Origin of the sequence: Arthrobacter sp. NPDC056886 (genome assembly GCF_042788715.1) — a bacterium.
Classification (GTDB): domain Bacteria; phylum Actinomycetota; class Actinomycetes; order Actinomycetales; family Micrococcaceae; genus Arthrobacter.
On sequence record NZ_JBHUBT010000014.1, the window covers coordinates 1 to 56,433 of the forward strand.

Consider the following 56,433-nt stretch of genomic DNA (forward strand, 5'->3'; position numbering starts at 1 on the left):
CCAGCTGCAGATACTCCACGGTGCGCGAGAATTCCTCCATCCGTCCGGCGAAGTCCGACGCGGCCTGGAGTCCCCACGATCCCGCGTCCTCCACCACCGCCGCGCTCACCGCCTGCAGCGCAGCCAGCGCAGCGTCCACGCCGGCAACGCCGTCAACCCCGTCCACGCCGGGTTGCTGGACCGGGGCTGGGCCCCGGTCCGTGACCTCGCAAGCAATGAAATCCCTGACGGCTTCCATAGCTACACTCTGCTCCGGGGGGCTGACTTTCTAAGGACGAGCCAAGCGCGTCCAAAGGACACCGCACTGGCGGCGTCGGACCGGTTCCGGTCCAGCGCGGTCACACTCACGGGCTGGAACAGGTCTAAGCCGGCGTCCACACCGGACGGCCGGGCCGGGTCCGTGCCCCGCCCCTCGGTCTCGCAAGCAATGAAACACCTGGCGGCTTCCATGACTTGAGCCTACTGAAGGGCTGCGACAATTTTGCGAGCACCGGCCGTGCCCACTCGCTGACGCCGCGGCGCCAGTTGCCGGGTCGGCGAGCGATCAGGCGGCTTTCACGTCGTGTGGTTGAGGACCCGTGGCCGGCCAAACTGCGTGCGGACACCGGGAGAGAAGAGAACAGATTCGGGTGGCCCCGTGATCTCGATTCCCGCAGCAGGCATCAGTCGGTCCTCAAAGCGGGTCAGTCGCGCCGGGTACAGAGGCCACGCGGAATGCGTGTTGGGAATGTAAAGCGTCCTGCCCCTGTACCGGGAATGCAGACCGAACCGGGCCGTCAGGTGAACCGACAGCGGGTCGGTCGCTTCGACGTCGAACTCGGGGACGACGGCGAAATCACTCCGGGCGCCGCCCCGGAACCGCCGCACCGAATATCCGGTGCTCGGACCCTCCGCGCCGACGGCGGCAGCATCAGCCTTGCCGGCGCTCGCACCTGCCCCGGCTGCCGTGCCGACCCGGAAGCGGCGCCCCGAGCAGGCGGTCGAACGTAAGGGGTGTGAGGCATCCGTGCCCGTGAAGCTCGCCCGCGACCACACATAGGGAATCCCGGCCGCCCGCGCGGCCAGCACCACCGCCAAGCGTGACGCATCCAGGCTGCGGAAAACTACGCCACGGGTACCGTCCGGCTCACGGGAGTAGAGGCGCACATTGATCTCGTTGAAGCTTCCAAAATAGGGGACGCCAGGACCGCGGCCAAGCCCGGCACGCTGCATGCGGAAGCCGATTAGCCCTACCCAGGCGGATCCGTCGAAGACGTCCGGCGCGACGCCCGGCGGCATGAACGACGCCGATGCTGCCTCGGGGATGCGCCAGTGCAGGAAGACCGCGTCCAGCCAGTGCTGCTCCATGACGATCGGCGCCGGAAGCCTGGGTGCCTCCGGCCAAGGATCTACGCCCAATCGCATCAGCTCTCTTCGGTCGACATAAATGGGCATAGGTCGACATAAGCAGGCAAAGCTCGGCATGGCAGGAATGCTCGGGACACGGACGAAGGTCAGTTCAGTGCCCGGGTGTCTTCCGGCAGCGCCCCGCCGGCCAGGAGTGCCGCCGTCGCGTCGGCCAACGCCGTCAGCGCCACGCGCTGGGTCCACGGGCCGTAGGAAATGCGCGCAACGCCAAGTTCCTGCAATTTGGCCGGGGCCAAGGATCCGGGCACATTGATGACCGACACCTTATTCCAGCCAATTCCTTCTACCAACGCGGTGACAGTAGCCTCGTCCAGGAGGCCCGGCACGAACACCGTGGCTGCCCCGACATCAAGGAAGGCGCGGCCGCGCTCAATGGCATCGGCCAATACCGCGGCCGGGTCGCGGTCCTTGCCCTTCAAGAAGGCGTCGGTGCGGGCGTTCAGGACGAAGTCAATGCCCTCGGCCTTGGCTGCGCGCATTGCAGCGCTCATCTGTTCAACGGCATCGGCCAGCGGGCGCATCTGGTCCTCGATGTTGGCGCCGACGGCGCCGGCGCCAATCGCCTTGCGCACCGTCTCCCCGGGGTTCCCGTAGCCTGCCTCGAGATCGGCGCTGACGGGCAGCGACGTAGCCGCCGCAATCACCCCGACGGCGGCGATCATCTCGTCCACGGGGATTTTCTCACCGTCTTCATAGCCGCGGGACGCCGCAATGGAGTGGCTGGCGGTGGCCAACGCCTTGGTGCCAGGAATATCGCCGACCACTTTCGCGGTGACCGCATCCCAGACGTTGATGACCTGGAGGATCTCCGGGGCCTGGTGGAGACGGAGCAGTTCGGTGGCTTTGGACGCAAGAGAACGCGCGTAGTCTGTCATGCCCCGAGCCTAACCGGACGCCTCAACACCAGGAAGGGTTCAGCCGGCCGCCGACTGTGCCGAGGCGCCTCCGCGCTGCGTCTGCCAGGGCCAGCGTCCGGTGATTTCCAGCTCGAGGGAGAAGCTCAGGAAGGTCCGGATCAGGACAATAATGGCCAGCACGCCGACGCCCTCGAAAGTCGGTGTGACGGCGACCGAACGGATGATGTCGGCCGCGACCAGCAGTTCCAGGCCGAGGAGGATGGAGCGACCCAGCAGTTGCCGGTAGGAGCGGTAGACGGAGAGCGGTTCGGATTCCGAGGGCAGGCGCCTGGGCTGGAATCCCCGCAGCGCCATGGGAATGGACACGAGGGCGCCGATCACCATGACGGCCACGCCGGCGAAGTCCATGACGCGGCCCGCCGCCTCGATAATGTGCTGAAGATCCATGGTTCCCCTCGGAGAAGGTGGGCAGTGAGATTCAAACCTTACGGGTGCCGGACGCCGACGCCGGCGAGCACGGCCCGGTAGCCTTCCCGGAAACTTGGGTACTGAAACTCGAATCCGGTGCTGCGGAGCAACCCGTTGCTAGCTCGCTTATTTCCGCCTCGAGACGGCTCGCCGCCCGCTGTACGCGCCGACGCCGAAGCGCCGCCGCCCGCCGACGCCGAACCGCCGCCCGCCGCACCCCCGGACTCCGACGCCGGCCGGGGGAGTCCCAGTTCAGCGGCCAGGAAGCCCAGCACGTCGCCCAGCTCGGCCGGTTCGTTGTCCACGCCCAGATAGACAGGCGCAGGAACCGCGTCCATGGTGCACAGATGGACGATTGCGCCGGCCGCGTCGTCGCGGTGGATACGGTTGGTGAAGCGCGACGCTGCCGGAATGACCGCGGTTCCGCTGCGCACCTGGTCGATCAGTCGCGTCCGGCCTGGGCCGTAGATCCCGCCCAGCCGCAGCACAACCGGGGTGATGCCGGTGCCGCGCAGGCGGCTGTGGAGAAGTTCCTCTGCTTCGCGGATGATGCGGCCCGAGAACCCGCCGGGTTCCGGCGTCGTGCGTTCATCAATCCAGCCGCCGCCGGCGTCGCCGTAGACGGCGGTCGAGGACACAAACAGGATCCGGCGGACGCCTGCGCCGGACGCCAGGACTGCGTCCAGCACGTTCGAGAGCCCGTCCACGTAGGCGGTCCGGTAGGCACCTTCCGTCGGGGAATCCGCGGCAATCGCAACAACGACGGCGGTGGTTTCCGCCGGGATGGGCGGCAGCTCGTGGGAGCTCAGGTCAGCGACGACCCCATCGATGGCAGCCGGAAGCTTCTCAGGCGACCGGCGCCATCCCACTACGCGGTGGCCTGCTGCCGCGAAACGCAGCCCGGCCTCGGTGCCCAGGTCGCCGCAACCGGCCAGCAGAACAGTCATGAGGCCAGTCTGCCAGCCTTCGGGAAGCCCCGCGGACAGGCTTGAGAAAATCTTGAACTGATCTTGTCGACCGCTGAAGCCTTGCCTTGAAGGAGACCGGGCATCGTTGTAACAGTCAGCCAGGGGGCTGGCGGACACAACATACGTCGCCCGGCCAGTTACGGCCGGCTCCACGAAACGGAGAATCCAATGCGGCTCGTGGACCGGAGCGCCGCTGGAGCGCACTGTCACCTGCTAGCCGGCCGGACCACTGCCGCTCGGCTGGGGAGAGTCCGACGTCGAACCCGTGTCCGACGCCGGACCCGCCCAGGCGGGACGCCCGACGCCGGACCCGCGCAGGCGGGGTGCCCGACGTCGGACGTGCCGGCGTTGTCCGGCTACCGCGCCGGAATCGGGAAGAAGGCCCGGGGGTCCTGCATCAATGCGGGGTAATCGAAGACGGAGCGGTCCACGATCTCGTCCACCTCGAAGTTGCGGGCGAAGTGGCCCTCAACGGTGATCGGACGGCCCACCACCTTGCCGACGGCGAAGGAGCTGCCGCCGTTGACCGGGATGGCAACCACGGAGTTGCCGGGAAGAGTGGTGAACGCCTCTTCCTGCTGCTGGCGCTTGCGGGTGGGCTTCTTGACGAGCTGCTTCGGCGGCAGCTTGCGCACCTTGCCCGGACGGCGGGAGCCTGATTCGGCGTAGACGAACTGGTAGTCATCTTCCGCGGGGGCCTTGCCGCGGCCGACCGGCGGCAGGCTGACAGTCTTCAGCTGCTCGGGATCGGTGTCGCCGAGCGGCAGGCGCAGTACCCACATGCGTTCCCCGGCAGGATCCTCGGGCACAAGCTCGTGCTTCGGTTCGGGCCAGACGTACTCCAGGTCCGGGTCCGTGCCGGGGAAGACCTTCGTGTAGAACCGCGGGTCCTTGGCGATCAGCCGGGACCGGTGGCTGAGGTGGAAATCCGCGTTGCCCAGCCACGGCGGCATCGGGATCTTGGCAGCGTAGTCGGGGTGGGCCGCCTGCGGGGCGAACTCCATGATCTTCTCGCGCGTGGTGTCTTCGCCGCCGCGGGCCGTCCACTCATCCACCATGGCCAGGCCGTACATGGTCAGCGCGGGAACGTACCCCATCCACATCCGGACAGCCGGGTGCGATTGCCAGCCGTACTCCGGGATCACCAGCGCACGCAGGATTTGCAGCGACTCAACGCGCTGCTTGCCGAGCCGCACGCGGTCTAAAGCCGCGGCGCTCTGCTGGAAATCGGGGAAGGGGAGGAAAGTCTGCATCTCTCCAGTTTGAGGCCACATGATCAAACCACCAATTGCACAGGACCACGCGTGCGCATGTTCACATTTTGGAATGAAGCAGACAGCTCATTACGAAGGAGCGTAATATAGCAGGACCCCATCAATGCCGCCCGGAGGACACGCCATGAATCCAGCCCCTGTTGCGCCGTTTGTACCGAAATACGGTCAACTGCTCGGCCCGGAAGCGAACGGCATTTTGGTGCTCGAGGAAGTCATTCTCGACCCGGTGGCAGCCCGTAAGGAACAGCACGGGTTCCGTGCCGCAATGGCATCCTTCGCGCTGACCATGCGGCGGATAGTGGCGCTGCGCCTCTGCATCGCCGTTGTGGCGATCGCCAACCTGCCCCTCTTTCTGCTCAACACGGGCTGGTGGATCTACGCGGTCTCACTGACCCTAGTAGTTGCAGTCCACGCCGCAGTGTCCTGGCTGAACCGTCACGAGCCGCGGATCCGGCAGCGCCGCATGCTCGAACTGCATCTGCACCGTGAGCGGAGCGACAATTACCGCAAGGTCCGCGACGCCGTGAAGTACGTCATTGACGCCCCTGCCCGGGTAAATGAAAACCTCTACCTTGAGCTTCTCGCCGCGAAGCGGGTGGCGCTGCACTTGGCCATGGGCACCGTTGCCCTGTTGGACACCAGCGACGACTCCGCGTGGAAACTGCAGATAGTCCGCGAGATCCCGCAGGCCGCCTGAGCCCGCACAGGTCACCTGAGCTGCACAGCTCACCTGAGCTGCACGGCTCACTCAAGCACGACGACGCCGGAGCGTCCCCTTGCGGGATCGCTCCGGCGTCGTGCTGTCAACGGGCCCGTGCCCTAGCCAGCAGGGCCCGTAACAAGCGGTGCCTTGCCAAGTGGCCCTAACGGGGAAGCTGCAGCACCTGGCCCGGGAACACTAGGTGGGGGTTGCTGATGGTTGCCGTGTTCGCGTCGGCCAGCGAGCGCCAGCCCCCGGCGATGTTGAGTTTCTCGGCGATTGTGCTCAGGGTTTCGCCGCTCCGGATGGTGTGGGTCTGGCCACTCACTTGCACCGGTGCAACATGGCGGGGTGCGGGGACGGCTGCCTTGGGGGCCGCGTGCCGAACCGGCACCTTGGCCGGGACGGCAACCGCGGCGGTCCGGTGTGATGTGGGAGCGCTCTGCGGAGCCACGGCCCCGCCGCTCAGGCCCAGTTTCGCGGCGCAGGCCGGCCAGGCGCCCCAACCCTGGCTGGCCTGCACTTTCTGTGCGACGGCGATCTGCTGCTCACGGCTCGCGTTCGCCGCGGACCCCGAGCCGCCGTGGGCCGCCCACGTCGACTGGCTGAATTGCAGGCCACCCGCGTAGCCGTTTCCTGTGTTGGTGGACCAGTTGCCGCTGCTTTCGCACTGGGCAAGGGAATCCCAGACGGAGGCGGTGGTGTGCGCCGGAACCGCAGCGTTTGCGGACGTTGCGGAGAGTGCAACGGCTGCGATCGAAACAGCAGCCAGAGTGATGCCGCGGCGCGCGGCAGTGCCGTAGGTGGATTTCTTCATGGTTGAGATGCTCCTGAGGGCCACCAGCGCTCGGTCCGTCCCCGGACGTTCTCGCGCCACTGCCCGCCCCTGACAATAGAGGTCATATACGGTGTCTACCGGTCGGGCAGTATCTGGTGGTGGTAGCACCGGGCATGCGCTGCCCGGTTGCCGGGCATTGAACACTAGGCTAAGTCAGTCCCGGCCCGTTATCAAGACGTTATTTTTGCCGTTTCTGCCGTTATCATCTGGTCATCCCATCTCGTCGCGGCCTAATGTCGCCGCGGCGCGCCTTGTCGTGCCCGCGTCGCGCTGCCCGCCTCGCGCGGATGCTCGCGAATATGTCAGTGGGAATCAGCCCCCGAGCGTCGCGGCCAGGTACGGAGCTGTCCGGCTGTTCTTGGACGTCGCGACGGCGGCGGGCGTCCCGATCGCCACGATTTGGCCACCCGCGTCGCCACCTGCCGGGCCGAGGTCGATCACCCAGTCCGCTGCGGCCACCACGTCCATGTCGTGTTCCACCACAATGACGGTGTTGCCTGCATCCACCAGCCGGTGCAGCTGGGCCATGAGGAGCTGAACATCTGCCGGGTGCAGCCCGGTGGTGGGCTCGTCCAGCAGATAGAGGGAGTGGCCACGCTGGGCGCGCTGCAGTTCGGTGGCGAGCTTGATGCGCTGGGCCTCGCCGCCGGAGAGTTCGGTGGCCGGCTGGCCGAGCCGGAGATAGCCCAGGCCTACCTCTCGCAGCGTTTGCAGGCTGCGCGCCGCGGCCGGCACCCCTTCGAGGAACTCAGCTGCGGCGTTGACCGTCAGGCCCAGCACTTCCGCCACGTTTTTCCCGAGGTAGGTCACCTCCAGGGTTTCCGGGTTGTAGCGGGAGCCATGGCATTCGGGGCAGGGGCCGTAGCTGCCGGGCAGGAAGAGCAGTTCGACGGCGACGAAGCCCTCACCCTGGCAGGTCTCGCAGCGGCCGCCGGCAACGTTGAAGGAAAAGCGCCCGGCGCCGAAGCCCCGCGCCTTGGCCTCGTCCGTGGCTGCGAATTCCTTGCGGACCGCGTCGAAGAGGCCGGTGTAGGTGGCGAGGTTGGACCGCGGTGTGCGGCCGATCGGCTTTTGGTCCACTTTGACCAGCCGGTCCAGCTGGCCCAGGCCCGACACCGGTCCAACGCTGAGCGGGCCGGTGGACTCGCCGGCCTGGGACTCCAGGTCCTCACCAGCGGAGTTCGCCTCGGCGCCGGATTCCGGGTGCAGCCGGGCGCCGACCACTTCGGCCAGGACCTGGCTGACCAGCGTCGACTTGCCGGATCCGGAGACGCCGGTGACGGCGGTCAGGACGCCGAGGGGGAAGTCGGCGTCGAGTTCGCGCAGGTTGTGGCGGCTGATGTCCCGCAGCTCCAGCCAGCCGGCAGCTTCCCGGTGAGTGCCGCTGGCGGCGGGACCACCGCCGTAGTCCGTCATGGCGGGACGGCCGTCATCCGCGCCGTGGCGAGGGCTGGCCGCTGGGCGACCGCCGCCGTCGTCGGCCTTTCCGGCAGACTGTCCGGCAGGGCCGGCTGAGCCATTCGGAAACAGGAACGGCCGGGTGACGGACGCATCCACCCCGGCGAGGCCGGCGACGGGTCCGCTGTAGAGCACTTCGCCGCCGCCTTCACCGGCGCGGGGACCCACATCCACCAGCCAGTCCGCGTGCCGGACGATGTCCATGTTGTGCTCCACCACGAACACCGAGTTGCCGGAGGACTTGAGCTGGTCCAGGACCGCGAGGAGGGGCTCGGCGTCGGCGGGGTGCAGGCCGGCGGAGGGCTCGTCCAGCACGTAGATCACGCCGAACAGGCCGGAGCGGAGCTGGGTGGCGATCCGGAGCCGCTGCATTTCGCCGGGGGAGAGCGTGGGGGTGGACCGGCCCAGCGCGAGGTAGCCCAGGCCGAGGTCCAGCAGCACTGTGACGCGCTGCAGGAGGTCGCGGGTGATGGCGACGGCCACCTCGTTGCCCTCGCCGGAGGACTGCTTGCGGGAGGCGGTCCCGGCCTCGGTGAGCTCAGTGGTGGGCCGGATGATGCCCGCCAGTTCCGTCATGGGGACGGCGTTGAGTTCGGCGATGGTGCGTCCGGCGAAGGTGACGGCGAGTGCGGCCGGGGTCAGGCCGGCGCCGCCGCAGACCGGGCACGGGCCGGTTTCCATGAAGCGCAGCACGCGGTCGCGCATCGTGGTGCTCTTGGAATCGGCGAGTGTGTGCAGCACGTAGCTCTTGGCGCTCCAGAACCGGCCCTTGTACGGCTTGGCGACGCGGTCGCGTTGGGGCGTCACTTCCACCACGGGCTGTTCGTCGGTGAACAGGATCCAGTCTCGGTCTTGTCTGGGTAGCTTCCGCCAGGGGGTGTCGACGTCGTGGCCAAGGTGGGTCAGGATGTCGCGCAGGTTCTTGCCCTGCCACGCCCCGGGCCAGGCGGCGATGGCGCCGTCGCGGATGCTGAGCGAGGTGTCCGGGACCAGGGAGGACTCGGTGACGGTGTGCGCGATCCCCAGGCCGTGGCACTCGGGGCAGGCGCCGGCGGCCGTGTTCGGGGAAAATGCGTCCGAGTCCAACTGCCCGGCGCCGTCGGGATAGCTGCCGGCGCGGGAGAAGAGCATGCGCAGCGAGTTGGACAGCGTGGTGAGCGTGCCCACCGTGGAGCGCGAACTCGGCGTCCCGCGACGCTGCTGGAGCGCGACGGCGGGCGGAAGTCCGGTGATCATTTCCACCTTGGGGTTGTGCCCCTGCTGGATGAGCCGGCGGGCGTACGGGGCTACGGATTCGAAGTAGCGGCGCTGCGCCTCGGCATAGATGGTGCCGAAGGCGAGGGAAGACTTGCCCGAGCCTGAGACGCCGGTGAAGGCGACGATCGCGTCGCGGGGCACGTCCACATCCACGTTGCGCAGGTTGTTCTCCCGGGCACCGCGCACCTGGACAAAACCGTCCGTCGGATTGCCGGGAACCAGATCCGGGATGAGATCACGGTCGGCCGGGCGCGGCAAATGGGAAGCATGCTGTGTATTTTGCATTGGTTCGACTCTATCCGCTCAGGGCAGCGCCGGGCATATCCTTACCGGATGGATACGTACGACGACGAGACTCGGTTGACGGAAAAAGAGCCCGAAGAACCCGAAGAACCGGAAGCCGGCGAACCCCTCGCGCTCCCGGTCGCGGAACTGCACCTGCATATTGAGGGCACGCTGGAACCGGTGTTGATCTTCGCGCTGGCGGAACGCAACGGGATCGAACTGCCGTACGCGGACCTGGAGGAACTGCGCTCGCGCTACGAGTTCACGGACCTGCAGTCCTTTTTGGACCTGTACTACGCCAACATGGCCGTGCTGCAGACGGAGCAGGACTTCGCCGACATGACCCGGGCCTACCTGGCCCGGGCGGCGCTCGCCGGGGTCAGGCATGCCGAGATCATGCTGGACCCGCAGGCCCACCTGTCCCGCGGAATATCGCTGGAGACATGCGTCAACGGAGTGGCCTCGGTGCTGGCCGGATCCCAGGAGGAGTTCGGCATCTCCACCCTCCTGATCGCAGCCTTCCTGCGCGACCTCAGCGAGGAGTCCGCCCTCGAAGTACTCGAGAAGCTGCTGGCCATGGACGCCCCCATCGCCGGAATCGGGCTCGATTCCGCCGAGGTAGGCAACCCGCCGGCCAAGTTTGAGCGGCTCTTCGCCCGGGCCAAGGACGCCGGGTTGCGCCGGATCGCGCACGCCGGCGAGGAGGGCCCGCCGTCGTACATCACCGACGCGCTGGACATCCTCGAAGTGGAGCGGATCGATCACGGCATCCGGTGCATGGAAGATCCGGAACTCGTAGAGCGGCTGGTGGACGAGCTCATGCCGCTGACCGTGTGCCCGCTGTCCAACGTCCGGCTCCGGGCGGTGGACACCCTGGCTGAGCACCCGCTGCCGGCCATGCTCGCGGCGGGGCTGAACGTCTGCGTGAACTCGGACGATCCCGCGTATTTCGGTGGGTACGTGGACGACAACTTCGCGCAGCTGAAATCGGTGATCGGCCTGTCCGAGTTCGACTGCGTCCGGATGGCGGCGAACTCGATCCGTTCGTCCTTCGCCAGCGAGGAACGCAAGGCCGAGCTGCTGGCGGAACTGGCCGCGTCGGGGCACTAGGCTTCAAGGCAAGGCCGCCTCGCCAAGGGGTGCGTGGTGGGTGGAGCCGCCGCGAGCCTAGACGTCGATCGTGCCCATGTTCGGATATCGCGATCCGGCGGCCGCACCGGCTGGAGCGAGTTCGTCCAGGCGGTTAAGGTCGGCGGGGGAGAGCTCGACGTCGGCAGCGCCCAGGTTCTCCCGCAGACGGTCGCGCTTCTTGGTGCCCGGGATGGGAACTATGTGCTCGCCTTGGGCCAGCAGCCAGGCCAGTGCCAGTTGCCCGGGGGTGCAGCCCTTGGCGTCCGCCAACTCTTTGACCCGATCCACGAGCTGCAAATTTCGAGCAAAGTTCTCGCCCTGGAAACGCGGGGAGTGCCGGCGGAAATCGTCCGTCGCAAAGTCATCGGGGCTGCGGAATTGGCCGGTCAGGAAGCCCCGGCCCAGCGGGCTGTAGGGGACAAAGCCGATGCCCAGTTCGGCCAGGACCGGAAGAACCTTGGTCTCCGGCTCGCGTTCCCACAGCGAGTATTCAGTCTGCAAGGCGGTGATGGGGTGGACCGCGTGGGCCCGGCGTATGGTGTCTTCGCTGGCCTCCGAGAGGCCAAGGTGCCGGACCTTGCCTGCCTGCACCAGCTCGGCCATGGCTCCGACGGTTTCCTCGATGGGGACGGTCTTGTCCACGCGGTGTTGGTAGTACAGATCGATGTGGTCTACGCCCAGCCGCTGCAGGCTCGCGTCGCACGCGGCGCGCACATAGTCCGGGGAGCCATTGATGCCCACCCAGGATCCGTCGGCCCGGCGTTCGTTGCCGAATTTGGTGGCCAGGACCACGTCGTCCCGCCGCCCGGCAATGGCCCGGCCGACGAGGACTTCGTTCGTGAACGGGCCGTAGATGTCCGCGGTGTCGAGCAGGCTTCCGCCGGCGTCGAGGAAGGCCTGGATGGTGGCGATGGACTCGTTTTCCTCGCCGTGGCCGTAAAACTCGCTCATGCCCATGCAGCCCAATCCCAGGGCCGAAACGGTGAGCGAACCGAGCGTACGGGATTCCATGGATATCTCCTGAATCAGAACAGTGGGGGCGGCCTCCGGCACCTGATCGGGTAGCGGGACGGCACGCAGTTGGCAGACCGCCACTCTAGGCCCATCGGACCGGGGGCACAACGGTTGGTCGGGCGGGAGGCTGCCCCGGGTTGCCGGGGGTCACCAGCCGCCCCGCCGGCGGCGGTGGGCCGCCCGGGTCACCCTTGCCGGGATGCCACCCGGCTCACCCTTGCCGGGGGATGTGCCGTGCCGTGCCGAGCGGCAGAGTGCAGATATGACGAACACCACCGGACAGCGGCGAAAGGGCTCGCTGCGTCAAGTGATGCCTGGGCTGGACGTCGTCGCGGTCTATCAAAAGGACTGGCTGGGCAAGGACATCATCTCCGGAATCGTCCTGGCAACGTTGCTAGTGCCCCAAGGCATGGCCTACGCGGAACTGGCAGGACTTCCGGCGATCACCGGGCTGTACACCACCGTCCTGTGCCTGGTGGCCTACGCCATCTTCGGCCCGTCCCGCATCCTTGTCCTGGGGCCGGATTCATCACTGGGCCCGATGATCGCGGCCACGGTCCTGCCGCTGGTGGCATCCGGCGGGGACCCACAGAAGGCCGTGGCGCTCGCATCGATGCTCGGGCTCATGGTCGGTGTCATCATGATCCTGGCCTCGGTCGCCAAGCTCGGCTTCATCGCAGACCTCATCTCCAAACCGACGATGATCGGTTACATGAACGGCCTCGCGATCACCATCCTGGTGGGCCAGCTCCCCAAGCTCTTCGGGTTCAAGGTGGACAGCGAAAACTTCATCGGTGACCTGGTCGGCTTCGCCCAGGGCGTGGCCAACGGCGAAACAGTGATCGCCGCCGCAGCCGTCGGCATCGCCGGAATCGTGCTGATACTGGTGCTGCAACGGTGGCTGCCCAAGGTTCCGGCCGTGCTCGTCATGGTGGTGCTCGCCATCGCAGCGACCTCCGTGTTTGGCCTCGCCGACAAGGGCGTTTCCTTGGTCGGGGAACTCCCGCAGGGCTTCCCGCCGTTCACGATCCCGCACGTTTCTTTGCAAGACGTCGGGCTAATGTTTGCCGGGGCCCTGGGAATTGCGCTGGTCTCGTTGACGGACACGATTTCGACGGCGACGGCATTCGCCGCGCGCTCCGGCCAGGAGATCCGCGGCAACCAGGAGATGATCGGAATCGGTGCCGCGAACCTGGCCGCGGGCTTCTTCCAAGGCTTCCCCGTGAGTACCAGCGGTTCCCGGACGGCCGTGGCAGAACGCTCCGGCTCGAAGACCCAGCTCACCGGCCTGACGGGCGCACTGCTGATCGTCCTCATGCTCGTGCTGCTGCCCGGGATGTTCAAGAACCTGCCTCAGCCGGCCCTCGCGGCCGTGGTGATCACCGCGTCTGTGTCCCTCGCAGACATTCCGGGCACCGTGCGCCTGTGGCGCCAGAGCCGGACCGAGTTCGGCCTGTCGATGGCGGCCTTCCTCGGCGTGGTGCTCCTGGGAGTGCTGCCCGGCATCGGCATCGCGGTGGGCCTGTCCATCCTCAATGTCTTCCGCCGGGCCTGGTGGCCCTACCAGACCGTGATCGGGCGGGTTCCGGGCCTCGAGGGGTTTCACGACATCAACGTCCACCCGGATGCCAAGCACCTGCCCGGCCTGGTGATCTACCGGTTCGACGCGCCATTGTTCTTCGCCAACGCCACGACCTTCCGGGACAACATCCGGCGGCTGGCGCGGGCCGAACCCAGTCCGCGGTGGATCCTCATCGCGGCCGAACCGATCACTGACGTGGACACCACCGCGGCGGACATGTTGCTCGAATTGGACCAAGAGTTGAACGCGCAGGGAACCTCGCTGGTGTTCGCGGAGCTCAAGCACCGGGTCCGGGCCAAGGTGGAGCGATTCGAGCTGACACGCGAAATCGAACCGCAGCACTTCTACCGCACCATCGACGCTGCTGTCGCCGCCTACTCCGCCCAGACCGGCGCGGAATGGAGTGCCGGGGACTGACCAGCTGGGGCACAAAGGTCCTGGACGTGGGGGCGGTGGCCCTGAAGCGGTGCCTACAGGCGGTGGCCCCTGAACTGGTGCGTCGAAGCGGTGACTTGGAAAGGGTGCCTACGATCGAGCTTCCTGACGCTGCTCGGCCGGCACGCGCGCGCTGCGGATGATCCACCAGCCCAGGGCGGCCATCGCCAGGCCGATAGGAATCCCGTATGGCGGCAGGCCCACGTTGAACCCCAGGGCCCCGGCGACGACGAACGCCGCACCGGCCCACGCCGGGAACATGTGCGTCCGCCAGCCCACAATGCCGAAGATGATCCAGCCGAGCGCAAACAGCACGTAGCTGGAGAGTGCGCCGACCACCAGCATCCCGGACCCGCCAGCGAGGATGGCGTCGGGCGCGGTTTCGGCAATCCACGGACCGGCAAACCCGTCGAACCACATGTTCCCCGCCATGTCCATGGTGCCGATGAGGGCGGCGCAGAAGCCGACGACGCCGAAGCCACCGGCGCTGTCCGCGTACCTCATGTAGACGGCCACCAAGGCGAGCATCAGTCCGATGAAGACCACAAAGTAGAACGCGTTGGCCAGCTGGAACGGAGTCTGCCGCATCATTTCTATTCGCTCGAGGCTGTGGTCGGCCGCGAGCATACGCCAGACGTCCTCGGCGGCGAAGGCCAGGCCGGCGGCCAGGGCAATGGCCCCGGCATGGGACGGCAGGGGTGAGGACATGATCCCTCCTTAGCGGGGGACTGGATCTGATCCGGAGCGGAGCAGCACTGAGTCGATGGCGGAGGCAGGCGCCGCACGCCACGCGCCCCGGTCCAGGAGAACGGTGGTGAGGACTGCGAGGACCACGACGGCGAAGTAGATGAGTTCCGCCCGCTCAGCGGCCACGCCGGAGAAACCGAAGGAACCAACCGTGAACGTGCCCTGGCTGTTGTGGAAGAGGTACGTGAGCAACACGCTTCCGCCGGTGCGGTTGAACAGCCACACGTAGAGGAAGGTGATGGCGAAGGTGGTGGGCAGCCCGATCAAGCTGAGCTGGCCGAAGAGGACCATCGGAAGGTGCCAGAGGGACACCACGACGCCGAGGAGTGCCGCGGACCGCAGCGGATTCCACCGGGCCTGGAGCAGTGGCACGGCATAACCGCGGAAACCGGGCTCCTCGCCCAGGGGTCCGTCCATTGGATTGACCAGCCGCACGGCAAAGACAGCCAAGAGCGCGGACCAGCTCACCTCTGCCAGCCCCGGTGCAGGGGCGCCGAAGGCCATGGTGGCGAATCCGGTAATCAGCGCCATCACCGCCGGGAGGAGGAGGGCCACGGCGTACCAGATCCAGCCCACACGCCATCGGATCAGCCGCCGGCCCCACGCCCGGTAACCGGCTTTTCCCTCGGCGAGGCCAATGATGATCAGCGCCGAGGCGAGCGGACCGATCGGCAGGAATTCGAACTGCGGCATCAGCCCGGCCGCATAGAGCGGCCAGGAGCACCAGGAAATCGCGAACGCCAGGACAAAGAACGCCGGGAGGCGGTGACGCTGCAGCCAGACCTTGAATCTCGGCATGACGGCTCCTGTGGAACGGCTCCTGAGGAACGGCTCCTGAGGAACGGCTCCTGAGGAACAGGGACGAATACGGCTCATTGTCCGTCCGCAGGGGCCCGCGGGTCCAGCACTGCCGAATCCAGCACTGCCGAATCCAGCTCTGCCGGTCCGGCGCCCCGGGCTCCGGACGCTACCGAATTCAGCGCCGCCGGATAGCGACCCGGTCCACCGCGGTCGAATCCAGCACTAGCGAATCCAGCACCGCCGGATAGCGCCCCGGGCCCAGTAGTGCCGAATCCAGCACCGCCGAATCCACCGCTGCCGGATCCAGCGCCCGGGGTCCGATCCTGCCGAATTCAGCGCTGCCCGAGGGGGAATCTCAGCTCCAGAACTGCCGGCGGGGCATGGCGGCCAAGAGTACTCCGACGCCGGGCTACTCGCGGGTAGCGGCGAGTTTGACCCTCGCGTACCCCGCTCAGCCCTGTCATAGTGGGTCACGACACATAGAGTTAACGGAATCCGCTCGCAAAAACTAGCCTTTCCTTGGCAAAATGCAGGTGGATCAATTGCTTCTAAAGGAGACCCATGGGCGCGAACACCGCGGAAAACACCAACCTTCGGCTCAAGGCCGTGCTTGATGTCTTGGCAGAGGAGGTATGGACTGGCGAGAAGCTGAACGCCGGAGCCGTTCTGGGCGAGGCAATCGCACGGGTGCCCCTCAACGATCGCGAAAGCGAACTCCTCAGCGGCGGCATTCCCCGCGGGCACAAGACGCTGACCACCGCCACCTCCAAGCTGGTCAAGGCCGGCTGGCTGGTCAAGGGCCGCTCCGGCTGGTCCATCACCGATGAAGGTCAGCGCGCCACGGTTGCTTTCGCCGAGCCTGCCGCCTTCGCTGCGGCGCTCGACGCCGGCACTGCGGTTCCGGCCGGCACCCCGCTGCCTTCTGCTCCCGCGGTAAAGCCGGTGAGGGCCGCAAAGCCGGTCGCCGTCGCCGACGAAGCCCCGTCGAAAACTTCCAAGGTTGCCGGCAAGGCCGCCAAGCTCATCGAGGAGGCCGTGGCCCCTGTGGCCAAGGCTGTGCGGAAGCGCAAGCCTGCTGCCGAGGCCCCTGCGGCGAAGGCTGCGTCAGCCGAAGCTCCCGCCACGGCCCCGGCCGTCAGCGTCGAAACCATCGAGCAGCCGGATGCCGTCGCGGTTGCCGGTGACTTCAACGTCCTGATCGGCGCGCCCGCCAACTGGGCGCCGCAGTATGACGAAGCCCAGATGGAACTGGACCAGGTGGACCAGCTCTGGAAGATCGCCGCGGACATCCCGGCCGGCTACTACACCTTCAAGATCGCCCTGAACCGCTCCTGGGACGAGAACTACGGCGCGTTCGGCGTCTTCGACGGACCCAACCACGAGGTCCACCACGGCGGCGGCCTCCTGGTCATCCAGTACGATCACCGCACCCGGGACATCGTCCTGCCGTAGGCACCGACACCCAATATTCCTGACGACGCGCAAATGACCCTGGGACACCCGAATTCGGGTGTCGCAGGGTCATTTGCGTGTCGCGGGTCGGTTTGGGCCTCGCGGGCGGGTTAGGCGTCCGGGTGGGTTTGCGTGGCGCAGGGTCATTTGCGCGTCGGGGGTGGGTTTGCGCGTCCTCGGTGGGTTGAGCGTCCGGGTGGGTTTGCGTGGCGCAGGGTCATTTGCGCGTCGGGGAGTGGGTTTGCGCGTCCTGAGCCCGCCCGGGGGACCGCGGTCCGACCTAGCATTGCCTCATGGATACCGTCGAGGTTGAGGGCCTGCGCATCCGGTACCAGCGCACGGGTCAGGGTCCGCCGCTGGTCCTGTTGCATGGCGCCTACGAAGACAGCCGGATCTGGCGGCGGCAGCTCGACGGGCTGTCGGATGAATTCACGGTCTTCGCCTGGGATGCGCCCGGGTGCGGCGGCTCGGACGATCCCCCGCAGGACTTCACCGGAAAGGATCTGGCCGACGCACTGGCCGGATTTCTGCGGGAAGCGGTGCCGGTAAGGCCGCACATCCTCGGCTTATCCATGGGCTCCGGGATTGCGCTGGAGTTCTACCGGGCATACCCGTCGGTCCCGGCGTCGCTGCTGCTGGCCTCGGCATATGCCGGCTGGGCGGGATCCCTGCCGCCCGAGGAAGTGGAGCGCCGCTACGCGCAGGTGCTCGCCGAACTCGAGCAGCCGCCGGAGCAGTTCATCCCCGCGTGGCTGCCAACCTTGTTCACCGACCGTGCTGATCCGGCGGCGGTGCAAGAAACCAGCGCGATCATGGCCGACTTCCATCCAAGCGGCATGCGGGCACTGTTGAACGCGAACGCACATGCCGACTATCGCGATGTCCTGCCCACCATCGCGGTGCCCACACTGCTGCTCTACGGCACAGAAGACGTTCGCTCGCCGCTGAGCGTGGCCCGCGAAATGAACCGGCGGATCCCGGGTTCGACGCTCGTGATGATTCCCGACGTCGGGCACATGGGCGCCGTCGAAGCACCGGATGCCTTCAACGCCGAGGTACGCCGGTTCCTGCGCGGGGTTAGCGCTGGTTGACGCCTGCTAGAACCGGGTGGGGTCCGGCCGCGGCGGCACCGGGCCGGGATCCGGAATCGGGAGGGGACTGGGCGGCGTCGGAAACGGCCCCGGTTCCGGTGACGGTGTGGGTGCGGGTCCTGGTACCGGCTCGGGCCCCGGAACCGGCGGCGGCGTGACCGGGCCAGGTTCAGGCGGGAACGGGTCCCGGGGCTCCGGCTGCGGCGTCGTGGGGCCCGGCTCCGGCGGAAACGGATCGGGTTCGGGGGGCGGCGGAATGGTCATATCGGGCTTCCTTCCTCAGCTGGTGTTTCGGATACGGCAATCACGCGCGGCCGCGCCGGCGCAAGACCCGTAGTTCCCAGGGCCGCAGGCGCATCGTGCCCGTGCCAGCGCCGCCGGCTGCGCCGCGTCGAACGGCGCTTGCTGCCGAACCGCCGTCGGCAGCTCCGTCCCGCACGGCACTTGCGGCTGCGCCGCCGTCGGCTCCGTCCCGCACGGCGCTTGCGGCCGAACCGCCGTCGGACGGGTAATTGCCCAAGACCAGTTCGGCGTCATGCCAGGTCTCGTCCCCAAGTTCCGCGGCCCGCTCCTCGCCGGAGAAGTTGCCCAGAACCAGAAGCTCCGTGCTGTCTGAAGGACTGCCGGAGGGAGCGCCGGGGGAACCGTCAGAACCGGCCAGCGCCCGGGTGAACGCGTATATGTGCGGGTGGTCGGGCAGGAGCATGGTGAAGTTCCCGTGGGAGACCACCGGCTCGGTGTGGCGCAGCGCAATGAGTTTGCGGTAGAAGCTGTAGACCGAGTCGGGGTCGTCCACCTGGGCGGCGGCGTTGATGTGGTTGGCATTCGGGTTCACCGCGATCCAGGGGGCGCCGGTGGTGAATCCGGCGTGCCGGGAGGCGTCCCACTGGACCGGGGTGCGGGCGTTGTCCCGGTTCAGCGGCGCGAGGGCGGCGAGGACTTCGGCGTCGGTGTGGCCGAGGTGGGTGGTGGCTTCGCGGTGGTGGTTGAGGACCTCGATGTCGCGGTAGTCGCTGATCGCGCCGAAGCTCATGTTGGTCATGCCCAGTTCCTCGCCCTGGTAGACGTAGGGCGTGCCGCGGTGCAGGTGCAGGATGCCGGCGAGCATCTTGGCGGAGAGTTCACGGTAGCGGGGGCTGTCGTCGCCGAAGCGAGACACGGCGCGGGCCTGGTCGTGGTTGCCCCAGTACAGGCTGTTCCAGCCGGTCTGGGCCAGGCCGTCCTGCCAGCGCCCCAGGGTCTGCTTCAGCTCGGTGAGCAGGAGCTTCTTGGGCCGCCATTTGTCGCCGCCCTCCTGGTCCAGGGCCACGTGCTCGAACTGGAAGACCATGTCCACCTCGGCTCGGGCGGGGTCAGTGTACAGGACGGCGTCTGCCACGCTCACGCCGGGCATTTCGGCGACGGTGAGCAGCTCGCCGGTGCGGCCGGCGAAGACTTCCCGGTGCATCTCCTGCAGGAACTCGTGCATGCGCGGGCCGTCGATGTAGAACGGGCTGCCGTCGCCAAAGAGCTTGCCGTCCGCCACCGGCCCGTCCGGGAGGGCGGTGTCCTTGGAGATGAAGTTGATGACGTCCATCCGGAAGCCGTCCACGCCCCGGTCCAGCCACCAGTTCATCATCTCGTAGACCGCGGCGCGGACCTCGGGATTCTCCCAGTTCAGGTCCGGCTGCTTCTTGGAGAAGATGTGCAGGTAGTACTCCCCGGAGGCCTGGTCGAACTCCCACGCGGGCCCGGAGAACGCCGAGCCCCAGTTGTTCGGCTCCGCGGCGGTGCGCCCTGGGGAGGCCCCGGCGTCGGGTTCCCGCGGCGGCCGCCACCAGTACCAGTCGCGCTTCGGGTTCTGTTTCGAGGACCGGGATTCGACGAACCAGGGGTGCTCGTCCGAGGTGTGGTTGACCACCAGGTCCATCACCAGCTTCATGCCGCGCGTGTGTAGGCCGTCGGTCAGTTCCCGGAGCTCGTCCAGGGTGCCGAAGAGCGGGTCGACGTTGCGGTAGTCGCTGATGTCATAGCCGTTGTCGTCCTGCGGGGAGGTGTAGATCGGGGAGAGCCAGACGACGTCGACCCCCAGCCGCTGCAGGTAGTCCAGCTTGCTGATGATGCCGCGGAGGTCCCCGATGCCGTCGCCGTTCGAGTCGGCAAAGCTGCGCGGATAGATCTGATAGACGACGGCGCTCTGGAACCAATCGCTGGCAGTCGCCTTAGGTGTTTCCGCGGGGGCTTGTTCGACCGTCATGGGACTCCTCAGCTGGTCCATCAGACAATGGGGCAGCGCGTTGCTGACCCGCCAACGTCTGATTATCGACCAGTTGGCGGGGGCTGGGAAGACCCTGCCCGGTCCGCGGTCCGGTAGAAGCGGTCCGGCGTTGGCTAGTTCTGGGAGGCGATGGCGTTGTCGCGGTCCTCGAAGACGTCCTCGCCCGGGCCGGAGAAGGCCTTGGAGCGCTGGATCGCCTCGATGGATCCGGTGAACAGCTGTGAGTCGTGCGGGTCCGGGTGCCGGGGGTGCTCGGCCGTGGCGGCAGTCTTGCCCGGACGTTTGGTGCCCGTCCCGGCGTCGGCCGTGTTGAAGGAATCGTTGGCGGAAGCCGCGGACGGCAGCGATTCGAGGCGCACGTGGGGGAGCGCCGTCGGGTGGTCCTGCTGCAGGAACAGCACCAGCTCCTCGCGGATCAGGCAGCGGAGATCGAACAGCGAGGCGCTGTCGGCTGCGCTGACCAGGATGCGCACGCGGACAAAGCCGGCGGTGGCATCCGTGATCTGCAGGATCCCCACGCGCTGGTCCCACAGCGGGGTCTCGGCCAGGACCTTCTTCAGCTCGCCGCGCATTGCCTCGACGGGTGCGCGCCAGTCGAGGTCGAACTCCACGGTGCCCATGACCTCGGACTGCCGCCGCGTCCAGTTCTCGAACGGGGTGGTGGTGAAGTACGTCGAGGGCAGGATCAGCCGGCGGTCGTCCCAGATGTGGACCACCACGTAGGTCAGGGTGATCTCCTCGATCCGGCCCCATTCCTTCTGGACCACCACCACGTCATCCACCCGGATCGCGTCCGTGAAGGCGAGTTGGATGCCGGCGAAGACGTTGACCAGCGAAGTCTGTGCCGCGAGGCCGGCAACAATCGAGATCACGCCCGCGGAGGCCAGGAGCCCGGCGCCGAGTGCCTGGATCGCGGGGAACGTCAGCATCATGCTGCCCAGGGCCACCACCACGATCAGCGCGACGCCGATCCGCCGGGCCAGGATCACCTGGGTGCGCAGCCGCCTGGCGCGGCGGTTGTCCGCGACATCCACCCGGTACCGGGTCAGGACCATCGTCTCGATGATGAGCAGCATGGCGACGGCCAGCCAGGCCAGGGACGCGATCAGCGCAATAAGCAGCAGATGGTCCAGGCCGTGACGCCATTCGAGGTCCCCGGCGCTGGTGGCCAGCGCGATCCGGACGGCCACCAGACACAGCGACAAACGCAACGGCAGCCGGGCCACGCGGGACGTCTCGCGCAGTTCGGGCTTGCTGCGGTTGAGCCGGAGCACAAGCTTGCGCACCAGCCAGGACAGGACGAGTCCGGCAACCACGGCGAGGGCCATGGCCAGGAACGGCATTGCTGGTGTCAGGAACTCTTGCATTAGTTAAGCTCTAGCAAGCTTCCGCGGGCAATTGAAATCGTCCGGATGTCAACGTGGGCCCGGTCACGCCGCGGCAGAAGCCGCGGCAGCAGCTGGCAGGCGCGGCACGCTGCAGCGCGTTACGACGGGTTCTGGCGCTCAACCCGGGACTTTTGGCCTCTTGCTTTTGCGCCCGGACGTTCCAGAATGGTCGAACCACTTGAATCCCAGGGGGAGGGTGACATGCGTCGACTGGCGGCGTTCGGCTCGGCAGCATCGGCCGGTTTCTTGGTTGCGGCACTGCTCGGCGCCTGCGGCGGCCCCGCGGGTCCGGGCCCGACGTCGCCGTCCATGCCTTCCGTGCCGCCGCTGACGTCCGCGCCCGGCGCAACAGATGTTGCGCCGACCGAGCCGCCCTCCGCGCCCTCGACGCCCGCGCCGACGGCGGCGGACTGGAAAACCTACAAGACCTCCGACGGGAAGCTGGAGTTCGACCACCCAGCCGAGTGGACCGTGAAGGACCGCGGTGCCGAGGCCTCGCCCGGCGCGGTGTTCCTGGAGGTCCTCACCGCGGGCGGCAAGTCGCTGGCCACGTTGCGGACCAACGTGGCCACGGGCGCGGAATGCACGCAGCGGATTCCCTACTCGCTGCTCGATCTGGTGCCCGTCCCGGCCCTGGTCCAGCAGGGCGTCACGCCGAACTTCATCTTTGAGTTGCGGCTGTATCCGGCAGAGAAGGACCCCATGAAGGCCAACGTCATGGCCTACGGCATCAGCTCGGCGCCCAAACCGTCCGGGCCGGATGCCTGTCCGATCTTCCATTTCTTCACGTGGCCGCCCAGCGGAGCGTCGTTCGGGGGCGTCTACAACCCCTTCGACACCAGCCCGGGCAACGAGCCGCATGTCGACACCCCGGAGGCCTACATGGAGACCTCTGAATTCAAGGACATCAGGAAGATGATCACCTCGCTGCGCCCGGCGGGGCAGTAGGGCCGGCCAGGGTTCATGGTGAGGCGGCAGCGAGGCGCAGTCTTTCAGGCTCCGTTTGTCTCGGGGCTGGTCCTCGCAGGCTTGCTGCTGGGAGGTTGCGGCTCGCCGGCGGGGCCGCCCGCAACCTCCGGCGCAGCGCCGGCGCCGAATGCCACGTCCGGTCCCACGTCCCCGGGAAATACAGAGTCGGGAAACACTGGGTCGGGAACCGCTGAGGGAACGCAGGGAACCCCGCCGTCGGACACGACACCGGGAACGGGTCCGGGGACCACGACGCCGGTCACCTCACCTGCGGAGGGGGGCCCGCCGTCGTCGTCCGGGTGGAAGACGTTCACGACGTCGGACGGGACGCTGAGTTTCGACTACCCGGCCACATGGGTGATCCGGGACCCGGCGGGCGAGGCGCCGCTGGGCGGTGAGTTCGTGGACGTTGTGAACGCCGCGGGGAAGCAGATGGCCGCGCTGCGCACCAACATAGTCACGGGCGCCGAATGCGGTGATCAGCAGCCGTACGTCCTGATCGATTCGGAGCCGATGCAGGCCCTCGCCGAACCCGGCGCGGCGGACCAGGCTGTGCCGCGCTACGTCTTCGAGGGCCGGGGTGATGCCACGGCCAAGAACGCTTCGCCGCCCACCATCGCGTCGTACGGGATCACCATGATGCCGGAGGAGACCGGGCCCATGTCATGCCCGATGTTCCAGCTGTTCCTCTGGCCACCCAGCGGCGCGCTGTTCGGCCAGGCCTATGACCCGGCGAAGAACGCGACGCCGGGGGACCCCGGGCTGCCGTACCTGGAGAAGGCGAAGCTGTACGCCACCACGGCGGAGTACCAGGACGTTAGGAAGATGATCACGTCCTTGCGTCCTGCCGAGGCTGCGGTCACCGGTACCGTGACGGAACCGGCGAAGTAGCCGTAGCCGGGCAGGAGGCGCCCTTAAGACTGTCTTGCAATCTGCAGCCTGGCCCCGAACTGCCCTCCAAGCATGGCCTGCAAGCCCGCTGCCCTCCGGGCCCGGCCTGCGAGCCCGCGCCGGGCCCGGCTCAGCACCCGGCGGCAGCGCCGGCTGGCAAAGTAGCTGTGGACTAAACGGCGGGAAGGTGCCGGTTGTGATGGCGTACCGGCGAGGCATTCCTGCTGCCACGCTGCCCGGTCCACGGGTTGCTGCGGGCCTCCCGGATCAGCCCGGTGCCGGCGCACTCGCGGACGGCCATGATGCCGTTCGCCGCCTGGCGTTTGTCGTCGAACGCTGTGGAAACGGCCAACACGGTCCCGTCGGCGGCGAGCAGCCGGAACCGTACCTTGGATTCAGCGTCGGTGAAGATTTCGAATTGTCCAGCCATTATCTTGTCCGTTCTGGCAGTTGTGACCGCCGGTGGGGGAAGAGCACTTCGGTGTGCTGTTGCCGGGTCTTCGACAAGCTGTAGCAGTGCTGGAAACCAGCCTTTCGCGGACGTCGGCCCTCCGAAAAGGGGCAAAGGTCCTCTTGTGTCTGGGCGGTGAGACTAGGCCTGCAGGACCAAACCCGGTATGACCAAACCCTGTATGACCAAAAACTGTGACTAAAATCGGCGCCCTTGTGGGCGCTAGATTGGGAGCATGACTGAGAAACACCGTGCGCAGTTTCCGGCCGATTCCGGTGAGCCCGTGCGGCTGAACGCGCGGGTGTCCGGTGTGGTCCAAGCGGTTGGCTTCCGGTACTGGACGGTCCGGAAAGCCGAGGAGCTTGGGCTCAGCGGCACGGTTAGGAACAATATGGACGGCTCCGTGGGCATCGTGGCCGAGGGGCCGCAGTCCGTGGTGCTGGAGCTGCGGCGCTGGCTGCGCTCGCCGGAAGCGCCCGGCCGGGTGGACGACGTCGAAGAGTCCGTCTCGGCTGCGACGGGGGAGTTCGGCGGATTCGACGTGGCTTACTAGAGCTAGTGGCGTACTGGGCTGCAGCTGCACGCCGCCGCTCTGGGCGTCCCGGCGACCCTGGAACGGTGGCCTGAGGGCCATGACCGGAATGGTGCCCGGGCCCGGGCGTCCAGGCGACCCAAGAACGGACTCCCGACGCCCCTGACCGGAATGGTGACCGGGTCGGGGGGTCTGTCCGGACCCGACTCCGGGGCGAAGGACCCTCGGCAGCGCGGCGTGAGGCGAGTACGGTGTGCCCATGCAGAAAATATCGATCGATGCCCTGGCCAGGCAGCAGATCGCGGCTGCCCTCGCGGCAGGGAGCGGACGGGCTGCTGACACGGTGTTCGGCGGGCACGAGAAAGTTCTGCGCCAGACCGTCATGGCGTTCCGGGCCGGGACGCAGCTGAGCGAGCACCAGAACCCGGGCGAGGCGACTGTGTTCGTGCTCCGCGGCTGTGTGCGCTTGCGGGCCGGCAATGAATCCTGGCAGGGCAAGACCGGCGATCTGCTGATCGTGCCGGCTGGGCTGCACAGCCTGGAGGCCGAGGAAGACTCGGCGATCTTGATGACGGTGGCCAAGATCAGAACCTGAACCGCCGGCCCGATTTCTGTGATGGCCGCATTCATTCGAGGCGAAGGAGAGGCCGAAAGTGAATTCCAGGGATGGCAGAGAACTCAGGACCCTGCGCCCTTGGCTCGAAGGGGAGCGCAGGGCAGCGGCCGGGCTGATCGCCGCCGTCGGGGCAACTCAGATCGGAGGCACGACGTGACCGTCATGCCGGCCATCGAACAGGTCCCCGAAACCCGGCGGTGGTGGGCGCGGGGGGCCTACGTCGCGCTCCTCTTAGCCGTGGCTGTCCCCCTGGTGGCTGCGGGTTTGGCAGGCACCATTGCCCTGGTCATCACCGGGTTGGGCGCCGTGCTGGTGGCCGTGGCTGCGATCTACTGGTTCCTCATTAGCCGCGGTTTCTTGCGCTGGTGTGCACTGGCACTGGCGGTGCTCGCCCCGCTGGTGGTCCTGGCCCTATACGTCCAGGCAAGCCTGCTCCGGGAGGTCGTGATCGCGCTTGCGCTGGCGTTCCTGGCGTTGGTTTGTGCCCGCGCTGCCCTTCGGGAAAGGGGTGAGGGCAAGGCGATGGCCGAATACCCCGCTCCCACCTGGCGGCATGCCTTCCTGGTGATGAATCCGCGTTCCGGCGGGGGCAAGGTGGTGAAGTTCGATCTCAAGCGGAAGGCCGAGGAACTCGGCGCCGAGGTGGCCCTTCTGGAAGGTCCGGGACAGGTGGATGTCGACGCGTTGGCCCGGCAAGCGGTGGAGCGCGGCGCCGATCTGCTCGGCGTCGCCGGCGGCGACGGAACCCAGGCGCTCGTGGCCGGCATTGCGGCCGAGCACAACCTTCCGTTCCTGGTGATCAGCGCCGGCACCCGCAACCATTTCGCCCTGGACCTCGGGCTGGACCGGGAGGATCCGACGGGCTGCCTGGACGCCCTCCGGGACGGGGTAGAGCTGCACGTCGATCTCGGCAAGATCAACGGCCGCACGTTCGTCAACAACTCATCGTTCGGCGTGTATGCCGAGGTGGTGCAGAGCCCGGAGTACCGCGAGGACAAGACCGGAACGGTGCTGCAGATGCTTCCGGACCTGATCAAGGGCCACAAGGGGGCGCGGCTCCGAGCCCTGGTGGACGGGGCAACAGTGGACGGCCCGCAGGCGGTGCTGGTGAGCAACGGACCGTACGGCAGCAACGACCTCGCGGGCCTGGGCCGCCGAACCCGGCTGGACCGCGGCGTTCTCGGCGCCGTGGCACTCTCCGCCGCCAGCACGCGCGAAGCGGTCGGGCTGCTGCGCCGTGCCACGAAGCGCGGACTGATCCAACGCCCGGCGGCGGAGGTGGTGGTCGACGCCGACGTGCCTGAGATCCCGGTCGGAGTGGACGGCGAGGCCCTGCTGATGAGCACGCCGGTGCGCTGCAGCATCGAACCGCGCGCACTGCGGGTCCTGGTTCCGCAGAACCGGCCAGGCGTCCCGCCGGCCCAGCCCTCCCTGGACCTGGTCCGGCTCCGTGAGCTGGCCTGGGGGCGGCACCCGACGGCGCCTGCCGCGCCCGCGTCCGCCGCCGGCCGTTGACAGCGCCTCGCCTGGCGGATGCACGCGTGAACTGATCCGGCCGGCGTCACGCACGGCAGTCTTTCCCGTCCGGCCGCGGGGTCTTCCGCGGTTGTCCGCGAGACGCCCGCCGCCGTCGGGCCCAGAGCCTGCTGTGCGTGACGCATTCAACGGACCGTCGGCGCGGCGTGTGTCGTCTGGTTCGATTTCGGCCGGCGACGTAGGACAGACTGTTGCCGTGAGCAACTCTCCCCGGACGGGCCTGGCCGTCGCCGGACTCAGTCTCGGTACGTCGCTGAACCCGTTGAATTCGTCGATGATCGCCGTCGCCCTCGTGGTGCTGCGCGAGGATTTCGGGCTCGACGTCGCTACGGTCACCTGGGTGATCACAGCGTTTTACCTCACCTCCGCGGCTGGCCAGCCGCTCATGGGCCGGCTCGCGGACCGCTTCGGCCCGCGGCGGCTGTTCCTGCTGGGCATGGCCCTGGTGGCCGTGACCTGCGCGCTCGCACCCTTCGCGCCGAACTTCGCGCTGTTGTGTGTGGCGCGGGCGTTCATGGCCCTCGGCACCGCCACCGCGTACCCGAGCGCCGTCGTCATGGTCGCGGCGCTGGCGCGGGAGGCGAACGTGAAATCCACGCGGCCGCTGGGCCGGATCCAGATGGCAAACACGTCGGCGGCTGCTGTCGGGCCCGTGGTGGGCGGCCTGCTGGTGAGCCTTGTGGGGTGGCAGGCGTTGTTCCTGATCAACGTCCCGCTGTCCCTGGTCGCGATCCTCGCGGTCCGGCGCTTTGCCCCGGCGGACGGGGTCCGGGAGCGCGGCCGCGTATCGGAACTGGTCCGGGACTCGGACCTGCCCGGCATCGGGGCCTTCATCGGTGCCCTGGTCCTCGTGATGATGGCGCTGCTGAATGTGCTGCCCGACTACCGGTGGTGGCTGCTTGGCGGAGGGCTGGTCCTCGCGGCGCTATTCGCGTGGCGGGAGCTGCGGTTCAGCCCGCCGTTCCTGGACCTGCGGCTGCTGGGCCGCAACCGGCCTCTGCTGCTGGTTTACCTGGGCTTCGCGCTGTTCAACGGCGTCTACTACTTCGCGTTCTTCGGTCTGCCCCAGCTGCTGCAGACCGCCGGCGGATACAACCCCGGCGTCGTGGGCCTGCTGATGCTGCCGCTCGCCGCGATCTCGGTGGTCGGGACGCCGTTCGCGGTCCGCGCGATCGACAGGTTCGGGGTGCGGCGGGTGCTGATCGCTGGCGTCGTGCTGCTGATGGTGGCGTCGGCGGCGATGTGGCTGCTGACAGTCTCCCTCGCCATACCGGTGGTGCTCGCGCTGACCGCATTCCTGGGTGTGCCCTATTGCGTGGTCGCCATTTCCTCAAGCCAGGGCATGTACGTTTCCACCCGGCCGGAGGAGCGCGGTGTGGCTGCCGGGATCTTCCAGACCTGCCGCTACCTGGGCGCGATCACGGCCACCGTGCTGATCGGCATCTTCTACGGCACCGGGGTAACTCAGGCGAACTGGGGGCTCATGGTATTCGTCATGCTGGCGCTGGGGGCAGTGGTGTTCGTGGTCTCGCTGGCGTGGCGGGAGCGGCGGTAGGGGTTAGGCCGCGGGCCGCAGGCGCGGACTCCGTCGCAGCCTCCGCGCCGGATGGGCCTTCGTAGTCGTACAGATACGCTCGCAGGGCGTTGGACCGGGAAGGCTCAGAGCTTCTCCATCGCCGCGACCTCGATCCGGCGGATGCGTTCGCGGGTCACGCCGTAAGTGTTCGCTACGACGTCCAAGGATTTGGCCTCGCCGCCCGCAATGCCGAAGCGCATCGCAATGACCGCGGCTTCCTGGGCCTCGAGCGTGTCGAGCGCGGTATGTACCTGCGCCTTCATCTGCTGATGGAAGAGCGAATCGGTCGCGTCTACGTCGGAGGAATCCAACAATTGTTCGGCCAGGGCTTCAGTTCCGCCCCGGCCATCGGGCACCTCAGAGTCCAAAGAATAGACTGGCTCGTCCGAGGTCAGCAGGCACTCAACTTTCCCGATCGAATTGTCCGTCAGCTGGCTGAGAACTTCGTGGCTGTAGACGGTCCCTGTCATAGCGGCCGTCCGTTCCGCTGACCGCACCTTTTGTAGCTGATCGATGACGTTCACCGGCAGCCGGATCAGACGGGCCTGATCAGCCAGCGCCCGGAGGATGCCGCTGCGGATGAACAACGTGGCGTGCGTGGAGAATCTGAAGCCCTTAGTGAAGTCGAACTTGCAAATGGCCCTGTGCAGACCCAGGTTTCCCTCTTGGATCAAGTCCGAGAATTCGAGGCCCCGGTGGGTGTAGTGCTTGGCGATTGACACTACTAGCCGGAGGTTGGCGTGGAGCAGCGTGTCGACTGCACGCTTGCCCAGAAGGACGATGGTCCGAAGTTCCGCTACCTCCTGACCGGGCCGCGCTGTGCCGTCCGCCAGGATCTGCTCCGCGAATAGCCCTGCTTCGATTTCTTGCGCCAATTCCACTTCCTGCTCGGCGGTGAGTAAGTCGTATTGGCTTAGCCGGCGGCCGCTCGCTGCCAGCAAGCTCGGCCCTTCAGGGACGGGCGGCTCCAATGATTCCGGAATCGAGGCATCTGTTTCAGGCAAGGAAGGCGTCGTACCCATTGCCTCGCGGATTAGGTCAGCCACGTCATCCCCTGTCAGGTGGATCAAGCTCGTGAACGCAGACTACGTGGCCGGTGTGACAATATCCGGGGGCGTTTTGTTGACGTTGCACCGCTGAACTCGAGGACCGGGCGGGAATCGGCGAGGCGACAGGCCAGTGATCTTGACAGGCCCGAAACACCGGAATACCTTCGGCCTTAAACGGGCTAGGTGGCCCGTTCCATCCTATTTTTCACAGTCTTTCCCGGCGTTCCGCGTGGGCCTGCCCGGAATGGCTGGCGGCGTGGTCTGCCGAACAACGCGTTGGGGGATCCACATCGGTCTCGCGCCTTCTAAGGAGTCGGAAATGGCTGACGGGACTGGATTGATCAAGCGGTTCTACACAGAGGTGATTGGGGACGGAAATCTCGCCCTCATCGATGAACTGGTGAGCGACGACTTTGTCGATCACGATCCCATGCCCGGACAATCGCCCGCCAAGGACGGGGTCGGATTCTTCGTCAACACCATGCGGGCGGCATTCCCGGATCTTAGGGCCAAGACCACCGAACCGGCGTTGGTGGATGGCGATCTGGAGGCACAATACGTGGTCCTGACCGGAACGCATCAGGGAGAACTGATGGGCGTTGCGCCCACCGGTCGGAGCGTCGAATTCAGCGGCGTGGACATCATCCGGGTCGAGGACGGCAAAGTCGTCGAGCACTGGGGAGCCACGGACACCATGACTCTCATGCAGCAGATCGGCGCCGTACCGGAATGACAGCTGGCCCGGTCACCGCGCTGCCTGGCTATCAGCCCGCTCGACTAACGGCCACTACGCCCGCAACGGTTTGAAGCCACCGACGGCGGCGGCTCGACGGCGTCTCGCCGGCGGCTCGACGACGGCGGACCGGCCGCAGTTCGGCTGCAGCCGGCCTGCCTCAAACCGGCGTTGAGGCGGCTCCGCCGTCCGTCAGGCCCATGAACATGGTCTGGTGCAGGATGTCCACATGCTTGCGCGAGACCCCCACCGCTTCTTGGACATCGCCGGCACGCAAGGCTGCTACCAGGGCGATGTGGTCGCAGTTTGACTTGTGCAGCAGCTCGATCGGGTAGGGGATGAAGTAGGCATAGAGCTCCGCCAGCGTCTCGTGGTAGGCCTCGACGGCGGTGCCCAGCCTCGAGGCCGTGCCCACCAGCTGATGGAACTGCTCGTCTGCCTGGTGGTAGTCGGACCAGTCCGTGGATTCCGCCATGTCCTTGGTCAGCCGGTCCAGTTCATCCAACTGTTCTGCCGTGGCGTTGACTGCCGCGTAGTGGGTCACCGCGCATTCGAAGAGCAGCCTCCGGTCCACCAGCCGGTTCACGGCCCGCGACTCGGCCGGGGACGCCGCAAGTTCCGCCAACACACTGCGCGGCGGTTCATCGGCGACGAACGTTCCGCCGCCCCGGCCGCGGCGGCGGACCACCACCCCCTGTTCCGCGAGGCTCGCCAGTGCGCGGCGGGCGGTAATCGGGCTGACTGACAGGCCCAGGGCCACGTCTTCCTGATCGGGCAGGCGCTCGCCGGGTTTGAGGAGCCCAAGCGAAATCGCCATGCCGATCCGCAGCCGAACGGCGTCGATGGCGCTGCGGCGGTCGATTCCGGCCAACCGGCCGGCGCCGATGGGCGAAGGCTCGGCGGTGTCCTCCAACTGACGGGTCATATCCGCTACTTTACGGCCCATTCTCGCCTCTTCCCATAATTAGATCATTCTGATCTAATATAGTGCAGATCACATCCCCAACGTGGAGAACACCATGCAACGCATCCTTCCCCTCATCGCAGCCCAGGCCCGGCCCCGGCTCATCGGCGAACCAGTCTCGGCGTTCGCGGACGAGGTCAAAGCCGCCCTCGCCGCCCAGCCGCACAGCAGGCTGGTGGTCTTCCCGGAGCTCCACCTCTTCGGCGACGAAAGCCCGGACCAGCAACGCACGGAGGTGCTCCAGGACTCCGCCGAGCCGCTGGACGGCCCACGGGTCAAGGAGCTCCGGCAGCTTGCTGCGGACCTCGGGATCTGGCTGGTGCCGGGCAGCGTCTGCGAGCGCGGCCCGGAAGGCCAGTTATTCAACACCCAGCTGGTCCTGTCCCCGGAGGGCGAGCTGGCCGGGTATTACCGGAAGGTCTTCCCATGGCGTCCGTTCGAGCCGTACGACCCCGGCGACCGGTTCACCACCGTGGACCTCGCCGGTATTGGCCGGGTGGGCCTGAACATCTGCTACGACGCGTGGTTCCCGGAGGTCTCACGCCAGCTCGCCTGGATGGGTGCTGAGGTCATCCTCAACGTCGTCAAGACCACCACCCCGGACCGCCGCCAGGAACTGGTGCTGGCCAAGGCCAACGCGATCGTGAACCAGGTCTTCGTGGTCAGCGTCAACTGCGCGGGTCCCACCGGGAAGGGCCTGAGCATCATCGTCGACCCCGAGGGCAACACCCTGGCCGAGGCCGACGGCGACGCCCCGGTGCTGCTCACGGCGGAACTGGACCTTGCCGACGTCGAGCATGTCAGGACCCATGGCACCGAAAATCTCAACCGCCCCTGGTCCCAGTTCCGCGACGGCGAGGACGCCGTCGAACTGCCCGTCTACCAGGGCCGGATCAACCCGGCCACCTGGTCTCCCCAGTCCTTCAACGCCTAAGGAACCACCGTGACAACATCACCCACCCTGACCCGCACCCTGAAACTGCCCTCGCTGGTCCTCTTCGGCCTTGCCTACCTGACTCCGCTGATCGTCCTGGGAATCTTCGGCATCATCGCCGAAACCACGGGCGGGGCAGCGCCGGCGGCCTACCTGATGGCAATGGTCGCGATGCTGTTCACGGCGCACAGCTACGGCCGGATGGCCATCGCCTACCCCGTGGCCGGTTCCGCCTACACCTACGTCCGCCGTTCCATCGATCCCAGGGTGGGGTTCCTCGTGGGCTGGGCCATCCTGCTGGACTACCTCTTCCTCCCCATGGTCATCTGGCTCATCGGCGGCTCGTACCTGAGCGCGCAGTTCCCCGGAATCCCCATCGGAATCTGGATTGTGGGCTTCATCCTTATCACCACGGGGCTGAACATTCTGGGCATCAAGGTGGCGGACAAGGCCAACTACGTGCTGATGGCGTTCCAGCTCCTGGTCATCGCCTTCTTCGTGGCGCTGTCCATCGGTCACGTGGTCTCCACCGCCGGCGTCAGCGGCCTGGCCAGCACCCAGCCGTTCTTCAATGACACCTCCAGCGTTGCCACCATCTCGGCCGGCGCCGCTATCGCCGCGTACTCGTTCCTCGGGTTCGACGCCGTCACCACCCTCACCGAGGAGACCATCAACCCGCGCAAGAACGTGCCGCGTGCCATCATGCTGGTGGCCCTGATCGGCGGCGGCATCTTCGTCGTCGTGTCCTACGTGACGCAGCTGGTGCACCCCGGCGGGGTGTTCGAGGACTCGGCCTCCGCCGCCAGCGCCATCGCCCTGCAGATCGGCGGCCAGCTTTTCGGCGCGGTGTTCCTGGCCGGCCTGGTGGTAGCGCAGTTCGCGTCCGGCCTCGCAGCGCAGGCCAGCGCCTCACGCCTGATGTATGCCATGGGCCGCGACTCCGTTCTCCCCAAGGCGGTCTTCGGCCGGCTCAGCGCGAGGTTCCACACCCCGGTGATCAACATCGTGATCACCGGCATCGTCGGCCTGATCGCGATCTTCCTGGACGTCGCCACGTCCACGTCGTTCATCAACTTCGGGGCCTTCACCGCCTTCACGCTGGTCAACCTCTCCGTCGTTTTCCACTACCTGCGCCAGCGCCGGGCCGGGAACCCGCTCAATCCCGTGTCCTACGTGGTGGTCCCGGTGATTGGAGCCATCGTTTGCGCCTACCTGCTCTCACAGCTGGACAGCAACGCCATTACGCTGGGACTGTCGTGGCTGGCGCTGGGCGTGGTGGTCCTGGCCCTGATCACGCGCGGGTTCAAAGCGGCACCGCCGGAAATGGCGGCCACGGAAAAGGCAACGATCGAAGCAGCCGCCTGAGCTGGGACGGCTGAACTGGGAGGCTGGGCTGGGCCGACTGAACTGGGCCGGCTGACAGAAGGGAAAGACCAACCGTGAAGATAGCGCTCGGGCAGCTGGCGTCGGGCACCGACATCCAGGCCAATCTTGCTGCGATCGACCGGTTCGCCGGCGCCGCCGCCCTCGACGGCGCCGCGCTGGTCGCCTTCCCGGAGTACGCCACTTACGAGAAGAAGATCATCGACGCGACCTTCCCCGAAGTCGCCGAGCCGCTGGACGGTCCCATCTGCCAGGAGCTCGCCCGCACCGCGCGCCGCCACCGCATCACGCTGGTGGCGGGCGTGGTGGAAGCGACCGGGGAGCCCGGTCAGGCCTACAACACCTTGGTGGCTTTCGGGCCCGACGGCGCCCAGCTCGCCTTCTACCGGAAGATCCACCTCTTCGACGCGCAGGGCTTCGGGGAGTCGACGTTCATCAGACCCGGCCCGTCCACCAGCCCGGTGGTGTTTGATGCCGCCGGAGCGCGGTTCGGCCTGATGACCTGCTACGACCTGCGGTTCCCGGAGCTGGCCAGGTCCCTCGCCGACGCCGGCGCGCAGGTCCTGCTGGTCTGCTCGTCATGGGTGCCGGGCACCCACAAAACCGAGCAGTGGCTGGCGCTGAACGCGGCGCGCGCCATCGAGAACAGTGTGTACGTGGCAGGGGTGTGCCAGGCCCCGCCCGTCTCTGTGGGCCGGAGCGTCCTGATCGATCCCATGGGCGTCACGGAAGCCGACCTGGGCCTCGATACGGGTGTCCAGTCGGTGGACGTCTCGCTTGAGACGGTGGCCCGGGTGCGGGAAGCGTTCCCGATGTTCCGGCAGCGCCGGCTGTAGCCCGGCGGCCCGCCGGACGTCGTCGGAAGCGGACGTCGTCGGAAGCTGCCGGACGCCCGCGCGTCGAGCTAGGTGAGCCAGCCTGGTGCCCCTTGCGGCCCCTTAAGCGAGACGTTTTCGTTGCCTGCACGGAGGTTTTCTGAGGGGTAGCGAAGGCATCTTGACACCCTCGAAACCCCGGAATATCTTCTGCCTTAACGGACAGTTTCGCCCGTTCCTCACTCGTTTTTTCACACTATTACTCGGCGCTTTACGCGGACCGCTGATGCCTGCCTGCGGGTTCAAAACCTCCTGCGGGGCAAAGACGGAGAGTCCTTCCGGGGTGGTCTGCGCGTGCCGCCGGGGCATTACGCCGGGGGGATCCAATTTCGGTCTCGTCTACTAGGAGTGGGAAATGTCTGGAGATGTTGGATTGATTGAGCGGTTCTACAAGGACGTCATTGAGAGTGGAAACCTCGACCTCATTGATGAGCTGGCCGCGGACAGCTATGTGGATCACGAAGAAGCCCTCCCCGGGCAACCGCCCGGCAAGGACGGCGTGAAGTACTTCGTGAAGACGATGCGGTCGGCTTTCCCGGACATCAAGGTCAAGGAGATCATGCCCAAGGTCGCCGCCGGAAACCTGGAGGCGTGCCACGTGGTTCTCACGGGTACGCATCGTGGGGAACTGGCCGGCATCCCGCCAACGGGCAAGAACGTCGAGTTCGACTGCACTGACATCATTCGTGTCGAGGGAGGCAAAGTGGCCGAGCATTGGGGCACCACTGACAACCTGAGCCTCATGCGGCAGATTGGCGCCGTGGCTGTTGCCTGAACCAGGTGACGAACAACAGGGCCCGACGCGCGGAACCAAGCCGACGCGCGCAGCAACAATGGCTGTCCACGTTCCCCTCGGGAAACGCGGACAGCCCCTTGTTGACAGCCCCCTTGTTGTTGCCAAATTGACCTCAGAAGATCACAGTGAAGTAGGTCACATCGAGGCCGGGAGTCCGGCCGCGGCTCTCAGGAGCCGTGTACCCGCTGCGGAGGTCAACCATGAGCACCACGTCCGACCAAGTCTTCGATGTAACCCCCGAAGGTGACGAACCCACACTCAAGCGGGTCCTCGGACCCAAGCTCCTGCTCCTGTTCATCGTCGGCGACATCCTCGGCGCCGGTGTCTACGCCGTCACCGGAACCATGGCCGGCACGGTGGGAGGCATCGTCTGGCTGCCGTTCCTGCTCGCTTTCATCGTCGCGACCCTGACCGCATTCTCCTACCTGGAGCTGGTCACCCAATATCCCCAGGCAGCCGGCGCGGCGCTCTACACTCACAAGGCGTTCGGAATCCACTTCGTCACGTTCCTGGTCGCGTTCGCCGTCGTCTGCTCCGGCATCACCAGCGCCTCCACCTCCGCGAACGTCCTGGCCCAGAACTTCTTTGGCGGCCTGGCGATCAACGGCTGGATGGAGATGCCGCCACGGGAGGTGGTCACCGCGGTTGCCTTGGGCTTTATGCTGCTGCTGGCGGCCATCAACCTGCGCGGCGTGGGGGAGAGCGTGAAGTTCAACGTGGTGCTCACCCTGGTAGAGGTGACCGCCCTGTGCATCGTGATCGGCGTCGGCTTCTACGTGATGGCACAGGGGACAGGGAATCCCGGAGAGATCACGGTCTTCACCGACCACCAGGACAAGGGCCTGTTCCTGGCGGTCACGGCGGCCACGTCCATCGCGTTCTTTGCGATGGTCGGCTTTGAGGACTCCGTGAACATGGTCGAGGAAACACAAAACCCCGAGAAGATCTTCCCGCGGACCATGCTGACCGGTCTGGGCGTCGCCGTGATCCTCTACATGCTGGTGGCCGTGTCCGTGGTCAGCGTGCTCACGCCCACCGAGCTCGCGGGGATCAGGGAGGCCGAAGGCGCGGCCCTCCTCGAGGTAGTGCACAAGGGCTCTCCGGACTTCCCGATCGACAAGATCTTTCCGTTCCTCGCAGTCTTCGCCGTCGCCAACACCGCGTTGATCAACATGCTGATGGCCAGCCGGCTGATCTACGGCATGGCCCGCCAGGACGTCCTGCCGCGGCCGCTCGGAAAGATCCTGCCGGGACGCCGCAGCCCGTGGGCCGGCATCGCGTTCTCCACCGTCCTCGCGCTGGGGCTGATCTGGTACGTCACCAGCGACCCGGAGAGCAACGTCGTCCCGAACCTCTCCGGCACCACGGCGTTCCTGCTGCTGTGCGTGTTCACCGTGGTGAATGTGGCCTGCTTGGTGCTCCGTGGTAAGAGGGATCCCAACCGCAAGGTGTTCTTCACCTCGCCCGGGCTGATGCCGGTCGTCGCGGCCGTGCTGTGCGCCTTCCTCGCCGGTCCATGGGTGGGCCGGCCCGTCATCCAGTACCAGATCGCCGGGGGACTGATGGCGATCGGCGTGGTGCTGTGGTTCATCACCTGGTTGGTCAACAAGAGGACCAACACCAGGGAGGGCGAACCGGTCGGCATCCAGAACATCGGCAAAGACGAACAGGTCCCGCCGCCACCGGGCCACTGACCACGTGTCGTTCGCCGACGGCGGCGGCGGCGTCCGACGTCGGCGTCGTTCGCCGTTCGCCGTCGTTGGGTCAGGTGCCGTTAGGTCAGGCGGCCTGCGCCGGCGCCACGTCAACCACCTGGACCGTCACGCCGGATTGCCGGAAGAGCTCAACCTGCTCCGGGTCCGCGCGGTTGTCTGTGACCAGGACCCAAGGGGCGGGCAGCCGCACCCAGGCATGGAACGGGCGTTTGCCGAGCTTGGTGGAATCCGCCAGGACGTAGACAGAGTTGCCGCGGCGTGCCATCAGTTCTTTGAGGCGCGTCTGGGCCTGGTCGGCCTCACACAGGCCGGCGTCCACCGTGACGGCGTCCGCGCCGAGGAACACCCGGTCAAAACTCATCCGCTCCAGGGCCGCCTCGGCGATGGGACCCACGAAGGTCTGGCTGAGTCCGCGGAGCCGTCCGCCCAGGCAGTCCACCTGGATGCCGGGTGAGTCGGCGAGCTCCTGGAGCGTGTTGATGCCCGGGGTGGTGACCGACAGGTTCTCCCTGTCCCGGAGGGCGTGCGCAAGGGCCCCGACGGTGGAGCCGCCGTCGAGCAGGATGTTTTCACCCTCCTTGACTTCGGCGGCCCCCCAGGCGGCGATGGCCTGCTTCTGTTCGAACGCCTCGCCGGTCCGTTGCCGCAGGGACGGCTCGGGGTGCGCGCCGAGTGCCACGGCGCCGCCGTAGGTCCGGGCGAGTTTTCCCTGCTCGTTCAGCTGGGCCAGGTCCCGCCGGATCGTGGAGGCGGTCACGGCAAAATGCCGCGACAAATCCTCCACGGACGCCAGGCCCGTGGTCACGGCGAGGTGGTAGATCTCTTCGCGCCTGGCTTTGGCGGTAGTCATCGTTGGCTCTCCTTCACCGGTTGCTGTCGCATCCGTAGCTGTACCGAGCGGTACATTGCTGTCCTCATGCTATTCGGACCCGGCGCGCTTCCGTTCACCATGCATCCGTTCATAGGGACGCGCCGCCGCAGATCACATAGTTCTGTCCCGTGATGGACTTCCCGCGGCGCCCCAGCAGGAAGCCGGCCAGTGCCGCCACGTCCTCCGGGTCCACGAGCTGGCCGAGGGCCGGCAGCTGCGGCGGCGTGGCGGACCGGCCCGGGTCCGCGAGCATCGGCGTGTCCGTCGGGCCGGGGGACAGCACGTTCACCGTGATGCCGCGGGGTGCCAGTTCCTGCGCCCAGGTCCGGCCCATGCCGAGCAGCGCAGCCTTGGTGGCCGCGTACTGGCTCTTGCCGGGGGAGCCCGTGGAGGTCCGGCTGCCCACCAGGAGCACGCGGCCGCCGTCGGGCATCCGCGGAACCAGCGCGTTGGCCAGGCTGCTCGCGGCCGCCACATGCACGGTAAACATCCCGGCCAGCGCCTCAGGATCCAGCTCGCCCAGGAGGGCGGTCCGCTGGAAGCCGGCGGCGTGGACCAGGGCATTCGCCGGAGCCAGACCCTCGACGCACGCGGCCAGGGACGCCGGGTCCGAGAGGTCCGCCTGCCGCCACTGGAAACCCGGCCCGAGCTCGGATTCGCTCCGACTGAGCCCGGTCACCTGCCAGCCGTCCGCCAGCAGCCGGGCGGCAATGGCCTTGCCGATGCCCGAGCTGCAGCCGGTGACGACGGCGTGCGGCGCCGCCGTTGTTAGCTCAGCGGCCGCTGTTGGTTCGGTCATTACTGCCCTCTATCCATTGCTGCTCACCGTCCATGCTGCGCTCTATCCATTACTGCCCGTCCATTACGGCGCTCCATCCTTTACTGCTCGCCGTCGCCTGCCCGGTCCGCCGTTTCGCCGGGCGTGCCCGTGCCGTCGTAGGCCCACTGCGGATCCACGCGGACGTACTTGATGGCCTGCCGGAAGTAGGTGTAGGCGATGTTGAGGGCGCCGTCCGGGCCCTGGTGGATGGACGGGTACGAGTATTCGCGGTTCAGGCCGTCGCGGGAGTTGTTGGACAGGCAGTAGCCGTCGCCCACGTCGAGGTTTCGACGGATGGGCCAGCTGCGGCCGGAGTCTTCGGAGATCGCGAGCGTCATCGGGGACCTCGGAGTGCCCCAGAAGGCCTTCCGCTCGCCGCCGTCGCCGGCAGCAGACCCGCCAGGAGATTCCGCGGTGACCACCGGCTCGGTGATCTGCCCCTGTTCCTCGGCCAGGCCGTCGTCGTCGATCTCGTCGTACAGCGAGAGCCGCCGCTCGGTGGAGGCCTCGGCCCGGCTGTGGTTGTAGACCAGGGCCAGCCGGCCGTCGGCAAGGGCGACGAACTGGATGGAGGAGTTGTTGTTCGGCAGCTCGGTGGGAACGGGTTCGCTCCAGGTGGTGCCGCCGTCGGTGGAGCGGGATTCGTAAATCGAGTCGGCCCAGCGGCTGCGGAACAGGGCCAGCAGGGACCCGTCGGCCACCGGCTGGATGTTCATGTGCACGCAGCCCAGGCTGCCGGGCAGGACATGCTCACTCCAGGTGGCGCCGGCGTCGTCGGAAATCATGACCGCGCTGTCGTCGCTGTTGCCCACCCACTTCTCGCCCGGGGTGGTGATGCATCGGAAGATCGGGATGATCCAGCGGCCGGACGGCAGCACCACCGGCAGCTGCCGGACGAACACGCCGCCGGTGGCGTTGGCAGGGAACAGAGTCTCCACCGGACCCCAGGTCCGGCCGCTGTCCGAGGAAATGCGACGGCGGACCTCGGCGGTGTCCTGGTTCCCCGCCTTCTGTGCGGTGTACAGCAGCCAGAGCCGGTGGTCCGGGGCGGCGAACAGGATGGGGTTCTGCTCCGAACGGGCGGAGTCGTCCGAGAGCTGTTCGGCGGCCGACCACTGGCGGCTGCCGGGCTCCAGGGCGGAGAACCAGATGGAGATGTCCGGCACGCCTTCCTGGGTGCCGCCGAACCACACGCAGCCGAGCCGGCCGTCCGGAAGTGTCAGGAGGTTCGCGGCGTGGCTCTGCACGGTGGGCGCCGGCAGGTACGCGTACAGGCTGCCGCCGGCTTCCTTCACCGCGCCGTCGGGCGTGATGGTGGTGTAGCCGGCGGCGCCGGGAGCCTGAGTGCCGGGAGCGTCAGTTGCGGGCACGTCTGTTGAAGAAGTCACGGTTCAGTCCTTCGCCGTTGCGGCTGCCAGGTGGGCCTTGGCAATCTGCTCCAGGTGGGTCAGGTCCGAGGCGATGGTGGTGAACGTGTAGCCCTGGCGCAGCCGGAGCGCGGCCACCTCACCGGCCGGGGTGTGGATGCCCGCGGCCACGCCGGCAGAGGCAGCGGCTTCGGCGATGGTCTCCAGGGCGGCGTTGAACTCGGTTTCGACGGCCGGGTCGCCGGGGTACGCTGCGCCCACGGCGATGGCGAGGTCCGAGGGGCCCACGTAGATGCCGTCCAGTCCGGGCGTCGCGCAGATTTCCTTGACGTTGGCCAGTCCTTCCGGGGTCTCAATCATGGCGAAAACCAGGGTTGCGGCGTTGGCGTCGGCGGGAACCGGGCCGATCCGCAGGGCAGACCGCATGGGTCCGTAGGACCGGCCGCCCAACGGAGGGTACTTGGCCGCGGCGACGGCCGCGGCGGCGTCTGCCGCAGAGTTGACCAGCGGGACGATCACGCCGACGGCGCCGGCGTCGAGCGCCTTACCGATCGCGGTGAAGTCGTTGCCCTCCACCCGCACCATGCCGACGGCGGTGTGCCCGGCGTCGATCGCCATGAGCCCGTTCAGGATGCCCGAGTAGCCCAGCAGTCCGTGCTGCGCGTCAAGCGCCACGTAGTCGTAGCCGAGCCGGCCGATGCGCTCGGTGGCGACGGGCGCGTCCAGGACGGCCCAGTAGCCGACGGACTGTTCGCGGGCGCGGATCTTGCGGGCGAATTCGGTGGCGAGTTCGGATGTCATGTTGTCTCTTCTGCCTTCAGTCGGGGGAATGGTTGCGTATGTCAGCGGTTGTAGGCGGGCATGGGACCGCGGAGGCCGGCGCCGACGGCGTCGCACTCGGCGGAGACGTCTTCTGGCAAAGGACCCTTGGCCACGGCGGCGATGTTGGCCTGCAGCTGCTCCACCTTGGATCCGCCCAGCAGCATCGAGCCGACGCCGTTGCGGTAGGCCAGCCAGCGCAGGGACAGTTCGGCCAGGCTGATCCCAACTTCCTGCGCGATGAGGGAGAGTTCGTTGACGGCCTCGAAGAGCTGCTTGTCCCAGTAGCGCTGGGTGTACATGGCGGCGAGTTTGGAGTCGCCGTAGCGTCCCTCGGTCGGCTTGGCGTCGAAGCTGTGCTTGCCGGTCAGCAGGCCGCCGCCGAGCGGGTTGTAGACCATGGTGTGGACCTGGTGGGTGGCGGCGAATTCGAGGTATTCCTCTTCCACCCGGCGGGCCACCAGGTTGTAGAGCTGCTGCGCCACGACGGGGCGTGGTGCGCCCACTTCACGGGCCACGTGGATGACGTCGGCGATCTGCCAGGCCGCGAAGTTGGACACACCCAGGGCGCCGATTTTTCCTTCGGCGGCGAGCTCGGCCACGGTGCCCAGGGTTTCCTGTAGCGGGGTGGCCCGGTCCGGCTGGTGCAGGTAGAACAGGTCGATGCTGTCCGTGCCGAGACGGCGGAGGCTGCCCTCGACGCTGTTGCGCAGGCCCTCCCTGGAGAGCGGGGCGTGCTGGCCGTGGTCCGGATGCGGCATGCCCGCCTTGGACGCGAGGACGACGTCGGCCCGGCGGTCCTTGAGGAGGCGGGACAGCATCTCCTCGGTCGCTCCGCCGACGTAGGCGTTGGCGGTATCGATGGTGGTGATGCCGGCGGCGAGCGCCTCGTCCACCATCCGTCCCGCGGTGGCCTCATCGGCGGTGTCGCCGAACGTCATGGTGCCCAGGACGAGCCTGGAGATCGGTAGCTTCAGGCCGTCCACTGGCGTGCCTTCGGGCTGGATGCTCATTGGTTGATTCCTCGCAGTTGCTTGACGTTTGGGTGCGTTGACGGGTGAGTGGCCGGCGGGCTCAGGCGCTGGTCTTCAGCGCGAGCGACGAGACCAGGTGCCGGGGCTTCAGGCCGCTCATGGTGGACGGGTCGAGGGCGGCGCGGCGGAGCCGGCGGGTGTAGTCCTCCCGCGGCGCGGTCAGCACCTGCGCCGTCGTCCCGTGCTCCACGAGCTTGCCGCGCTGCATGACCATCACGGTATCGCTGATCTCCTGCACCACGCCGAGGTTGTGCGAAATGAAGACGTAAGTGATGCCGGTTTCGTCCTGGATGGACTTCAGCAACCGGAGCACCTGGGCCTGCACCGAGACGTCCAGCGCGCTCGTGGCCTCGTCGCAGACCAGCAGTTCGGGCTTTGACGCCAGCGCCCGGGCAATCCCGATCCGCTGCCGCTGCCCGCCCGAGAACTCTGACGGTTGCTTGTCCAGGGATGCGACCGGCAGGCCCACCTGGTCGATCAGGCTGGCCGCCGCCTTGTTCCGCTCTTTCCGCGACCGGACACCCTGGAGCTTCAGCGGCTCGGCCACGATTTCCTGCGCCGTGAGGTGCGGATCCAGGGAACCGTACGGGTCCTGGAAGACCATCTGGAACTTGGAGCGCAGGGGCCGGAGCTTGGCCTCGCTGAGTGCTGCCAGGTCCGTGCCGTCCAGGTCGATCCGCCCGCTGGTCGGCGTGACCAGGCGCATGAGGGCCTTGGCGATGGTCGACTTGCCGCAGCCGGATTCCCCGACGACGGCGATCGTCTTGCCCTTCTCCACCGAGAAGGAGACGTCGTCCACGGCCCGGAAGGTTCCGCCGGAGACGTGGTAGTCCACCACGAGGTTTTCGACGGAAAGGAACGGCTTATTCATGGCTGGCTCCGGTCGTGGTCAGGGCGGTGTTGGCCGCCGGCGTTTCGTCCCACGCGCCCAGGACGGGGATGGCGGCGAGCAGCTTGCGGGTGTACTCGGTGGCCGGGTTGTCCACGATCTGCTGGACCTCGCCGGACTCGACGAACGCGCCGTCCTTCATGACGTGGATCCGGTCCGAGATCAGACGCGCCACGCCTAGGTCGTGCGTGATCATCAGGATGCCGATGCCGCGCTGTTCCTGCAGCTCCAGCAGCAGGTCCAGGATGCCGGCCTGCACGGTGACGTCCAGGGCGGACGTGGGCTCGTCGGCGACCAGCAGCTGCGGCTCGCTGGCCAGCGCTATGGCGATCAGAACGCGCTGGAGCATACCGCCGGAGAGCTGGTGCGGGTACTTCTTGAGCTGCGCATCCGGGGTGGGGATGTGGACCTGTTCCAGCAGCCGGATGGCGCGGGCCCGGACGGCGCCCTTTTCCTTGGTCGAGGCCGCGCCGGCGATCCGGATGGCCTCGAACAGCTGGTTGCCGATCGAGTGCACCGGGCTCAGGGCCGTCATAGGGTCCTGCGGGATCAGTGCGAGGGTCTTGCCGCGGACCTTGTCGATTGCCTTGGAATCGGCGATCACGTCCACGCCGTCGATCTTGACCGACCCTGAGATCACGGCGAGGTCGTCCGGCAGCAGCCGGAGGAGGCCCATCGCCGTCGTCGATTTCCCGGAACCGGACTCACCGATAATGGTGACCGTCTCGCCCCGGTGGATGGTGAAGCTGACGGAATCCACGGCGCGGACAATGCCGGCGTCGGTGATCAGTTCCACCTGGAAGTCGCGGACCTCCAGCAGCGGCTGTTCTGTATACGCGGTGGCATCAACGTGCTTGTTCATCTCAGGCACCCTTCTTCTTGCGGCGGGGACGGTCGCGGAGGCCGTCGCCCAGCAGGTTCACGCCCACCACCATGAGCACAATCACCAGGCCGGGCAGCGTCACCAGCCACCAGGCGGTGGTGATGTAGTCCTGGCCGTCGGAGATGATGCGGCCCCAGGTGGCGAACGGGCGCTGCGGGCCGGCGCCGAGGAAGCTGAGCGCGCTTTCCAGCAGCACGGCCTGGGCCAGGAGGAGCAGAACCACCAGGGTGGCCTGCTTGATGACGTTGGGGATGATGTGCTGGATCAGGATCTGCACGCGGTGCAGGCCCAGGATCCGGGCGGCGGAGACGTAGGGCTTTTCGCGTTCCACCAGCACCATGGACCGGGTCAGGCGCGCCACTTCGGGCCATTGGGCGATGGCGATTACGAAGGTGATGACCGGAATAGAGGGCCCGAAGAGCGCCACCACCAGCAGGAGCATCATCAGCAGCGGCAGTGACATCTGCGCCTCGATCAGGCGGGAGACAACGGTGTCCAGCTTGCCGCCGAAGTAGCCGGCGGCTGCTCCGGCGATGACGCCGAGGACGCCGGAGACCAGCACGGCGAGGACGCCGATGGTGAGCGAGACCTGGCCGCCGTAGAGGACGCGGGAGAGGAGGTCGCGGCCCAGCTGGTCGGTGCCGAACAAGTGTCCGTCCGTCAGCGGCGGAAGCAGCCGCTGCGCAAGGTCCTGGTGGTTGGGGTTGGGAAGGGGCAGGACCTGGGCCAGCAGGATGGGAAGGGCCACCAGCAGGGTGCAGATGATGCCGGTGCGGATCTTCACCTTTGAGGAGATCCGGCGGCGGGTGGCCGCGGCCTTGGCGATCAGTTCCTTGGTGACGGCGCTGGGGGAGTGCTTCCGGGCAGATGCCTCGTCGGCGAGGCCCGCCGGGTCTGCTGCGGAAGGAGTTGCGGTGTCGCTGAGGCTCATGCTGTGGCCGCCTTTCCAAGACGAACGCGGGGATCAAGCAGGGGGTAGGCGAGGTCGATGACCAGCTGGACGGCGACCGCCAGCAGCGCGGTGACCAGTACGGTGGCCACGATCAGCGGGTAATCGCGGGTCTCCAGCGCCCGGACAACAAGGGAGCCGACGCCGGGCCAGGCGAAGACGACCTCCACCACCACCACGCCGTTAAGCATGGCCGCGAAGCGGGTGCCCAGGGCCGTGAAGACCGGGATGGCCGAGTTGCCCATGGCGTAGCGCCAGGTCAGCAGGGATCCCCGGACGCCGCGGGAACGGGCCACGGTCAGGTAGGGTGCGGCGAAGTTGGTGGTCATTTCGCGCCGGACCATCCGGGAGATCAGGGCGATCTGCAGGATGGCGATGGTGACGGTGGGCAGGACCAGGCCGCCCCAGGTGGCGAAGCCGGAAGCCGGGAAGATCGGGACCAGGACTGCGAAGAAGGTGAGCAGCATGATGCCGGTCCAGAAGTCCGGCATGGACTGCCCGGCGATGGTCAGGACGTTGACGCCGAATTCGCTCTTGGTGTCCGGACGGCGGGACATCCAGACGCCCAGCGGGATGGCGATCACCGCGGTGAGCAGGATCGAGGCCGTGGCCAGGGTCAGCGTGTACGGCATCCGTTCCAGCACCACCTGAATGGCCGGGGCCTGGAAGGAGTACGAGGTGCCAAGGTTGCCGGTGAACAGCTGCTGCAGGAAGATCCAGTACTGCTCGATCAGGGGCAGGTCCAGGCCGAACTGCTGGCGGACCTTTGCCAGTTCCTCGGTGGTGGCCAGCGGTCCGGCGTAGGCCACGGCAGGGTCGCCCGGGGCCAGCCGGATCAGGATGAACACGGTGGAGACCGTGAGGAACACGGTCAGCAGGCCCTGTCCGAGCCGCTTGAGGATGTACTTCGTCATGATCTAGGCCTCCAGCCGGACGTCAGCAAGCGGGTAGGAGTTGGTGGGCGCCAGCGACAGACCGCCCACGCGATCCCGGTGGGCCAGCACGGACTTGGGCACGAACGCCCACGCGCAGGGCCAGGTGTCCCAGATGGCCTTTTGCGCCACTGCGAGCAGCTGCTGCCGGCGCACGGGATCCACCTCGGTTGCGGCGGCCTGAATCTTGGCCTGCACCTCGGGCTTTACGTACCCCTGGTAGGTGTCGCGGGTCTTTTCCTTCTCCGCGGTGCCGGCGTACATGCCCTGCATCATGGTGATGGCCAGGCCGGTGGGGCTGCTGAAGCCGTTGCCCAGCAGGTCCCAGTCGCCTTCCTTGCCCTGGCGCCAGGCCAGGATGTTGCCGCCGGGTTCGAACTGCTGGAGCGTGGTCTTGACGCCGATATTGCCGAACATTTCCACCAGGGCCTCCATGACGGAGGTGTCGGACGCGAATTCGCCGGTTTCCCAGATGATCTTCAGGGTGAGGTCGGTGACGCCCAGCTCCTTGAGCCTGGCCTTGGCCTTCTCGGGATCGTAGACGTATGCGCCGGTCTTGGCGAAGCCGGTCAGGCTGGAGGGGGTGACGCCCTCGGCCTGGCTGACGGAGTTCACCAGCACGTTCTTCACCAGGGCTTCGCCGTCGATGGCCCAGCTAAGGGCCTCGCGGACCCGGACATCGGCCAGCGGGTGCCCGGCCGGTTTGCGGAAGTTGAAGAAGATCTGGTTCAGCCGGAGGCTGGACGCCTCTTTAAGTACGACGCCGGGAAGTCCGGCCAGCTGTTCGCGCGAGTCGGGCGTGATGGAGTCGATGACGTCCACTTCGCCGCTGCGCAACGCAATGACGCGGCTGGATTCCTCCGGGAGGAACCGGACCTCGACGGTGTCCACCGCGGGAGCCGGACCCCAATAGTTCTCGTTCCGGCGGAGGCTGTAGGTGCCGGCGCCGCGGTTGAACTTGGTCACGACGTACGGGCCGGTGCCCACGCCGTCCTGCAGCTCTTCGGGCTTGTTCTTGGCCGCGGGGCTGATCAGGATCATGCTCATGAGCGAATCCAGGATGGGGATGGGCTTCTTGGATTCCATCCGGAACGTCCGGTCATCAACCGGCACCACGGTGGGGAACTCGGGGAAGAAGCCGGCCACAAAGGAGCCCTGGACCTGCTGGTACATCTTCAGGGCCGTGGCCACGTCCTCGATCTTCAGCGGCGTGCCGTCGGAGTACTTGACGCCTTCGCGGAGGCGGACAGTCCATACCGTGGGGGAGGTCATGACGAAGCTTTCGGCCAGGACCAAGACGGGCTTGGTCTCGGGGCCGATGGCGGTGAGTCCCTGGCGTACGGCGCGCTGGACCGTGACGGCGGCGTCGAACTGGTTGAGTTTGTTGTCCAGGCTGACCAGCGAGCGGTTGAGCGCCAGGGTCAGGGTGCTCGGCCCCGGCAGGCCGGTGGGGCCGGCACATCCGGCAACGCTGCCTGTGCTCAGGAGAAGTCCGGCCAGTCCGCCGAATTGCAGCAGGCGGCGCCGGGAAATCTCGGGTCCTTGAGGAAGAACGGTCATCGTTGACCTCTCGGTAGAACGGGGGACGGCTGGCGACCGGATGGCCTGCGCCGTGTTACATGGATCACCTTGCCACGTTTGCGCGATTCGCGCAACAGTTCTAGCGCGATTCGCGCAGTTGTGTCATGATGAGGACATCGACAGCTTGATGAAGAACTCGATACTTAGTCACTTCTGGCTCATTTGCTGGCTCGCTATCCAGTTCAGTGCCAGTTCCAATAGCAACTCAACGTCCAGTTCGATCCAAGGGAGGAGGGGACATGGCAACAGTGCTCATACAGGCCGATGACTTTTCCGGAGCCGCTGAAGTGGGGGAGCGCTTCGCCCGGCAGGGGTTTGACACGCGGATCCTGCTTGAACCATCTTCCGCGACTTCCGACGTGATCGTCGTTGACACCCATTCGCGGTCATCTGCACCTGAAGCTGCCGCAGCCGCCGTGGCCCGGGTGTTCGCGGGGTCGGCCGCTGCCGACGCTGCGGTGCTGTTCAAGAAGATCGATTCGCTGTGGCGGGGCAATGTGGGCGTCGAAGTGGCGTCCCTGACGGATCTCGGTTTCCACGTGTTGGTTGCCGGCGCCCTGCCGCAGTTGCGGCGGACCGTGATGGAAGGGCGTCCCTACGCCGACGGCGTGCCGCTGGCAGACACCGGACTCTGGAAGGCGGAGGCAGCTACGCCGCCCGCACGTGTGGCCGACGTCCTGATGCAAAGTTCCGCGCAGGCGTTGGATCTCGCCGCGGTGCGCTCCCCAGACCTCGCCGAGCGACTCCTGCAGCTGTTCTCGAATGAAGGCGCCGTGACCGTGGTGGCCGACGGCGAGACGGAGGCAGACCTGGAAGCCGTCGTCGCGGCCCTGGCGGAATTGGACTACGCCGCCGGAGGTCGCAGGATTGTCCTCGTGGGCACGGGCGGCATCGCTGCCGTGCTCGCCCAGACGCTGCGGCCGGTATCGCGCTCCGCAGCGAACGCCGAAGCCCCGGCCTCTGCGCGAAATGCGCAGCTAGCAGGGGACGCAAGTACCCCAGACCTCACCGGAAGCCGTCCCGCACGGCCGGTGCTCGCCGTCGTCGGCTCCGCCTCCGAGGCCGCACGCAGGCAACTGCGGGAGCTGCAGGCCGGCGGATTCACGCGCGTCGGCCTCAGCCCGGCGGAATTGCGTGGGCCTGGAACGTCGCCGAAGCTAGGCGTTGTCCGTGAGGCCCTGGCCGCTAGCGAGCCGGTGGCCCTGACGGTCACCGCGGAACAAGTGGATCCCCGCGAGGCCGGCGCGATCGTCAGCAACCTGGCGGACTTCGTGTCCGCCGCCGCCGGCCCGCAGTCGGGACCCGTCGTCGTTCCCGATCTCATCCTTACCGGCGGCGAGACCGCCCGCGAGGTGCTGGAGCGCCTTGGCATCCGCGCGCTGGAGCCGCTCGGCGCCGAACAGCACGGCGCGGTGGCCAGCCTCGCCGACGACGGCAGGCTGGTGGGCACCAAGCCCGGGAGCTTCGGCGATGACCGGGCCCTGCTGCAGCTCTACCACTCGATCCAAAACCGCCGGGCCACTGAACCGGCCGGCACCGCACGTCAAGAACCACTCGACCCTTCCGCAAAATCTGGAGAAACCATGAATTCAGTCTTGAAAGCAGCCGAGTTGAATGCCACCGATTTGAAGGCAACAGCCCCGGATGCCCGCCCCGTTATCGCCGTAACCATGGGCGACGGCGCCGGCGTCGGCCCCGAAGTCACGGTGGGCGCGCTGCTGGCCGAAAACGCCTACCGGGACTGCCGGCCCATTGTCATTGGCGACGTGTACCGGCTGGAGCTGGGTGCGAAGGCGCTGGGCGTCGTGGCGGACATCGTGGAGATTCAGGACGTGACCCAGGCCGTCTTCGAACCGGGCCGCATCAACGTGATTGATCCCAAACTGCTTTCGCACGACCTGCCCTGGGGTGTGGAATCGGCCGAGGCCGGCAACGCCGCCTACCACTACATCCGGATCGCCTGCGAGCTCGGGATGAAGGGGGAGGTGCAGGGGATCTGCACCGCGCCGCTGAACAAGGCCGCGCTGCACAAGGCCGGGCACGTTTACCCGGGCCACACAGAGCTGCTGGCGCACTTCATGGGGATTGAGGAAGTGTCCATGATGCTCTCCACGCCCAAGGTTAAGGTCATCCATGTCACCACGCACATCGGCCTGATCGATGCGATCAACAAGATCGAGCCCGGCCTGGTGGAACGCACTGTGCGGCGCGGCTACAGCGCCATGCAGCGCGCCGGCATCGCCAACCCCAAGATCGGCGTCTGCGCCATCAACCCGCACGCGGGGGAGAACGGCCTGTTTGGCTATGGCGAGGAAGCGGAGAAGATCACCCCGGCCATCGAGAAGCTGCAGGCCGACGGCATCGACGCCCGCGGCCCGCTCCCGGCGGACACCGCGTTCTTCCTGGCCGGCCGCGGCGACTTCGACCTGATCGTCGCGATGTACCACGACCAGGGCCACGGCCCGGTGAAGGTCCTGGGCATCGAGGCCGGCGTCAACATCACCGTGGGCCTGCCGGTAATCCGCACCTCCGTGGACCACGGCACCGCCTTCGATATCGCGGGCAAGGGCATCGTGGACGTGCGCAGCATGATCGAGGCCCTGCGCCAAGCCGCCGAGATGTCCCCCAGCCCGGTGATGCAGGGGTAAGAGCTTCCACAAAGACGGGGGCGGCCACCTTGGTGGCCGCCCTCCTTTCGTTTAAGCGGGCGCCGCCAGTCGGGGCTAGCGGACCAGACTTCCTCACGTGCGGCTATCTAAGACCGCCTGCAATTTCTCGAACGACTGGGTCCAGCCGTTGCGGTGCAGGTCCAGTCGTTCCTCTGTCAGGAACGGTCCCTGGGAGAGCGCTACGCGTGTGCCTTCGCCGGCGCTTCCGAGGGAGAGGTCGACAACGGTCTCCCGGTCGTCCGGCGTCGGTTCGTCCCAGCGGAAGGTGTACACCAGACGCCATGGTGGGTCGATCTCCAGGAACTCGCCGGAGAGGTGGAACGTTTCGCCGTCCGGTGGCGTCATGGCGAGGCGGTAGCGGCCGCCCACCACAAGGTTGACGTCGGCCTCGGGGATGGCGAAGCCGTGCGGACCCCACCACTTCACCAGCTCGGTCGACTCCGTCAGCATCCTGAAGACTTCTTCCGGGCGAGCCGCGAGCGTGCACTCCAGGTTCAGGACCAGCCCGCCGGTTGCCCGGCCGCCGGCAGTCTCGTTACCGGTTTCCTCATTCATCCTGCAACTCTGGCATCCTCCGGACGCTCACGGAAGCGGACACAGCTGGCAGCGCCAATCATGTCGCGAGCCGCAGCAGCTTGCCTTGCGTCACGGCCTGGCGGGACAGCGTTTTGTAGCCCTCCTGCTCGAACAGCACCGTGATCACGTCATCCTCGTGCCGCATGACGATGCCCGGCCCCCATTCCTTGTGGACCACCGCGGCCTGAAGCGGGAACGGTTCCCCGCCCGCGGCGGCCGCATCGCCGTCGTCGTGGTCCTCCTCGTAGGCGGAACCGTCCGCGCAGGTGTCGCAGTTGCCGCAGGGCTCGGGGAGGTCCTCGCCGAAGTAGCCGAGCAGGAACTGGCGCCGGCAGCCGTCAGTCTCGGCGTAGCCGCGCATCATCTCGATGCGGGAGCGGTCCACGCGTTGGCGTGCTTCGGCGTGTTCGACGGCGCGTTCCACCACCGTGGGCAGCTTCGCGCCCGCCTCCAGCCGGCTGCCGCGCTTCCCGATTTTGACGGCGCGGGTTTCCTGCAGCTGGTTCAGCAAACCGGTGAGCTTCCGCGGGGAGAACCCGGTCTGCTCGCCGAGCTCCTTCTGCTTCAGGGGCCCCTCGGCGGCCCGCAGCGCCTGGAGGACGGCCAAGAGCCCTTCCTCGTCCGGGGCGTGCGTGCCGAAGAACTTGCGCAGGCCCAGATCCTCGGGCCGGTAGTGCAGGACCGCGGAGGCGGGTTCGCCGTCGCGCCCGGAGCGGCCGATCTCCTGGTAGTAGCTGTCCGGCGACTCCGGGATATCGGCGTGGACCACGAAGCGAACGTTGGGTTTGTCGATGCCCATGCCGAAAGCGGTGGTGGCCACCACCACGTCAAGTTCGTCGTCAAGGAACTGTTCGTGGACGCGGTCCCGCTCGCTCTGCTTCCTGCCGGCGTGGTACGCCGCGCTGCGAAGGCCGCGGTCGGCCAGCTCGGTTGCGTAAGCCTCGGTGTCTTTGCGCGTGGCGGCGTACAGCAGGCCGGGGCCCTTGAGCTCGGCCACCTGCTCCGTCACGGCGCGGCGCTTGTCCCTGTCCGTGAGGTGGCGGACCACGTCCAGGCTGATGTTGGTCCGGTCGAAGCCGTGCACCAGCACCAGGGGGTCCTTCATGCGCAGGCGCTGCTGGATCTCGTCGCGCACCGGGGGAGAAGCGGTGGCGGTGAGGCCCACGACGGGCGGGTTGCCCAGCTGTTCGCGGACCTCGCCGAGGCGCAGGTAATCGGGCCGGAAATCGTGGCCCCAGGAGGAGACGCAGTGTGCCTCGTCCACCACGAACAGCGAGACGCCCAGGGCCGCGAGCCGTTCCACGGTTTCGGTCTTGGCCAGCTGTTCGGGGGCCAGGAACATATAGACGGCGTCGCCTCGCTCCGCGGCATCCCAGGCGTCGTTCACCTGGGTATCGCTGCGGCCGGAGTTGATGGCGACGGCGGCCTCCCCGCCCAGCGTCTCCAGCAGCCGGTCCAGCTGGTCCTCCTGGAGTGCGATCAGCGGGGACACCACGACGGCGGGACCGCGCCTTGGGCTGCCTGCTTGGGTTGGCTTCCGGGCGGCTTGGCCCTGGCCTTGGTTTCGGTGTAGCTGCAGCGCGGCCAGCTGGTAAAGGGCCGACTTGCCATAGCCGGTGGGCATCACGGCGAGGACGTCCCCGCCGCTGACGAGGGCCTTCATCCCTGCGAGCTGGCCGGCGCGGAGCTGGGGGAGCCCGAAGGTCTCGGCCGCGAGTTGGCGGAGGTCCGCGTCCGGATTAGGGCTGGTGGTTGCGTCGCTGCGGACGGTATCTGTGGGGGCTTCGTCTGTGGGCAGGGCGGGGGCAATTGCCTCGGTCATGATGGCAGCTCCGTAGGGGGTGCGATCTGATGGCCGGGTGTCTTCAGCCGAGGTTCCAGCATATCCCTTGCCGCTGAACGATTGGCGGCCGTCTAAATGAACGCGGGGTCACTTCCGGCCTTAAAACGCGGGCGCCGCCCAGGCCTACCTTCGACCCGGACGGCGCCCGCCTTATTTCAGGGAGTGTCAGTTAGCGCTGACGCGCTCCTGTGCAATCGCTGCGTTTTTCTCGTCCAGCTCCTGGGCGGCGGTGATGCGCCGGTCCAGCTTTTCGAGCGTTTCGGGTGCGAGCAGGGTTGCGACGACGGTGATGACGCCGATGATGCTGAAGTACAGGATCACCCAGCCCGGCTTGCCGTTGCCGGCGGTGAGGAGCGCCACGGCGACAAGAGGCGCGATGCCGCCTGCCAGGACCGAGCCGAACTGGTAGCCCATGGACGCGCCGCTGTAGCGCAGCTTGGTGGAGAACAGTTCCGCAAAGAAGGCCGCCTGCGGGCCGTACATCGAGTTGTGGAAGACGGCGAGCCCGATGATGATGGCGAGCGTTGCCAGCAGCGCGCTGCCGGTGTCCGTCATGACGAAGTAGAGCGGGAAGAACAGGAGTCCGCCAATGGAACCGAACAGGTAAAGCGGCTTGCGCCCAATCTTGTCCGAGAGGATCGCCCACAGCGGGACGGCGAAGACGCCGATGCCCGAGGCAATGAGAACGGACATCGTGCCCTGGTTGGCGCGCTCGGCTCCAAACGTCTTCATGATGTAGACCACCGAGAACGTCGTGTACAGGTAGAAAGCGGAGTTTTCTGCCAGTCGCATGCCGACAACGAGCCAGATTCCCTTGGTTTCCTTCTTCATGGCCTCGCCTAGCGGCTTCTTCGAGGTCTGGTTCGTCGCCACGAGTTCCTTGAAGTCGTTGGAGTCTTCAAGCTTGCTGCGGACCACCATGCCGGTGACGATCAGGATCACGCTGAGCAGGAACGGAAGGCGCCAGGCCCAGGCGTCGAAGACCTCTGCCGGTACGGCGGCCTTGACGGCCAGGACGCTGGAGTTGGCCAGCAGCATGCCTGCCGGGACGCCCATCTGGGTGAAGCTTCCGAAGAATCCGCTGCGGCCGGCAGGGGCGTGTTCGATGGAGATGACGGCAGCCCCGGCCCACTCGGCTCCGGCGCCGAAGCCCTGCAGCAGGCGCAGCACCGTCAGCAGGATGGGAGCCCAGACTCCGATCTGCGCGTAGGTGGGAAGCAGACCCATGGCCAGGGTGGCAGCACCCATGATGAGCAGGGAGAGCACCAGCATGGGCTTGCGGCCGATCTTGTCCCCGAAGTGGCCGGCGAACATGCCGCCGAACGGGCGGGCAACGAAACCTACCGCGTAGGTGACAAACGCCATCAGCAGACCGGTGGCCGGATCCTGCTCGGGGAAGTACAGGCGGCTGAAGACTCCCGTGGCGGCGAGCAAACCGAAGATGTAGTAGTCGTACCACTCGATGGTGGTGCCGATGAAGCTGGCAGCCGGAACGCGCCAGGGCGCCTTCGTCTTGGCTTTGGTATTAGAGATCGTCATTGGTCTTTTCTTTCGGATGGAAACAAAGGGAGCCGCGGGCTACCAGTCGAGGGCGATGTATTTGGTTTCGGTGAAGTCCAGCAAGCCCTGGTGGGCACCTTCGCGGCCGAGGCCGCTCTGCTTGACTCCGCCGAACGGTGCTGCGGGGTCGGAAACGAGTCCCCGATTGAGGGCCACCATGCCGCTTTCGATGCGTTCGGAGACCCTGAGCCCGCGGCGAAGGTCCTCGGTGAACACGTAGGCTGCGAGACCGTACTCGGAATCGTTGGCGGCGGCGATGACTTCCTCTTCGGTGTCGAAGGGGATGACCGAGGCCACCGGCCCGAAGATTTCCTCGCTGACCATGCGGGCCTGCAACGGCACGTTGGTCACGACGGTGGGCGGGTAGTAATACCCGGCGCCGTCGATGGCCTTGCCGCCGGCCAGGAGCCTGGCGCCCTGGCTGACCGCGTCCCGGACCAGCGAGTCGACTTTGCGGACGCTGGCCTCGTCCACAAGCGGACCGACCTCGGTGTTGGCGTCGGTGCCCGGGCCCACGCGCATGGCGCCCATGCGTTCGGCCAGCCGGCGGGCGAACTCGTCGTGGACACCGCGCTGGACGTAGATCCGGTTGGCGGCGGTGCAGGCCTGGCCGCCGTTGCGCATCTTGGCAATCATGGCGCCGTCGAGGGCCAAATCGAGGTCCGCGTCATCGAAGACCAGGAACGGAGCGTTGCCGCCCAGTTCCATCGAGCACTTGAGCACGTTGTCGGCTGCCTGCCGCAGCAGGTGGCGTCCGACGCTGGTGGAACCGGTGAAGGACAGCTTGCGGACCCGGGGGTCCGCAAGGATCGGGGTCATGACCTCGCTGGTTTTGCTCGTGGTGATGATGTTGACGACGCCGGCGGGGACTCCCGCGTCGATCATCAGCTGGGCGATCGCCAGGGTGGACAGCGGCGTGAGCGTGGCGGGCTTCAGCACGGCGGTGCAGCCGGCGGCCAGGGCCGGTGCCAGCTTCCGAGTGGCCATGGCCGCCGGGAAGTTCCAGGGGGTGATCAGCACGCAGACACCGATCGGCATGTGCTGGACCAAGATCCGGTTGGAGCCCGACGGCGCGACGGACACATCGCCGATGATCCGGACCGCTTCTTCGGCATACCAGCGGAAGAATTCCGCGGCGTATGCCACTTCTCCGCGGGCGTCGGCCAGGGCCTTGCCGTTTTCGAGGGAGATGAGGTGGGCGATCTGCTCGCTGCGCTCGGTCATCAGGTCGAAGCAGCGGCTCAGGATTTCGGCGCGACGGCGCGGGGGCGTCGCGGCCCACTCCGGGAGGGCTGCTGCTGCGGCGTCGACGGCGGCGAGGCCGTCCTCGACGTCGGCGTCGGCGATGTCGGTGATAACCGAAGCGTCGGAGGGGTTGATCACCTCGACGGTGTCACCGCTGCTGGCGTCCTGCCAGTTCCCCGCGATCAGCAGCTGGCGGGGCACCGCCAGCCCGTCGACGTCGAGCGGTTCAGAGGTTGAAAGGAGAGTCATCAGTGGTCCTTATTGCTGATTAGCGGATCGTGCGGTCGCCGGCGTAGGCGGCGTGGACGATGGAGGTGACGGCGTCGAGATCAAGCGGCACGGGGTTGTTGTCGATGAGCCGCTTGGAGTTCAACGACAGCTTGGCGATCTGGTCGAGATCGCTTTCCTGCACGCCAAGGGCCTGCAGCGTCGGCGGCAGCTCGATGGCCGCGATGACCTCGTCGATTGCCTCGACGCCTGCGACGGCGGCGGCGCGCTCGTCGAGCCCGCGGATGTCGCGCCCCAGGGCCTCTGCGATCTGCGCCAGCTGCGGCTGGATCGTCTGGAAGTTGTGGCGGACGACGTAGGGGAGCAGGAGGCCGACGCCCACCCCGTGCGGGGTGTGGGTAAGTGCGCCTACCGGGTACTGGATGGCGTGCGCCGCGGCGGTTCCGGCGTTGCTGAGGACCACACCGCCGTAGAGTGCCGCGAGCATCATCCCGCCACGGGCCTCGGTGTTCTCCGGGTCCTTGTAGGCGGTGACCAGGCTACGGCCCACCAGTCCGATGCCGTTCAAGGCAATCGAGTCCGTCAGGATGTTCTTGCCGACGAAGACCCGTTCCGAGGCCAGGGTGGAGGTCGGCTCACGGGTGATGGCTGTGAAGGACTCCACCAGGTGCACGAAGGTATCAGCACCGGTGGCGGCCGTCAGGGACGGCGGGCAGGAGTAGGTGAGCTCGGGATCGCACACCGCGGCGAACGGGATGATGTGGGGACTGGAGATGCCCATCTTCATGCCCAGATCAGGATCGGAGACGACGGCGATTGCGGTCGCTTCGGACCCTGTGCCCGCCGTGGTGGGCAGTGCGATGACCGGTTTGGTGGGGCCGGGAACGGCGAATTCGCCGTAGTAGTCGCTCGGCTTGCCGCCGTGGGTGAGCAGCACGGAGACGACCTTCGCCATGTCCATGCAGCTGCCGCCGCCAAAACCGATGATGACGTCGATCTCCTGGCCGTTGAGCTCCTCGACGCAGGCGATGATCCCAGGCACCGGAAGCTCGGCCTGGGTGTCCCCGTAGACCCGGACGGTCAGGTTCCGGTCCTCAAGGCTCCGGACCAGGGCCTGAAGTTCCTCCGAGACGGCCAGCCGCGGATCGGTGCAGACCAGGACGTTGGTCCCGAATTCGGCTGCGATATTGGCGACGGCGAAGCGCTGCTGGGCGCCGACGACGACGCTCCGCGGCAGGCGGAGGACGCCGAAAGTTGCGGGACGGATACCCGCTGCATGCGCACACGACATTGTGAATAACTCCTAGAGGTGGGATGGGCGGCTCCCCAAAGGTGCCGCAGATCTCAGCATTCCAGAGCTACGTGACCCTCACCATGTGGTTTCGCGCCATATATCGCTCCTGCGCATGTGTGCCGGTGCCATGCCCCTTCGAGCTGGTGGCAAGCAGGCGCGTTAGATCAGGAACTGGCGGAGCTGACGCCGGCTGTCTTCATCCGCCACAAGCGCAGCGCCACTTGGACGTCAAGGGAACGGCTTCCCCGGCGCCAGGAGGCACCGATCAGGGCATCGATCCTGTCCAGCCGTTGCCGCAGGGTGTTGGGGTGGATGTGGAGAGAGTCTGCGGTTTCCTGGGCGGCGCCGCCGTTTTCGTGGAACGTCCACGCCGTGAGGACCAGCTGCGTTCCCCGCCGCTCGTCGTAGCCCAGAAGCGGCCCCAGCTGTGCAGTGAGAAGCTG

The 56,433-nt window shown here is 67.1% G+C and carries 49 protein-coding genes and 1 pseudogene (1 of these 50 only partly in view); 18 read left to right on the forward strand and 32 right to left on the reverse strand.

Going from position 1 to position 56,433, the window contains the following annotated elements; all coding sequences use genetic code 11:
* From ACFRJ8_RS20625 to ACFRJ8_RS20650, 6 genes and pseudogenes are all read right to left on the reverse strand, one after another.
* Positions 1-238, reverse strand: a pseudogene (locus tag ACFRJ8_RS20625) (hypothetical protein); the annotation flags it as partial.
* A 317-nt stretch (positions 239-555) separates the two neighbouring features.
* A complete protein-coding gene (locus tag ACFRJ8_RS20630) occupies positions 556-1,404 on the reverse strand; it encodes a YqjF family protein (protein ID WP_377988232.1) in 849 nt (282 codons plus the stop codon).
* A gap of 89 nt (positions 1,405-1,493) precedes the next feature.
* On the reverse strand, positions 1,494-2,282 hold the full coding sequence (locus ACFRJ8_RS20635) for an isocitrate lyase/phosphoenolpyruvate mutase family protein (RefSeq protein ID WP_377988233.1): 789 nt from the start codon (positions 2,280-2,282) through the stop codon (positions 1,494-1,496).
* Positions 2,283-2,321: 39 nt separating this feature from the next.
* Complete coding sequence (locus ACFRJ8_RS20640) at positions 2,322-2,711, reverse strand: DUF1622 domain-containing protein (protein ID WP_377988234.1); 390 nt, start codon at positions 2,709-2,711, stop codon at positions 2,322-2,324.
* A gap of 38 nt (positions 2,712-2,749) precedes the next feature.
* Positions 2,750-3,679: an SDR family oxidoreductase gene (locus ACFRJ8_RS20645; protein ID WP_377988235.1), complete on the reverse strand. Its 930-nt coding sequence runs from the start codon at positions 3,677-3,679 to the stop codon at positions 2,750-2,752.
* 377 nt (positions 3,680-4,056) lie between these two features.
* Positions 4,057-4,953 (reverse strand): MSMEG_6728 family protein, encoded by an 897-nt coding sequence (locus ACFRJ8_RS20650; protein ID WP_377988236.1) that lies wholly within the window; start codon positions 4,951-4,953, stop codon positions 4,057-4,059.
* Between the two features lie 145 nt (positions 4,954-5,098).
* Between ACFRJ8_RS20650 and ACFRJ8_RS20655 the strand changes: the two genes are divergently transcribed.
* The gene (locus tag ACFRJ8_RS20655; protein WP_377988237.1) at positions 5,099-5,671 is read left to right on the forward strand and encodes a hypothetical protein; all 573 of its coding nucleotides are present in this window, start codon (positions 5,099-5,101) and stop codon (positions 5,669-5,671) included.
* A 166-nt stretch (positions 5,672-5,837) separates the two neighbouring features.
* Here ACFRJ8_RS20655 and ACFRJ8_RS20660 read toward each other — a convergent pair whose 3' ends face one another.
* Both ACFRJ8_RS20660 and ACFRJ8_RS20665 read right to left on the reverse strand, forming a co-directional pair.
* Complete coding sequence (locus ACFRJ8_RS20660; RefSeq protein ID WP_377988238.1) at positions 5,838-6,491, reverse strand: transglycosylase family protein; 654 nt, start codon at positions 6,489-6,491, stop codon at positions 5,838-5,840.
* A gap of 333 nt (positions 6,492-6,824) precedes the next feature.
* Positions 6,825-9,512 (reverse strand): ABC transporter, encoded by a 2,688-nt coding sequence (locus tag ACFRJ8_RS20665; protein ID WP_377988239.1) that lies wholly within the window; start codon positions 9,510-9,512, stop codon positions 6,825-6,827.
* A gap of 48 nt (positions 9,513-9,560) precedes the next feature.
* Here ACFRJ8_RS20665 and ACFRJ8_RS20670 point away from each other — a divergent pair, with 48 nt between their 5' ends.
* Positions 9,561-10,622 carry an adenosine deaminase gene (locus tag ACFRJ8_RS20670; RefSeq protein WP_377988240.1) on the forward strand — a complete coding sequence of 354 codons (1,062 nt, stop codon included), beginning with the start codon at positions 9,561-9,563 and terminating at the stop codon, positions 10,620-10,622.
* A gap of 57 nt (positions 10,623-10,679) precedes the next feature.
* Here ACFRJ8_RS20670 and ACFRJ8_RS20675 read toward each other — a convergent pair whose 3' ends face one another.
* Complete coding sequence (locus tag ACFRJ8_RS20675) at positions 10,680-11,654, reverse strand: aldo/keto reductase (protein ID WP_377988241.1); 975 nt, start codon at positions 11,652-11,654, stop codon at positions 10,680-10,682.
* Between the two features lie 265 nt (positions 11,655-11,919).
* Between ACFRJ8_RS20675 and ACFRJ8_RS20680 the strand changes: the two genes are divergently transcribed.
* Complete coding sequence (locus ACFRJ8_RS20680; protein ID WP_377988242.1) at positions 11,920-13,656, forward strand: SulP family inorganic anion transporter; 1,737 nt, start codon at positions 11,920-11,922, stop codon at positions 13,654-13,656.
* A gap of 108 nt (positions 13,657-13,764) precedes the next feature.
* Here ACFRJ8_RS20680 and ACFRJ8_RS20685 read toward each other — a convergent pair whose 3' ends face one another.
* Positions 13,765-14,382 (reverse strand): hypothetical protein, encoded by a 618-nt coding sequence (locus ACFRJ8_RS20685; RefSeq protein WP_377988243.1) that lies wholly within the window; start codon positions 14,380-14,382, stop codon positions 13,765-13,767.
* 9 nt (positions 14,383-14,391) lie between these two features.
* On the reverse strand, positions 14,392-15,219 hold the full coding sequence (locus ACFRJ8_RS20690) for a type II CAAX prenyl endopeptidase Rce1 family protein (RefSeq protein WP_377988244.1): 828 nt from the start codon (positions 15,217-15,219) through the stop codon (positions 14,392-14,394).
* Positions 15,220-15,783: 564 nt separating this feature from the next.
* On the opposite strand from ACFRJ8_RS20690, the gene ACFRJ8_RS20695 reads away from it, so the two are divergent.
* Positions 15,784-16,674: a glycosidase gene (locus tag ACFRJ8_RS20695; protein ID WP_377988245.1), complete on the forward strand. Its 891-nt coding sequence runs from the start codon at positions 15,784-15,786 to the stop codon at positions 16,672-16,674.
* 293 nt (positions 16,675-16,967) lie between these two features.
* Positions 16,968-17,765 carry an alpha/beta fold hydrolase gene (locus ACFRJ8_RS20700; protein WP_377988246.1) on the forward strand — a complete coding sequence of 266 codons (798 nt, stop codon included), beginning with the start codon at positions 16,968-16,970 and terminating at the stop codon, positions 17,763-17,765.
* A gap of 304 nt (positions 17,766-18,069) precedes the next feature.
* Here the strand turns inward: ACFRJ8_RS20700 and ACFRJ8_RS20705 are convergent, their stop codons facing one another.
* Both ACFRJ8_RS20705 and ACFRJ8_RS20710 read right to left on the reverse strand, forming a co-directional pair.
* Positions 18,070-20,001: an alpha-glucosidase gene (locus tag ACFRJ8_RS20705; RefSeq protein ID WP_377988247.1), complete on the reverse strand. Its 1,932-nt coding sequence runs from the start codon at positions 19,999-20,001 to the stop codon at positions 18,070-18,072.
* Between the two features lie 134 nt (positions 20,002-20,135).
* Positions 20,136-21,389: a mechanosensitive ion channel family protein gene (locus ACFRJ8_RS20710; protein WP_377988248.1), complete on the reverse strand. Its 1,254-nt coding sequence runs from the start codon at positions 21,387-21,389 to the stop codon at positions 20,136-20,138.
* 186 nt (positions 21,390-21,575) lie between these two features.
* Between ACFRJ8_RS20710 and ACFRJ8_RS20715 the strand changes: the two genes are divergently transcribed.
* Both ACFRJ8_RS20715 and ACFRJ8_RS20720 read left to right on the forward strand, forming a co-directional pair.
* Positions 21,576-22,358, forward strand: a complete 783-nt coding sequence (locus ACFRJ8_RS20715; RefSeq protein ID WP_377988249.1) for a hypothetical protein — start codon at positions 21,576-21,578, stop codon at positions 22,356-22,358.
* 378 nt (positions 22,359-22,736) lie between these two features.
* Entirely contained in the window at positions 22,737-23,270 is a 534-nt protein-coding gene (locus ACFRJ8_RS20720) for a hypothetical protein (RefSeq protein WP_377988250.1), read from the forward strand.
* Positions 23,271-23,442: 172 nt separating this feature from the next.
* On the opposite strand, the gene ACFRJ8_RS20725 is transcribed toward ACFRJ8_RS20720, so the two are convergent.
* The gene (locus tag ACFRJ8_RS20725) at positions 23,443-23,700 is read right to left on the reverse strand and encodes a YegP family protein (protein WP_377988251.1); all 258 of its coding nucleotides are present in this window, start codon (positions 23,698-23,700) and stop codon (positions 23,443-23,445) included.
* A 256-nt stretch (positions 23,701-23,956) separates the two neighbouring features.
* On the opposite strand from ACFRJ8_RS20725, the gene ACFRJ8_RS20730 reads away from it, so the two are divergent.
* The 4 genes from ACFRJ8_RS20730 (at position 23,957) to ACFRJ8_RS20745 (ending at position 27,960) form a co-directional block, all read left to right on the forward strand.
* Complete coding sequence (locus tag ACFRJ8_RS20730) at positions 23,957-24,274, forward strand: acylphosphatase (RefSeq protein WP_377988252.1); 318 nt, start codon at positions 23,957-23,959, stop codon at positions 24,272-24,274.
* Between the two features lie 238 nt (positions 24,275-24,512).
* A complete protein-coding gene (locus ACFRJ8_RS20735) occupies positions 24,513-24,848 on the forward strand; it encodes a cupin domain-containing protein (protein WP_377988253.1) in 336 nt (111 codons plus the stop codon).
* Positions 24,849-25,031: 183 nt separating this feature from the next.
* Complete coding sequence (locus ACFRJ8_RS20740) at positions 25,032-26,384, forward strand: diacylglycerol/lipid kinase family protein (RefSeq protein ID WP_377988341.1); 1,353 nt, start codon at positions 25,032-25,034, stop codon at positions 26,382-26,384.
* Between the two features lie 217 nt (positions 26,385-26,601).
* On the forward strand, positions 26,602-27,960 hold the full coding sequence (locus tag ACFRJ8_RS20745; RefSeq protein WP_377988254.1) for an MFS transporter: 1,359 nt from the start codon (positions 26,602-26,604) through the stop codon (positions 27,958-27,960).
* Positions 27,961-28,064: 104 nt separating this feature from the next.
* Here ACFRJ8_RS20745 and ACFRJ8_RS20750 read toward each other — a convergent pair whose 3' ends face one another.
* A complete protein-coding gene (locus ACFRJ8_RS20750) occupies positions 28,065-29,051 on the reverse strand; it encodes an RNA polymerase sigma factor RpoD/SigA (protein ID WP_377988255.1) in 987 nt (328 codons plus the stop codon).
* 298 nt (positions 29,052-29,349) lie between these two features.
* On the opposite strand from ACFRJ8_RS20750, the gene ACFRJ8_RS20755 reads away from it, so the two are divergent.
* On the forward strand, positions 29,350-29,763 hold the full coding sequence (locus tag ACFRJ8_RS20755) for an ester cyclase (protein WP_377988256.1): 414 nt from the start codon (positions 29,350-29,352) through the stop codon (positions 29,761-29,763).
* A gap of 160 nt (positions 29,764-29,923) precedes the next feature.
* On the opposite strand, the gene ACFRJ8_RS20760 is transcribed toward ACFRJ8_RS20755, so the two are convergent.
* The gene (locus tag ACFRJ8_RS20760) at positions 29,924-30,688 is read right to left on the reverse strand and encodes a FadR/GntR family transcriptional regulator (protein WP_377988257.1); all 765 of its coding nucleotides are present in this window, start codon (positions 30,686-30,688) and stop codon (positions 29,924-29,926) included.
* A gap of 94 nt (positions 30,689-30,782) precedes the next feature.
* Between ACFRJ8_RS20760 and ACFRJ8_RS20765 the strand changes: the two genes are divergently transcribed.
* The 5 genes from ACFRJ8_RS20765 (at position 30,783) to ACFRJ8_RS20785 (ending at position 36,409) form a co-directional block, all read left to right on the forward strand.
* The gene (locus ACFRJ8_RS20765) at positions 30,783-31,661 is read left to right on the forward strand and encodes a carbon-nitrogen hydrolase family protein (protein WP_377988258.1); all 879 of its coding nucleotides are present in this window, start codon (positions 30,783-30,785) and stop codon (positions 31,659-31,661) included.
* A 9-nt stretch (positions 31,662-31,670) separates the two neighbouring features.
* Positions 31,671-33,026, forward strand: coding sequence for an APC family permease (locus ACFRJ8_RS20770; RefSeq protein ID WP_377988259.1), 1,356 nt, complete (start codon positions 31,671-31,673; stop codon positions 33,024-33,026).
* A gap of 74 nt (positions 33,027-33,100) precedes the next feature.
* Positions 33,101-33,880, forward strand: coding sequence for a carbon-nitrogen hydrolase family protein (locus tag ACFRJ8_RS20775; protein WP_377988260.1), 780 nt, complete (start codon positions 33,101-33,103; stop codon positions 33,878-33,880).
* A gap of 394 nt (positions 33,881-34,274) precedes the next feature.
* The gene (locus ACFRJ8_RS20780) at positions 34,275-34,694 is read left to right on the forward strand and encodes an ester cyclase (protein WP_377988261.1); all 420 of its coding nucleotides are present in this window, start codon (positions 34,275-34,277) and stop codon (positions 34,692-34,694) included.
* A 221-nt stretch (positions 34,695-34,915) separates the two neighbouring features.
* Positions 34,916-36,409, forward strand: coding sequence for an APC family permease (locus ACFRJ8_RS20785; protein ID WP_377988262.1), 1,494 nt, complete (start codon positions 34,916-34,918; stop codon positions 36,407-36,409).
* 85 nt (positions 36,410-36,494) lie between these two features.
* On the opposite strand, the gene ACFRJ8_RS20790 is transcribed toward ACFRJ8_RS20785, so the two are convergent.
* From ACFRJ8_RS20790 to ACFRJ8_RS20835, 10 genes are all read right to left on the reverse strand, one after another.
* Entirely contained in the window at positions 36,495-37,280 is a 786-nt protein-coding gene (locus ACFRJ8_RS20790; protein WP_377988263.1) for a DeoR/GlpR family DNA-binding transcription regulator, read from the reverse strand.
* Between the two features lie 109 nt (positions 37,281-37,389).
* Complete coding sequence (locus ACFRJ8_RS20795; RefSeq protein WP_377988264.1) at positions 37,390-38,100, reverse strand: SDR family NAD(P)-dependent oxidoreductase; 711 nt, start codon at positions 38,098-38,100, stop codon at positions 37,390-37,392.
* A gap of 80 nt (positions 38,101-38,180) precedes the next feature.
* The gene (locus ACFRJ8_RS20800; RefSeq protein WP_377988342.1) at positions 38,181-39,491 is read right to left on the reverse strand and encodes an exo-alpha-sialidase; all 1,311 of its coding nucleotides are present in this window, start codon (positions 39,489-39,491) and stop codon (positions 38,181-38,183) included.
* A gap of 21 nt (positions 39,492-39,512) precedes the next feature.
* Entirely contained in the window at positions 39,513-40,289 is a 777-nt protein-coding gene (locus ACFRJ8_RS20805) for an HpcH/HpaI aldolase/citrate lyase family protein (RefSeq protein WP_377988265.1), read from the reverse strand.
* A gap of 41 nt (positions 40,290-40,330) precedes the next feature.
* Entirely contained in the window at positions 40,331-41,320 is a 990-nt protein-coding gene (locus tag ACFRJ8_RS20810) for an aldo/keto reductase (RefSeq protein WP_377988266.1), read from the reverse strand.
* Between the two features lie 61 nt (positions 41,321-41,381).
* Complete coding sequence (locus tag ACFRJ8_RS20815; protein WP_377988267.1) at positions 41,382-42,212, reverse strand: ATP-binding cassette domain-containing protein; 831 nt, start codon at positions 42,210-42,212, stop codon at positions 41,382-41,384.
* The gene (locus ACFRJ8_RS20820) at positions 42,205-43,092 is read right to left on the reverse strand and encodes an ABC transporter ATP-binding protein (protein WP_377988268.1); all 888 of its coding nucleotides are present in this window, start codon (positions 43,090-43,092) and stop codon (positions 42,205-42,207) included. The genes ACFRJ8_RS20815 and ACFRJ8_RS20820 overlap by 8 nt, the downstream gene beginning before the upstream one ends.
* A gap of 1 nt (position 43,093) precedes the next feature.
* The gene (locus ACFRJ8_RS20825) at positions 43,094-44,044 is read right to left on the reverse strand and encodes an ABC transporter permease (RefSeq protein ID WP_377988269.1); all 951 of its coding nucleotides are present in this window, start codon (positions 44,042-44,044) and stop codon (positions 43,094-43,096) included.
* Positions 44,041-44,976 (reverse strand): ABC transporter permease, encoded by a 936-nt coding sequence (locus ACFRJ8_RS20830; RefSeq protein WP_377988270.1) that lies wholly within the window; start codon positions 44,974-44,976, stop codon positions 44,041-44,043. The genes ACFRJ8_RS20825 and ACFRJ8_RS20830 overlap by 4 nt, the downstream gene beginning before the upstream one ends.
* A gap of 3 nt (positions 44,977-44,979) precedes the next feature.
* Positions 44,980-46,554, reverse strand: coding sequence for an ABC transporter substrate-binding protein (locus ACFRJ8_RS20835; RefSeq protein ID WP_377988271.1), 1,575 nt, complete (start codon positions 46,552-46,554; stop codon positions 44,980-44,982).
* 260 nt (positions 46,555-46,814) lie between these two features.
* Between ACFRJ8_RS20835 and pdxA the strand changes: the two genes are divergently transcribed.
* On the forward strand, positions 46,815-49,223 hold the full coding sequence (gene pdxA / locus ACFRJ8_RS20840) for a 4-hydroxythreonine-4-phosphate dehydrogenase PdxA (RefSeq protein WP_377988272.1): 2,409 nt from the start codon (positions 46,815-46,817) through the stop codon (positions 49,221-49,223).
* A 93-nt stretch (positions 49,224-49,316) separates the two neighbouring features.
* Here pdxA and ACFRJ8_RS20845 read toward each other — a convergent pair whose 3' ends face one another.
* From ACFRJ8_RS20845 to ACFRJ8_RS20870, 6 genes are all read right to left on the reverse strand, one after another.
* Positions 49,317-49,799: an SRPBCC domain-containing protein gene (locus ACFRJ8_RS20845; RefSeq protein ID WP_377988273.1), complete on the reverse strand. Its 483-nt coding sequence runs from the start codon at positions 49,797-49,799 to the stop codon at positions 49,317-49,319.
* Between the two features lie 58 nt (positions 49,800-49,857).
* Positions 49,858-51,642 carry a RecQ family ATP-dependent DNA helicase gene (locus tag ACFRJ8_RS20850; protein ID WP_377988274.1) on the reverse strand — a complete coding sequence of 595 codons (1,785 nt, stop codon included), beginning with the start codon at positions 51,640-51,642 and terminating at the stop codon, positions 49,858-49,860.
* 186 nt (positions 51,643-51,828) lie between these two features.
* The gene (locus ACFRJ8_RS20855) at positions 51,829-53,202 is read right to left on the reverse strand and encodes an MFS transporter (RefSeq protein ID WP_377988275.1); all 1,374 of its coding nucleotides are present in this window, start codon (positions 53,200-53,202) and stop codon (positions 51,829-51,831) included.
* Positions 53,203-53,241: 39 nt separating this feature from the next.
* Positions 53,242-54,717, reverse strand: coding sequence for an NAD-dependent succinate-semialdehyde dehydrogenase (locus ACFRJ8_RS20860; protein WP_377988276.1), 1,476 nt, complete (start codon positions 54,715-54,717; stop codon positions 53,242-53,244).
* 19 nt (positions 54,718-54,736) lie between these two features.
* A complete protein-coding gene (locus ACFRJ8_RS20865; RefSeq protein WP_377988277.1) occupies positions 54,737-55,987 on the reverse strand; it encodes an iron-containing alcohol dehydrogenase in 1,251 nt (416 codons plus the stop codon).
* A gap of 167 nt (positions 55,988-56,154) precedes the next feature.
* Positions 56,155-56,433, reverse strand: the 3' portion of a protein-coding gene (locus ACFRJ8_RS20870) for a helix-turn-helix domain-containing protein (protein ID WP_377988278.1). Its footprint extends 1,617 nt past the window's final position; 279 of the gene's 1,896 nt are visible here — the last part of the coding sequence; its start codon lies beyond the right edge, outside the window; its stop codon occupies positions 56,155-56,157.

Bases quoted from the DNA above. Each gene is read 5' to 3' on its own strand.
- ACFRJ8_RS20665 (WP_377988239.1), bottom strand. From the start codon at position 9,512: ATGCAAAATACACAGCATGCTTCCCATTTGCCGCGCCCGGCCGACCGT.
- ACFRJ8_RS20685 (WP_377988243.1), bottom strand. From the start codon at position 14,382: ATGTCCTCACCCCTGCCGTCCCATGCCGGGGCCATTGCCCTGGCCGCC.
- ACFRJ8_RS20675 (WP_377988241.1), bottom strand. From the start codon at position 11,654: ATGGAATCCCGTACGCTCGGTTCGCTCACCGTTTCGGCCCTGGGATTG.
- ACFRJ8_RS20735 (WP_377988253.1), top strand. From the start codon at position 24,513: ATGCAGAAAATATCGATCGATGCCCTGGCCAGGCAGCAGATCGCGGCT.
- ACFRJ8_RS20865 (WP_377988277.1), bottom strand. From the start codon at position 55,987: ATGTCGTGTGCGCATGCAGCGGGTATCCGTCCCGCAACTTTCGGCGTC.
- ACFRJ8_RS20830 (WP_377988270.1), bottom strand. From the start codon at position 44,976: ATGACGAAGTACATCCTCAAGCGGCTCGGACAGGGCCTGCTGACCGTG.
- ACFRJ8_RS20670 (WP_377988240.1), top strand. From the start codon at position 9,561: ATGGATACGTACGACGACGAGACTCGGTTGACGGAAAAAGAGCCCGAA.
- ACFRJ8_RS20730 (WP_377988252.1), top strand. From the start codon at position 23,957: ATGACTGAGAAACACCGTGCGCAGTTTCCGGCCGATTCCGGTGAGCCC.
- ACFRJ8_RS20785 (WP_377988262.1), top strand. From the start codon at position 34,916: ATGAGCACCACGTCCGACCAAGTCTTCGATGTAACCCCCGAAGGTGAC.
- ACFRJ8_RS20810 (WP_377988266.1), bottom strand. From the start codon at position 41,320: ATGAGCATCCAGCCCGAAGGCACGCCAGTGGACGGCCTGAAGCTACCG.
- ACFRJ8_RS20705 (WP_377988247.1), bottom strand. From the start codon at position 20,001: ATGACGGTCGAACAAGCCCCCGCGGAAACACCTAAGGCGACTGCCAGC.
- ACFRJ8_RS20645 (WP_377988235.1), bottom strand. From the start codon at position 3,679: ATGACTGTTCTGCTGGCCGGTTGCGGCGACCTGGGCACCGAGGCCGGG.
- ACFRJ8_RS20740 (WP_377988341.1), top strand. From the start codon at position 25,032: ATGCCGGCCATCGAACAGGTCCCCGAAACCCGGCGGTGGTGGGCGCGG.
- ACFRJ8_RS20815 (WP_377988267.1), bottom strand. From the start codon at position 42,212: ATGAATAAGCCGTTCCTTTCCGTCGAAAACCTCGTGGTGGACTACCAC.
- ACFRJ8_RS20795 (WP_377988264.1), bottom strand. From the start codon at position 38,100: ATGACCGAACCAACAGCGGCCGCTGAGCTAACAACGGCGGCGCCGCAC.
- ACFRJ8_RS20690 (WP_377988244.1), bottom strand. From the start codon at position 15,219: ATGCCGAGATTCAAGGTCTGGCTGCAGCGTCACCGCCTCCCGGCGTTC.
- ACFRJ8_RS20855 (WP_377988275.1), bottom strand. From the start codon at position 53,202: ATGACGATCTCTAATACCAAAGCCAAGACGAAGGCGCCCTGGCGCGTT.
- ACFRJ8_RS20760 (WP_377988257.1), bottom strand. From the start codon at position 30,688: ATGACCCGTCAGTTGGAGGACACCGCCGAGCCTTCGCCCATCGGCGCC.
- ACFRJ8_RS20725 (WP_377988251.1), bottom strand. From the start codon at position 23,700: ATGGCTGGACAATTCGAAATCTTCACCGACGCTGAATCCAAGGTACGG.
- ACFRJ8_RS20655 (WP_377988237.1), top strand. From the start codon at position 5,099: ATGAATCCAGCCCCTGTTGCGCCGTTTGTACCGAAATACGGTCAACTG.
- ACFRJ8_RS20650 (WP_377988236.1), bottom strand. From the start codon at position 4,953: ATGCAGACTTTCCTCCCCTTCCCCGATTTCCAGCAGAGCGCCGCGGCT.
- ACFRJ8_RS20765 (WP_377988258.1), top strand. From the start codon at position 30,783: ATGCAACGCATCCTTCCCCTCATCGCAGCCCAGGCCCGGCCCCGGCTC.
- ACFRJ8_RS20780 (WP_377988261.1), top strand. From the start codon at position 34,275: ATGTCTGGAGATGTTGGATTGATTGAGCGGTTCTACAAGGACGTCATT.
- ACFRJ8_RS20850 (WP_377988274.1), bottom strand. From the start codon at position 51,642: ATGACCGAGGCAATTGCCCCCGCCCTGCCCACAGACGAAGCCCCCACA.
- ACFRJ8_RS20680 (WP_377988242.1), top strand. From the start codon at position 11,920: ATGACGAACACCACCGGACAGCGGCGAAAGGGCTCGCTGCGTCAAGTG.
- ACFRJ8_RS20695 (WP_377988245.1), top strand. From the start codon at position 15,784: ATGGGCGCGAACACCGCGGAAAACACCAACCTTCGGCTCAAGGCCGTG.
- ACFRJ8_RS20700 (WP_377988246.1), top strand. From the start codon at position 16,968: ATGGATACCGTCGAGGTTGAGGGCCTGCGCATCCGGTACCAGCGCACG.
- ACFRJ8_RS20860 (WP_377988276.1), bottom strand. From the start codon at position 54,717: ATGACTCTCCTTTCAACCTCTGAACCGCTCGACGTCGACGGGCTGGCG.
- ACFRJ8_RS20820 (WP_377988268.1), bottom strand. From the start codon at position 43,092: ATGAACAAGCACGTTGATGCCACCGCGTATACAGAACAGCCGCTGCTG.
- ACFRJ8_RS20805 (WP_377988265.1), bottom strand. From the start codon at position 40,289: ATGACATCCGAACTCGCCACCGAATTCGCCCGCAAGATCCGCGCCCGC.
- ACFRJ8_RS20710 (WP_377988248.1), bottom strand. From the start codon at position 21,389: ATGCAAGAGTTCCTGACACCAGCAATGCCGTTCCTGGCCATGGCCCTC.
- ACFRJ8_RS20630 (WP_377988232.1), bottom strand. From the start codon at position 1,404: ATGCGATTGGGCGTAGATCCTTGGCCGGAGGCACCCAGGCTTCCGGCG.
- ACFRJ8_RS20715 (WP_377988249.1), top strand. From the start codon at position 21,576: ATGGTCGAACCACTTGAATCCCAGGGGGAGGGTGACATGCGTCGACTG.
- ACFRJ8_RS20825 (WP_377988269.1), bottom strand. From the start codon at position 44,044: ATGAGCCTCAGCGACACCGCAACTCCTTCCGCAGCAGACCCGGCGGGC.
- pdxA (WP_377988272.1), top strand. From the start codon at position 46,815: ATGGCAACAGTGCTCATACAGGCCGATGACTTTTCCGGAGCCGCTGAA.
- ACFRJ8_RS20790 (WP_377988263.1), bottom strand. From the start codon at position 37,280: ATGACTACCGCCAAAGCCAGGCGCGAAGAGATCTACCACCTCGCCGTG.
- ACFRJ8_RS20835 (WP_377988271.1), bottom strand. From the start codon at position 46,554: ATGACCGTTCTTCCTCAAGGACCCGAGATTTCCCGGCGCCGCCTGCTG.
- ACFRJ8_RS20755 (WP_377988256.1), top strand. From the start codon at position 29,350: ATGGCTGACGGGACTGGATTGATCAAGCGGTTCTACACAGAGGTGATT.
- ACFRJ8_RS20660 (WP_377988238.1), bottom strand. From the start codon at position 6,491: ATGAAGAAATCCACCTACGGCACTGCCGCGCGCCGCGGCATCACTCTG.
- ACFRJ8_RS20845 (WP_377988273.1), bottom strand. From the start codon at position 49,799: ATGAATGAGGAAACCGGTAACGAGACTGCCGGCGGCCGGGCAACCGGC.
- ACFRJ8_RS20635 (WP_377988233.1), bottom strand. From the start codon at position 2,282: ATGACAGACTACGCGCGTTCTCTTGCGTCCAAAGCCACCGAACTGCTC.
- ACFRJ8_RS20640 (WP_377988234.1), bottom strand. From the start codon at position 2,711: ATGGATCTTCAGCACATTATCGAGGCGGCGGGCCGCGTCATGGACTTC.